Here is a 57,671-nt window from a genome sequence, read left to right as displayed (position 1 = left end):
TAAGTAAGGCCGGATTTTGCTGCGCCACCGCCTGTACAAAATCCCTTACCAGCAACCAATCTCCACCACCATGGCCGCTATTTTTGTAACCATCTACATCTTCGGCTTTAGGAATAAATTTGGTTTCTTGCCTGGTTTTAAAATCATGCACAACCAACTCCGTCATATCGCCAACCATATCACCCATAGAGCCCATAATCCTGGTTCGCCGATCATGGTAAGATGTAAATGCCTCCATTGAAAAGCTTGCGGTTACACTATCGCTAAATTGAATGCTCGTAACATAATGATCAGGCTGATCGTTATCCATTTGATACACGCAACGTCCATAATTGGTTGTTTTCAACTTTTCTAAAACCGCTGCTTTCCGGTCAGTTGTGCCTTCAGGAATATCCAAAACCGCTGTTCTCGAATTTCTGTCAACATATTCTTTAATGGCAGAATAAGGGCAAGTCCGTTCCACAGCACAACCATCGGTGCACCTGGCTGTGCTGCCTTTAGGTGCGTTTTCTTTTTTAAACCACTTCAAATCGCCCATGGCCACAATGCGTTGCGCTTTTTTGTTGATTACCCATTTCATGATATCTAAATCGTGGCAAGATTTTGCCAAAATAATCGGCGTAGTTTGTTTTGAATTATGCCAGTTTCCACGTACGTAAGAGTGTGCCATGTGCGTGTGCTCAATCGGTTCAAAATGCTGAATACTGATGACTTCGCCGATGGCGCCTTTGGCCAATAGCTCTTTCATTTTTACAAAATAAGGAGCGTAACGCAACACGTGGCAAACGGCCACAATTTTTCCCGTCTTTTTTGCCAGCGCTAAAATATCGCGGCATTCTTTCTCTGTTGGCGCAATGGGTTTTTCCAAAAGCACATCATAGCCCATTTTTAAAGCCTGCATACAAGGTTCGTAGTGCAAATTATCGGGCATCGAAATGATTACAGCATCGGCCATTTTAGGCTTTTTGAAAACGTCTTCCCAGGTATTGAACCTGTTGGCATCGGTAATATTATGCTTTTTAGCGTATCGTTCATTCCTAAACTGAACGGGCTCCGCAACGCCTATAATTTTTATCTGATCGGGAAATTTCGATGCAAAATTACCATAAACTGTTCCGCGGTTTCCTGCACCACAAGTTATCGCCGTAATGGGTTTATCCAAAGGGCGGTGCAAGGGATGATCGGGAATGCGGTAGCTATAAGTATTTTCAGCCAGCCGGGCCAGCACATCTGTACTCACCACTGTAGCGCCCAAACTCAGGCTTAAGGTTTTTAGTAAATTTCTACGATTCATATTTTTGTTTGCTTAGTTGATGCTGTTACCTGTTTAGTTGGAACACCGCCAAAACCGGCAGATGATCAGATGCATAAGTTTCATTAATTACCTGGTGCGAAATCACTTTAAAATTATTCCCTTTTTTATAAGCGATGTGATCAATGGTATGCCGCGGATTGATTACCGGAATGGTAAAGCCACAGGCTTCACAGCTTCTTACAAATTGCTGATCGAAAATTTTAATGCTTTCCGAATTTGGATCAGCATTTAAATCTCCCGCCAGGATTAAGGGCAAACTTTCGCTTTCTGTTATCCGGTTTATTTCTTTCACCTGCATCATCCGGTTTTCTTCAGGTCTTTGTGCATCCAGGTGTGTAGCGGCGAAACGAATCTTTCTGCCATCTGGCAAGCTTGCTGTTCCCATTCCTAGAATCCGTGGTTCGGCTTTTGGATCCTGATTATTCGGAAGGCGATAAGTTTGAGGATCACTCAAAGGATATCTCGAAAGAATGGCAACGCCATAGTCACCTCCATCGTGATCAATAGCTTTAAAAAAGTAAAAATTCATCTTTAGTTTGGTTGCTAAAAGCACAGCTTCGTTGATATTTCCCGAGCGCTTCGTATTCACATCAACTTCCTGCAAAGCCACCAAATCAGGCGACTGGGAAGCAATCACTTTTGCAATGGCATCAATATCGATTAATCCCTCTTTTGATTTTGATGGTGGATTGGCGTGATGGATGTTATAACTTAAAACCCTGATTTCATTCGGATTATTTTTGTTTACAGCAACTTTGGGAGAGCAGGCGAAGAATGAAATAGAAATTAGCAGGTAAAGATGATGGAAAGCTTTTTTGAACATGAGTAAGTGATTGATGTATTCTAAATTAATAAATAAAAGCAATTGAAACGATTTGTAATATAATTTTTATCAAAAGAAAACAAAACGGAAGTTTATTGGTGCTGTTCGATCGATTTTAAAATTGAGGAAACAACATTAAATCAACCTTGTTTAATAATTACATCTTCAACAAAAAATATAAGAGATATGGATAATCAAGTAGAGAAAAACAAAGCGATTTGCAAAGTATTTTTTGATGAGCTTTTCAATCAGGCAAATTTAGATGCAATAGATCAGTTCGTTGATAGTGGCGTAAAAGTGCACAAAACATTTCCATGGCAACGGGAAGGTACAAAGGCTTTTTATGATACGGTAGAGGTTTTCAAACTCGGTTTCCCTGATCTAAAAGTAAAATTTGATGATATTTTGGGTGATGGCGACAAAGTGATGTGCAAATTTACAGTAAGCGGTACCCACAAGGAAACTTTCCTGAATATTGCAGCAACTGGTAAACAGATTGAATATGAGGAAGTAAATATTGTTCGCTTTCGGGATGAAAAAATAATTGAGCATTGGGTGGTGGCCGATACGTATAGTTTAATGAAAACGCTAACAGGTGGTGAAGTGCATCAGTTGATTTAGTAAGACGCCTATTATTAATGGGTTACCGTCAGAAGACCCCTCTTTTTTGTCTCATTTGCACCCATTAAACTTTTTTGGCTTTTATAACTTAGCATAAACAAAAATAAGTTATGAGAACCATGCACCCATATTTAAACTTCGACGGCCAGGCTGAAGAAGCTTTTAATTTTTATAAATCTGTTTTAGGGGGAGAATTTATCTTTTTTAAGAAAATGAGTGATGCGCCTGAATCGGATAAATTACCTGAAGATGAACGGAACAGAGTGATGCACGTGGCTCTTCCAATAAATGAGCATACCATTTTGATGGCTTCTGATTGTATTCCGTCTGCCGGGCATGTGTTAAAAGAAGGCAATAACATGTACGTTCATCTGGCGGCTGAAAGCAGGGAAGATGCAGATAAACTTTTTGATGGTTTATCAGCTGGAGGAACCATCGAAATGCCAATGGAAGATATGTTTTGGGGTGATTATTTTGGAAGCTTTAAAGATAAATTTGGCATTCAATGGATGATTAACTTTGGGAGTTACTAAATAAACATACAAAAGGACTTTCACTAAACTGAAAGTCCTTTTATTTTGTCCCATGAAAAAATCTGCTTAAGTTTTATTTGGCATAATCTGGCCATTTCTGTATCCTTGTTTATGCAGCTCTCGCTTATTAGCATTCAGCAGCCCGTATAACATGACCAACGTAAGCCCAAACCTTTTAAAAACAAAACAACATTTTAATATCCTTGATGGATTAAGAGGTGTTGCCGCACTGGCAATCGTCGCATTTCACTTTATGGAGGTGGTATTCGAATTTAGCAAAAACGTACTTGGTCATGGTTTTTTAGCGGTTGACTTTTTTTTCTGCCTGTCAGGTTTTGTGATCGCTTATGCATATGACGATCGGTTGGGCAAGATGGGCATTATGGAATTTTTCAAATCCAGGGTAATCCGATTGCATCCTTTGGTTATTTTTGGCTCGGTACTGGGGTTACTAACCTTCCTTTTCGATCCTTTTAGCGGAACTGCCGCGGCGTACAGCATTGGCAAAATTACTTTACTCTTCCTTACTTCGGCCTTATTAATTCCCTTCCCTACCATGGAAGATCGATATTTCAATAATTTTGGCCTGAATGCACCCGCCTGGTCGTTATTTTGGGAATATGTAGCAAATATCTTTTACGCCTTTGTACTTTATAGATTGCCAAAAAAATACCTGATTGTTTTGGTATTCATCGCCGCTGCGATTTTAATAAGTGTAGCCTATCAGGCAGGTTCGCTGTTGGGCGGTTGGGCAGGCGAAAATTTTTGGGAAGGCGGAGCCAGAATATTTTATTCCTTCCTGGCAGGCTTAATTATTTACCGGTACAATTGGATCATCAAAAATAAACTCGGGTTTGTCGGCCTATCTATTCTTTTGCTGCTGGCTTTTTTTATGCCCTACTCAGCGTATAACTGGTTAACAGAAACCTTTGTGGTGCTTATCTATTTTCCCTTACTGGTTTCACTTGGTGCGGGCACCGCGGCCACACAAGGCCTGCATAAACTATGCATATTTTCCGGAAAAATTTCCTATCCGCTTTACATGACTCATTATATGGCCATTTGGGTATTCGCCAATTATTATAATACTTACAAACCTGAAGGCATAAAACTGGCACTGGTAATCAGCTGCGGATTAGTCGCTTTGGTTTCCCTGGCCTACTTAACAATGATTCTGTTTGACATTCCTATTCGGAAATATTTATCCAAAAAAAGAATCAACGCCTAAAGAGTTACCAGATTACATTTTTTTATTTTTTTTTAAATCTTAAAACAAAGCCATTACTCTTGTGTTTATGATATAGTTTGTTTGGTTTAGTTTTATCGGTGGATACTTATAAGACATTCAATATAGCCTCATAGAGATATGAGGCTTTCTCGTTTTTAAACAATTTTTGTTTTCCTTGCAATTTCATCTCATCTCAAGAATACCGAATATTAGGTATTGACAATCAATTCGTTATCATTTATCTTTAAATCTAATTATCCCATATCCTTCGTTCAAGATTCGTTCCCGCTGTTAATCTGACTTTTCATTTCTTAAAAATTAAGGTACACGCATATAGAGTAAACCATCTCCTTGCTTACTGTTTTTGGCAATAAATAGTTTTCATGGAATAATCTAAATGATCCCAAAAATGCAACTTATAAACAATGGATTTGTAAGGGTAAACTTCGTTTTCACGCTACAAATTATCGCAGCACCTACACCAATAATAAATCATTAATATGAAAAGAATTATTATTTGTTGCGATGGAACCTGGAACAGTCCGGGCGATAGTGAAGACGGTTTGCCTATCCGTACCAATGTGCAAAAAATGTTCGAAAGCATTTGCAATACAGATGATAAAGGCGTTGAGCAAATCAAATATTATACTGATGGTGTTGGAACTTCGGGCAGTAAGTTGCGCAGATATCTGGATGGCGCCACCGGATTCGGGTTAGACCATAACATCGTTAGCGCCTATAAATTTCTGGTTTGGAATTTTGTTAAGGGAGATGAGATTTACCTTTTTGGTTTTAGTAGAGGAGCGTATACAGCCCGCAGTTTAGCTGGAATGATCCGCAATTGTGGGATCATCAAAAACAACGATTTAAGTTTAATTGACCAGGCCTACAACTATTATCGGAGGCGTACGGAACTCGATTGGGCGCCTAGTGGCGAAAAGGCCACCGCATTTAGGGAGCGAAACAGTTTCGAAAGCCGCATCAAATTTGTGGGTGTTTGGGACACTGTTGGTTCATTGGGCATCCCGCTTTCGCTTTTCAGGCCGTACAATGCATCAAAATATCAATTTCATGACACCGCATTGAGTAGCTACATCGATTTTGCCTACCACGCTTTAGCTATTGACGAAAAGCGAAGCAGTTTTACGCCTACCCTTTGGATTCAGGACAAAAATGCTGCAACAGATCAGGTAAATCCGCAGGTTTTAGAGCAACGGTGGTTTTGTGGCGTACACTCCAATATCGGCGGGGGCTATCGAGAAACAGGTTTGAGCGACATTGCTTTTAGCTGGATGGTTGAAAAAGCAAAAGCTGCTGGGTTGGGCTTTGAAGCCGACTTTTTAAAAAGATATGTAGCGCCAAATGCGTATACGGGCAAACTCTACAGTTCACTTATTTTTCCTTTCAATATCACCCCGAAGGCCATTCGCGAAATTAAGCTTGATGATGAAACCAGGCAAAGCATCGATCAGTCTGTATTGGAAAGGTACTATTACGATGCAAGCTACCGACCACCAATGCTTGCTGAAATTATCAAAAGCATAGAAAGCGATGGAGAAAAAAGTTATTGGTATCCAAAACCCGCTAACAACGGACCATTTCCACCAAAATTAGTCAGGTAACATCCGCAAAACTCATATTCATTAAACAGAACAGGAGGCTGTAAAAAATGAGCAAATTTATGGTAAACGTAAACAAGCTGAACAAAAGAACATCGGTACCCGCTTCGCTTTCCGATCAAACAAACCTGGCCGGAGCAGTTTTTAGGGGTTTTATTTTTGATGGTGAAAAAGTTTTAGGCATCACCAACCCCGACCTTGGCGATTGGTATAAAGATGCCCAGAATAATTACTATTGGGGTGGTGGATTAAAGCTGGTGGAAAATGAATTTGTAGATGATGCGCCTGTAAATGATGGTTCATTGATCACCCCACAGGTAAAGAAAAAGATTGAGCAGGTTGTGAATGTATTTGAAACAGGTTCCATTTCCGGTAAGTACCACATTATTGCCAAACATGCTGACTATGATGATCCGGTGAGCAAAACCAGGATTGTGCAAGTAACTTATGGCCGATCTCAAACCACTGAATTTGGTTATTTGAAAGACCTGATCATCGATTATGTTAATCGGAATGGGATGTTTGCCAGCATACTCAAACCCTATATTTCCAGAATTGGAAAACAACCTAGTTTGGCTACTGATTCGATATTTTGCACTGCACTTATCGATGCCGGCAAAGTTGACCCTATGATGAAACAATGCCAGGATGAGCTGTTCGACAAAAAATATTTTAAGGTAGCGGAACAGTGGTTTAAAAAAAATGGATTTAGCCTACCTTTAAGTTTTTTGGTGATATACGATAGCGAGATTCATTCAGGTAGCATACTTCCGTTTTTACGGAATCGTTTTCCAACAGTTGTACCTGCTAAAGGAGGATTGGAAAAAGAATGGGTTACCAACTATGTAAATGTAAGGCATGAATGGTTAAGGAATCACAGCAGCCAGATTCTTCGCAATACGATTTACAGGACAAATTGTTTCAAACAACAAATTGCGGCAAACAACTGGAAACTGGATCAACCGGTTATCACCAATGGCATCTCCGTAACCTGAATTTTAGTTTTTAACAATCAAAAATATTACTAACTAATTTAGTAATTTGCGGCTGTTTTTTTACCAGCCGCATCATGGAAAATAAGGTCAGCATCAACAACAATAGTGTCGAATTTTCTGGAATCACCCGTGATTACATGGAAGCCATTTCCGAATTGATATGGAATGGTTATGATGCAGGTGCTACAAAAATCGATCTGGTTTTTGATACCAATGAAATAGATTTTATTCCTTCTATCGAGATCATCGATAATGGAAGTGGAATTAACCTGGGCAATCTCCACCAAACATTTGGAGCCTTTTTAGATTCGCTGAAACGTGGCTCCGATCACCGTTCCTCCTATGTTCGCGGTAAAAAAGGTAAAGGCCGTTTCTCATTTATTGCTTTTGCACAAACCGCCATTTGGAACACCACATTTTTTGATGAAGGGGAAAATGAATATATCAACTACAACGTAACGATCAGCGCCAGCAATAAGGATTATTATGCTGATGATAACAGGCAAATTGCCGTTAATAGGCAAACCGGAACGCGATTAAAGCTCATTAACCTATTCGGCGTAACGGCTTATTCCTTTACCAGCGAAGCTTTCATTAATTACCTGAAATCGGAATTTGGTTGGTTTTTGCTGCTAAACAGCAAAAATGACTTTCAATTATGCATCAACGGCAACCGAATTAAATACGAGGATCTTTTGGCCGACCATGAAATTTTCGAGCGGGAAATCGTAGATGCCTCCACCTCCCGGTTTAGCTTTACCATAACTTTTGTCCGCTGGAATCAAAAAATTGGCGATAAGTTTTATTACTACTTTTTAAACAGCGATAAAAAGGAAGTTTTTAAGCAACTCACCTCTTTTAACAACAACGCCATCAACTTTTACCACAGTGTTTACGTTGAATCAGATTATTTTAACCTGTTTCAATTTAATGATACCGAGGAAACGGCAAATATGTTCGGTTCAAATCCACAAAGCCCAATTTTCAAACAGCTCATCAAAGACCTTCAAAAAATTGTCAATCAAAAACAAAAGGAGTTTGTAAAAGACGATGCCGCCAGCGAATTGATCCGAAAATTTGAAAACACTCAATCGATGCCTGAATTTGCTGCAACAAAGGCAGAGCAGAAGTTATTATTTATCGAACTGGTTAAAGCACTTTACTGCATCCAGCCAAGGCTGTTTAAGGGCTTGAATGAGGGGCAGGAAAAATTGATTTTATCTTTAATTAAATCACAACTGAGTAATAAGGGTGATCTTTTAAGGTTGATTAGAAACATATTACCGATCAACGATGATGAAAATCAACAGCTAAAGGGGCTATTAATTTCTAATACAATCATTACTGAATAAAACCTTTGCTTTAAGCCATTGTTGTCTTACCAGAACTCAATTTGTAAAAGACAGCATCATATGGAAAACCAGGGAAATACTTACAGCAAATTACAAGAATTAGCACACAGCGATTACAAATTAACCGAAGGAGAGGCCGATATAAAAGGCTGGACCGTTCAAAACGAAGCAGCGACATCAATCGGAAAGGTTAGGGATTTACTGTTTGATCCGGAAAATAATGCAGTAAGATATTTAATTATCGATCTTGATGACTTGGGCGTTGACTTGGAAAACAAAGGTGTGCTCATTCCTATCGGGCTTGCCCATTTGCATGATCACGATGATATTGTGATTCTTCCCAACATTCATACCGACCAGTTTAAGGCGCTTCCCTACTATGTTTCTGGAGAAGTAGACCAAAATACAGAAGATGAATTCAGAAATGCCATCGGTAGTCCGGCTGCATTACGTATGGAAGAAACCATAATTGAGTTAGATCAAAATCAATTCTACAACCACCACCATTTTGATCGGGCCAGGTTTTATAAACGCGGTAAATTATAAGTTAAGCTTCATAATTAACTGCTGTAAATCAGAACAATACACAAGCAAAAAAACAAATAAAGCAAAACCATCATTATATCGGTATGGATTTTAAGAAAACGATCAGCGCTAAGTTATTAGGGCTGTTTTTAATGCTAATACTTTTCGTCTCAGTTTTCCCGGGTTGTAAAAAAAGTCAGTCTGACATTGGTGCAGCGCTAAGTAAAGAAACGGGTAATAAAATTTTTAAAGAAATTAGCTCAGATATTTTCGGAGAGAAGATGAAAGCGGCAATTACCGCAAAGGGCAAAACATTTCGTAATCCTGGTTTTATAACATCATTTTATTTGCAACACAATTTCGAACCTGTAATGGTAATGAAACATTTAGCAGATAGTGGTTTAAAACAAGCGCTAGCAATCATCAATAAAGCTGAAGAACATGGTTTATCTCCATCAGTTTTTAAGGCCGAACAGCTCAGCAAACTTCTTGAAAAAATTTATGATAAAGCAGAAATTAAAACAGTTGATGAGGCTTATGAAGCCTTGATTGCACTGGAATTAACATCTGCAGCAGCGTTAAGTGATTATAGTAATGCGATGCAATTTGGATTGATCAGTCCGAGAAGAATATATGCCCAATACTACACGGCAACAACCCGACCCGATTCCATCAGTTTTAGAAAGCCTTTTGAAACCGAGAATCTAACCGTTTTTTTAGATAGCATTCAGCCGAAAACAGAAAATTACAAACTGTTGCAAACGGCACTGCGTGATCGGGTTGCCGCTCCTGGTTTATCAGCCGAAGAAACCAACCGCATTTTACTGGTTAACCTGGAACGATTGCGTTGGAAAAATCTTCCTACCGAAAATAAGTACGTTTGGGTTAACATTCCTGATTATAACCTTCAGGTAATTGAAAATGGAAAACCCACTTTACAAATGAAGGTTTGTGTAGGCGAAGGAAGGAATAAGAATCAGGCGCCTTCACTTACAGAATATGATGAAAATGATTTAAAGAAAGACCGCCCTTTTAACCGCGAAACACCACAACTTAAAAGCATGATTCATAGTGTTCAGGTAAATCCGGTATGGAACATTCCAGAAAGTATTGCCACCAATGAAATTACAAAATATGCGGCCAAAGATCCTTACTATCTGGCAAATAATAACATAGATGTTTTCTACAACGGCAAGAAAATTGATGATCCTGAAACAATTGATTTTGCCTCCGCTGGTACCGGGAAATCCTACACTTTTAAACAAAGGCCGGGAGAAGATAATTCGCTGGGAAAAATTAAATTCCTATTCAATAATCAAAGCAGTGTGTATTTACATGATACACCAGCTAAAGCTGCCTTCAATCAATCGGTAAGGGCTGTTAGTCATGGCTGCGTACGCGTTGAAAAACCACTGGAACTTGCTCAGGCACTATTCGGTACCGGAGCGAAGTTTGATAGAATTGAGAAAGGAATGGCCAGCAATGATCCTAAAGCTGAGGATATTGCATTGCCGACAAAAATTCCTGTTTATCTAAGCTATTTTACCTGTTGGAAAGATAGTAATAGTGGCAGCCTGAAATTTGTTAAAGATGTTTACGGGCTTGATGCTGTTTTATACACCCACCTTACCCGGATTTAATCTAGGTTTATGCTGGCCAAATCTGAATTTAACATCGACGGTAACTGGGCAAATACGGCAGCACTGTTTTCATTTAAATAGGGAGAATGGTAATCTGCCACTGATTTATTAATAAACAGCACACTGCCTGAGCCAAGCGTGTTAATTACCTTATTACAAAACTCTGGCGCTACTGCCGGGCAACCCTGGCTTCTCCCCAACCTGCCCAGGGCGGCGATGGTACCTTCACTCACATAAGGTGCACCATGAATCACGATTGACCGCAGGCGGGCATTGTCGTTAAATCCCGGATCCATTCCATCTAACTTTAATGATCGTCCGTGAGCACCTTGATATTCTTCGCCAGTTACATAAAAACCAATACTGCTGGTATAAGAATCATTTTGATTGGAAAATGTAACCGCCTGATCTTCTCCACTTTTTTGACCATGAGCCACCCATGTATTTAAAACCATGCGTTCTTCGGCCAAGTTAATGATATACAATCTTTTCTTTGAACTGGATTGGTCGAAATCGGCAATGGTTAACAGAGGACTATTGGAAACACGGCCAGATTTTTTGAGGTTGTAAAAGCCTGTTAAGGCTTTCTCAAATACCGGAAATTCAAGGCCGGAAGCCTTTAAATTCGCTGAATCATAAATGTGCTCAGCAAAACTTAGATAAGCATTTCTTATTGGCGTAATGTTCGCGTTGATTGCTTTTTCCTCTAAAATATTGCTCTTTTTCCACGATGTAAAAACGAGTGAAAAAGCAACAAAAAACAGACCTGAAATGGCTAAAATGTATCTTTTCATAAGGGATATTTGATGTGATCAATTTTAATTAAGTCTGGTTGTTTCTATAGGCTTTTACATGTTTGATTTACATAAATATACGAATTTCAGGTCGAAAAAACAAATATAGCGAAAGGTTTTATGGGTGTGGCCAAGCGTAAAGTTGATGAACACGAATGAGGCAACGCGGAACATCTTGCAAATAAAGTAAAGAATATTTATGGCAAATTACAGCCCATATTATCCGGACAACCTAAGGTTAAATCTGATTATTTTGCGATTTTCAACTTACCTTTCTTCAATTGGAACACCAAGATAAGGGTCAGTGAAAATATAGCAATATAATAGGTCCAGTAAAGCATATCCGTTATTAAATTTTTCTCCGTTTGGTACTTTGCAACCATATAACTGCTTAATGGCAACAACCTTTTCGAAGTATCAACAGGATGCATCCCGCTATCAGTAAAATGTTCTACCCCGTCAACTGTTTTGGCTCTCCAAAGCTTGCCAACATCTCTTTTGGTCACTTTTACCCAATACGGAATTTTTTGCATCCGTTTAAGCTTATTTTCATTTAAAGGAATAACGATAAAACCTGGTTTAGCCTCATTACACATAATTGGTTGATAATGATAGCCAGTCCAGTACATGCATTTTTCGTTATCGGAAGGCAGTTTAACTGATAAAACATTTTCTTCCCAGATATAAAGGCCCAGCCTTGCAAGTAAAAGCAATGCAAGTAAAACAACAGTAATGGCAACATTGGCTCTTAAAGATTGAAAAATTCTTTTATACCAGGAACTCGAAGTAACCTGTGGATCCGGAGGTGGTAAAAATTCTTCATTCTCCTCACCCATCAGCCATTTAAGAAGATCAACATTAATCGAATTTGTACTTTTCGATGTGCCTTTAAGAAAATTTACAAGAGGTTTAAATTTATCAACATCAAATCCCGCTATTTTATTGGTATAATCTTCATTAGGATTTATTGCACCAAAAAAAGTCCTCAGCATAACATCATCTTTCGGTTTTCCTTTTTCCTGATATACAATCTGGCATTCATCTCTTAGAGAAGCAGGGGTAGGATTGTGAAGATTGGAAGAGAGTTTATTGTTATTTCTTCTTTTCTGATATTTTTTAAATATAGGATGATCTTGATTTTCAGGCATGATTGAGACGTTAATTGGCACAAAGAAACGGAATTTCCGGAAATTCCAAAGCATTATCGGAATTCTGTCGGAAAGATCGGAAATCTCTAAATATTAAAATTTTAGCCCTCCATATTTGTATCAGCAAACGGCAGAAGCGCAATCTAATTAACTGCACTTTACAAACGCCGCTTGGTAAAATGAGTAAACATCGCGGTTGCCAATAACTGGTTTGGGAAGCAGTTAAAAAACAGCCGCGACGGGAACTCAAACACTTCCCAAAAATTTTCAGAAGGCCTTCTGATTTACACCGCAGCAAACTCCCCGAATGGTCGGGGAGAACTGCAAGTATTTCAATTCTAAAATTTTTGAATCATGTTTATTCCTTTATTTATAGCCATTTTATTGGGCTTAGTGAACCCTTCAACGACCAATACCCCACCTGCCGGTTCTGGTACAACCGTTAGCGTAAATAGCAATGGCGGCGAAGATCCAGGCGATGAAGACCCTGGAGATCAAGACCCAGGTGGTGATGATACGGGCGGTGAAACTGGGCCGATTAGACCTAAATAGCCTCCATAATATCTGAAATGGCGGTTATCTAAACCGCCATTTTTTCTATATTTGGGGAAAACGCTGTCTTGTGAAAAGTTATCTCCTCCTATTATCTATTTTCTTGTTTGCATGTAAAAAGGAAAAAACCAATTACAACCTTAAAAATGATATGGCTTTTGCTAAGGCAGAATCTATGTTTGATGCTGGTAACGACTCTGCTTTTTATTATTTTAACCAAGTAGTCGCTAAGCAAACAAATGATTTAGAAACTGCCAGGGCACTTTGTTACATGTCATTGATTCAATTTGATCATGGCGATTTTTTCGGATCACAGGAAAGTGCAACTAGAGCTTTGAAATTGCTCAAAGAAAATAACAAGTCTCATCAATCCGTTATCGGATCATGTTATAATCAACTCGGGCGTACAAGTATTAAGCTTAAACAATATGCATTAGCCATAAGCTATTTTAATAAGGCAATCTCTTTTTTTGATGATAAAAATGATACCCTGATCGCTCAAAATAATGAAGCGCTTGCTTATCAAAAACTAAGCGAATATGCTCAATCTCTTAAAATTTATAACCAGATTCTTGCCCAAAAAATAACTCGGGTGGAATATGCCCGTTTCCTTTCCAATAGGGCAAAAACCATGTGGTTGGCAAATTCGCAATACAATGCCGCACCCGAGCTATTAAAGGCACTGAGTATGCGTAAAGCAGAAAAGGATGATTGGGGTTTGAACGCGAGTTACGCACATTTGGCCGATTTTTATGCTCGTAAAAATCCCGATTCGGCATTAACTTATGCAATAAGCATGTATCAGATTGCAAAAAAAATCAATAGTGCTGATGATCAACTTGAGGCGCTGCAAAAACTAATTACATTAAGTCCTTCAACGGCCACTAAAAAGTATTTCGATGTTTATCAACGTTTGAACGATAGTGTGCAAACGGCCCGCAATGCAGCTAAAAATCAGTTTGCCATTGTCCGTTATGAGTCGGAAAAAAGTAAGGCAGACAATTTGGTGCTCCAAAATCAGCTTATTAAAAGAGAAGTATTATTGGCTTCAGGTTTTTTACTGTTCATTGCGGCAAGCATCATTGCTTTCTTTTGGTATAAAAAAAGACAACAAAAAATGGAGCTCGAAAAACAACAGGCTATCCAGCAAAATCAGTTAAAAACGTCGAAAAAAGTACACGATGTGGTGGCTAATGGCTTGTATCGGGTAATGAGCGAAATGGAAAACCAACCCGATATCGATCGCGAACTGATTATCGATCGCATAGAAGACCTCTATGAAAAATCAAGGGATATTTCTTACGACAAACCTGAACTAAATAAACATCAGTTCAATGAAAAAATATCAGCACTTTTAACTTCTTTCGCAACCTTGAGCACCAAAATTATTATCGTTGGAAATAATGCGCCAATGTGGGAAAAAGTAAGTCTCAATACTCAATATGAACTGGAACATATTTTACAGGAGTTGATGGTTAATATGAAAAAGCATAGCCAGGCCGATACCGTGGTGATTAAATTCGTACAAGAAAAAAACAGCATCAGCATTTTTTATACCGACAATGGCGTAGGTATGGCGGAAAGCAAAAATTTTAACAATGGATTAAATAATACGGTTTCCCGTATAGATGCGATTGGAGGGACCGTTACCTTTGAAACGAAATTGGAGAAAGGATTAAAGATTTATATTTCCGTCCCGGTTTCTTAATTAAAAAGCGATGTTTAAAAGAGTATTAATAGCAGAAGACCACGAAAGCACAAGTATTTCAGTTAGAAAAACGCTGGAAGATTTTGGCATTACCGATGCGGAATATACTTATTATTGTGATGAAGCCCTGATGCACATTCAAAAAAGCTTAGCTGATGAGCAGCCTTTTGACTTGTTGATTACCGATCTTTCTTTCGAGGAAGACCATCGTATACAAAAGCTTGCCGGAGGAGTGGAATTGATTGAAGCGGTTAAACATATTCATCCTCAAATTAAAGTGCTGGTATTTTCTGCAGAAACGAACCCTGCTTTGATCGACAATCTTTTTAAAGGTTGGCAGATTAATGCTTATGTTCGCAAAGCCCGCCACGATGCACAAGATCTGAAAAAAGCTATTGAGCATATCTCACAACATAAAACCTACCTGTCAGAAAGTTTAAAACCTGCGGTGAAGCAAAAAAATGCTTTTGAATTTACGGCTTATGATGTCACCATAATTTCTTTACTGTCTAAGGGAACTTTGCAAAAAGACATTCCAAATTATCTTCAGCAACATAATATTAAACCTTCGGGTTTAAGCAGTATAGAAAAACGGCTTGGTAACCTGAGAGATTCACTTGAATTCTCTAAAAACGAACAGCTGGTGGCTTACTGCAAAGATTACGGCATCATTTGATTTAAATAACTCCAAAGACCTCTATTCACCCGTCTCGAATGGCATATTCATGCCAGAGAGAGCTCATTCAAAAAATCCTTCGAAAAAGATCTCTCCTCGCCCAATGAAAAATTGGCCTCGTTCGAGATGACGAAGGAAGTGACGAGTATAAATGTCAACGTCTCGGTCTGTGTCTCCACAGACCGAAACTAACGCTAATAATTATTATAAAAAGCACTAATATTATCTACCAGCTGACTATAGATCGGCTTCGTAAATTCCAGAAACAGCGCACTTGGTGGGGGTGGCAATATCTCCTTTCTTCTGGTCATTGCAAACTGATTTTTGTCTAATGCCCGGTCATCGCCCTTGTAACTCGCCCAGCTATCTCTCCAAATGTAGGTGCCCGGGAATTTTTGCTGACGAACAATTTTTTTCGTTTGCCAATCCATGATTGTCATATCCAGTAAGCCTGAAGAAGAAATATTCTTTTCGAAAATACTCAGCGTAGCCCTTACCGTTCCATAAATGGGTTTGCGTTCCCGGGTTTCGCCAATCACTACACTATCGCGTTTGAGTTTTTCTACCCTTTCTTTAACATAGGTTTGTCCCACCACAAAATCATCAAAATTTAAACTTAATACCTGGTCGGGAACAATTTTTTGAGTAGTAGCTTGCTCTTCACCATAAAAAATCACAAACTTATTTCTTGAGTAACTGCTGATAAACTGATCGATTTGTTGTTGAAAATAATTGGCACTTAATTTATACGGACCTCTATTCAAAATGATAGGTTGAACCACCACACGAGTAACGGCAGCCCAATAAGCATCCTCCATTTTAACTTTTACATCCTTATAGTTGGGCTGTAAATTCTGTGTTTTTTCAAATTCGTAATAAGCTTTTTTTGCCGATAGACGGTTGTTCGTGTTGAGATAACTCAATCCAGATTCATACCTCGCTGCGGCTGCGTTCAGTTTACTTTCGGCAACTTCTTTCAAATATTTTGAAGGATTGGGCACCAAGACCAAACAAGCCGGACAGCTGTTAATGTCATCTGCCAATTGATTGATTTTTTGATAATCGTACATCACTGATTCCCATCTGAATAAATCGTTAGACATTTTAGCTTCATTAATTTTACGCAAATGATCCTGCAAGGCTAAATCGTACGCAGTTTTTAGCACTTGCATGGCTTCGCTGTTTTTTGGCGAATTCTGCAATCTGCTCACTGCCTTCGCAACCGAGGCATCGTAATCTCCCTTTTGTAAGGCATTTTTTCCTGTGGTACATCCTCCTAAAATTATTAAGGATAAATAAATAAAATACCGTAATCTTGAAATGTTTTTCATGGCAGGAATAGTTTGGCGTTAATAAACAAATATACTTTGTAAGGCGATAAATTAGGCCTGTTTAATTATTTAGACGATTGATAATGAAAATTAGTTGCAAGCAATTTGAATTAGAATTAAAACATCCTTTTTCTATCTCAAAGTTTACTAGAACCAGCACTCCTTTAATGCTTTTAAAAATTGATTATGAGGGTGTAATTGGTTATGGCGAAGCCTCTATGGTGCCTTACATGGGCGAAAGTTACGAAACGGCTACAGCATTTTTAAAGCAGGTAGATTTATCTCCTTTTAAAGCGCCATTTAATTTTGAAGAAATTATTACCTATTTAGATAGCATTGCAACCGGACAGCCAGCCATTAAAGCAGCGATTGATATTGCCTTGAATGATATTAATGGGAAGATTTTAAACAAACCTTGTTACGAAATTTATGGTGCCGATCTTTCAAAGATGCCTGTTACATCGTACACCATCGGGATTGATACGCCTGAAGTGATTCGTGAAAAATTAAAAGATGCAGCTGGTTTCAAAGTAATTAAAGTAAAATTGGGCAGAGATAATGATCGTGAAATTATCGAAACCATCCGCAGCATGACTGATGTGCCACTTTATGTAGATGCGAACCAGGGATGGAGCGACAGATTAAAAGCCATCGACTTAATTTACTGGCTGCACAACCAGGGGGTTGTTTTAATTGAGCAGCCCATGGATAGAACAGATTTTGAGGGCAATGCCTGGTTAACAGAAAGAAGTCCGATTCCGTTGTTGGCTGATGAGGCCGTTCAGCGTTTTGCCGATATGGATAGACTTAAAGGCGCTTATCACGGTATTAACGTAAAACTGATGAAAAGCTGCGGCATGTATGAAGGCCATCAAATGATTTTGAAAGCACGCTCTTTTGGGATGAAAGTGTTGATTGGTTGCATGAGTGAAACCAGTTGTGCTACGTTAGCCGCTGCAGCTTTAGCACCGCTTTGTAACTGGGCAGATTTGGATGGACCCTGGCTAACCACAAACAATCCTTTTACCGATCCTGAATTTGTTGATGGAAAATATGTTTTGAATAACCAACCCGGATTAGGCCTGAAAGGAATTACTTCTGATCTTTTTCTTTAAAATTTTTGCGAAGATCTTTCATCAGCTGATACTTAAAATAAGCAAAGCAAGCTGCTACGCCAACTAAAAACCCACCAGGAAGTGGTTTGTTATTATTGTAACACCATACAATTCCTAAAATGGAAAGGATAATGGCCAGATTGTAAAAGATATTTAGTGCGAATTTTTTACCCACAATTGGAATTGATTGAATGAGTGAGGGGTTGAATGAGTGAATTGAATAACTTGTGAAGAAATGAATTAGTGAATAATATTGATTACTGTTGAATTTTGAATAAGCGTTCTGTTCTTACATTCGCCATTCAAAACTCAGTCATCCGCTCATTCACTAATTCACCAATTTAATATACCGGCATATTTGGATCAAAAGCCTCTTGCCAGGCTAAAATACCACCTTTTAAGTTATACAAATTATCGTAACCGTATTGTGCTTCTAATTGCATTACTGCTGCAGCACTTCTTTTTCCGCTACGGCATTGAACAATTACTGGCTTATCTTTAGAAACCTTATCGGCCTCAATTAAAATTCCACCCAAGGGAATATTTTCTCCGTTTAGGTTAGAAACTTCATATTCGAATGTTTCACGAACATCGATTAATTGAAAATCTTCGTTATTATCGATTTTCTCTTTTAATTCTTGTACCGATATCTCTTTCATTTTAAATTTTTGTGTTTATGCAAATATAGGAAATTCAGTTCTACCCCCATCATCAAAAAAATGCCATATATTTTAATTAAAACTGTAACAACTGTTACCCTTAGGCGTTTAATTATAAATAGTTACAATGGACAAACTGAATCGTTTCTTTTGGTTTTGTTCTGGCGCACACATCCCAACACTGGAAAAGTATCCTACAGAACAAAATAAATATACCGGCATTGGTGCCACCATCTTTTTTACTGGTTTATTTGCCGCACTTTCTGGCGGCTATGCCATGTATTTTGTTTTTAAAGGCGATGATTTAGCGATAATTTTCGCCATCATTTTCGGCTTTTTGTGGGGAGCTGCCATTTTTAATATGGATAGGTACATTGTGGCCAGCATTAATAAAAGTGTCAGTACCAATAAACAACTTTTGCAGGCTACGCCACGTATTTTATTGGCCATTATGATTGGTATGGTAATCTCCCGGCCAATTGAATTGAAAATCTTCGATAAGGAAATTAAAGAGCGTTTGAAGGTAAGCTACCTGAACGGGCAACGCTCAAAAATTGATACTTTAAACAAGGCTTTTGAAAAAAAATACCAAGTAGAGTTTGGCAGGATGAACCAACAGAAGGCCACACGCGATTCATTGGAAAAAGGGATCAAAGCCGATCGCCAAAAACTAAACTTCGAAATTTTTGGGAATAAAACGACGGAAACATCAGGTGTGATGGGTTATGGCCCTTACGCCAAACGCAAAGAAGCAGAAATTAAACAGCGTGAAACTGAGCTCGATTCGTTAAAAGCTAACATCAATAAATCAGAAGTTTTTGTAGATAAACGTAAGGAATTTGACGGTTTGTTTAACGAAAAATTATACACCAAAAAACAACTCGATAGTTTGGCCGATATTGCTGGTTTTGCCGATCGCAACTGGGCTTTAGGTCAGCTGAAATTTAATGTCGACGGATCAAAAGATGATAACACGGCCATCGCTGTTACTTTTATTGGTTTACTATTTATTTTTTTCGAATGTTTGCCTGTTTTCGTAAAACTGATGAGCGCTCGTGGTCCTTACGATTTCGCCACTGCTGATACCGACGAAATTTCGATCTATCAATCTAAAAAAGATAAAGACTTTCATTTCGAGGTTGCTGATAATATTCATGAAACCCGGGTTGATGCAGAATCATCCAAACAAAAAGAAATTATAAAAGGCAAAGCTTACCGTGATTTGGAAAAATACGATTGGGATAAGGAGTGAGGATGATGGAAAATGGAAGATGGAAAAGGGGAAATGGATGATGGAAAATGGAAAATGGAAAATGGAAAATGAAAGGGAGAAATAAGGGATAGAAAATGTATGATTTTCAACGCATAACGATAATACTTAGCCCATTATCCATTTTCCATCATACCTCTTCCGTTCCTCGGGCCATTTTACATTTTACCTCTTACAACTCTCAGTCCATCATCCATTTTACATGATACCTCTTACATTTTTTGTACTTTTCGGCCATCTAAATCATTTTTTTTATGAATAAAATTTTAGTCGCTGCTATATTCAGTGTTTTATCGCTCGGTGCTTTTGCTCAAAATGAAGTCCGATATGTAGTTTCATTTCCAAATGCCATCCATCATGAAGCAGAAATTGCGATGGAGATTCCGAATGTTCCGGCAGGGAATTTAAAAGTGAGAATGAGCAGGTCATCTCCGGGGCGTTACGCAACGCATGAATTCGGCAAAAACGTTTATAATTTTAAAGCATTTGATGCCAGTGGAAAAGCATTGGTGATTAAACAAACCGCTGGCGATGTTTATGAAATCCCAGCTCATGGCAATGCCGTAAAAATCACTTATACTTTATTTGGCAACTGGATTGATGGAACTTATGCTGGCTTTGATGAAACCCATGCCCACATGAATATTCCAGCAACTTTTGCTTTTCCGGTTGGGATGGATGCAAGACCACGTTTAGTTGAGTTTAAATATGCTGATCAACAAAACTGGAAAGTGGCCACACAATTAAAATCGATGGGCAAAAACACTTTCTATGCGCCAAATTTCCAGTATTTTATGGACAGTCCGATTGAGATTGCCAATTATAAAACTGCAAAATGGGAGGTTAAAAACCATGATGGTAAAGTACAAACCATTCATTTGATTGCACATTCTAATGATACGCAGGCCGCTGTTGACAAATATGCAGACATGTTAAAAAAAATGGTTGATGAACATTACGCAGTTTGGAGAGATTTTCCGGTGTATGACTATGGGAACTATTATTTTCTGAATGATGTTTACCCTGCCAATGCCGGCGATGGAATGGAACATCGGAATTCGACCTCTATCGTACAACGCACCCCAAAAATAGAAGGTTACGAATCAAATTTACTTGGCACTTTTTCTCACGAATATTTTCACAGCTGGAACGTAGAACGTTTACGCCCAAAAACACTGGAACCCTTTAATTTTGAGCATTCAAATATTAGCGATGAACTTTGGCTGGCTGAAGGATTTACGCAGTATTATGGCGGTTTATTGCTGACCCGGGCAGGTTTGAAAACGGCTGATAATTCCATTCAGGCCTTTAACGGAATGGTTAACGCGGTTTTAAATTCTCCGGGAGCAAAAGATTTTTCACCTATTGAAGCCAGCCGGTACGCTGTTTTTGCTGATGCAGGCGTAGCCATCGATCAAACCAATAAAGGCAACATTTTTCTTTCTTATTATACCTATGGTGCTGCTACTGCTTTGGCGTTAGATCTTACATTGCGATCTGAATTTAAGCTTACGCTTGATGATTACATGCGGGCTTTATGGAAAGCTTACGGCAAACCAGAGATTGCTTATACGGTTCCGGATTTGGAAAAAACATTAGCCGAATTAACTAAAAACGCTTCATTTGCGAAGGCCTTTTTCGCCAAATATATCTACGGAAAGGAAAAAAATGATTATGCCAAACTTTTGCTAAACGCAGGTTTAGTATTGCGCAAAGCAAATTCAGGACAAGCTTATGCTGGTTTTGGAAACTTAAATGCAACAGATGGCAAAGTAACGTTACTGCAAACCTCAAAAGGAACGCCAGCCTATCAAGCCGGATTGGATGTGGGCGACGTAATTTTGAGTATAGATGGACGGGAAGCAACAGATGCATCGGTTATTGATCAGGTAACTAAGGCGCATAAACCAGGCGATGTGGTAGAAATTAAATACCAGTACCGTGGAGAAAATAAATCAACCAAATTAACCTTTGCTGAAAATCCGACCCTGGAAATTGTTTCGATAGAAAAAACTGGCGGAACTTTAACGCCGGCCATGCAAACTTTCAGAGATAATTGGTTAAACTCGCAGGTAAAATCTAAATAATAACTTAATAAACATAAAATGAAAAAATTATTGCTAGTTACACTTGTCGGGATGGCGGGTTTACAGGTAAATGCTCAAAATATCGATAAAATTATCACCAGAGAGTATGCCGATCATCTGATCAAAACTTTAAGTGGCGATGAGATGCAAGGTCGTGCAACATTTTCTCCTGGAATTGATAAAGCCGCTACTTTTATCGAATCGGAATTTAAAAAGATTGGATTACAGCCGCTAGCTGGAGAGAAAAATTTCCGCCAGGCTTTTTACAAATATCAAGTGGCCAATGTAAGTAAAGCCATTAAAATTGATGGAAAAGAAATCGCTGCCGAAAATGTAATCCTCGCCGGTGCGAATGAAGAAAACATCACTTTAAATAAATCCAATGCAAGTGTGGTAACGCTGGATCCGGAAAAGCCATTTGTAAACCAGTTCAGGTCGATGCTTTCAGCAGGTAAAAATCAAATTATTTTGGTAGATGAGAAGTTTGCTGAAAACTTTAAGCGCTACAAAGCCTACTTTGATAAACCTGCTACTTTAGATGAAAAGGACATGGGTGCTGGAAAATCTGCGGTTCAGGTTTTTGTTTTGGGTGCCAACAAGGCCGACGATTTTACTGTAACTTTAAAAGGTAAGGTTTCTAAAATGCCTTTATTTAACGTTGCAGGAATGATTCCGGGAAAATCAAAAGCTAAAGAATTGGTGGTTTTTTCGGGTCACTACGATCATTTAGGGGTGATAAAAACTGTTAATGGTGATAGCATTGCAAACGGAGCGGATGATGATGCTTCCGGAACAACGGCAATGATTGCTTTGGCAAAATATTACAAGGCGCAAAAGAATAATGAACGCACGTTAATTTTCGTGGCTTTTACGGCTGAAGAAATCGGTGGCTTTGGTGCAAAGTATTTCTCCAGTAAATTAAATCCTGATGACGTGGTGGCGATGTTCAACATTGAAATGATTGGTAAGGATTCTAAGTTCGGAAAGAACACCGCTTTCATTACAGGTTACGAAAAATCTGATTTTGGAAAAATTCTACAGAAAAACTTAGCCGGAACGGAGTTTACTTTCCATCCAGACCCTTACACCGAACAAAATTTATTTTACAGAAGTGATAATGCGACATTGGCTGCATTGGGCGTTCCGGCACATACGATTAGTACCGATCAGATCGATGTAGATAAGTTTTATCACACGGTGAAAGATGAATACAGCACTTTAGATGTAGAAAATATCCTATCAACCATTAAGGCCATTGCCAAAAGCGCAACTTCAATTGTTAACGGAACGGATGCACCAACAAGGATACCGAAGTTAAAACAATAGGGTTTTCCAATTCGGTATTGCCGCAGATCAGGGCGTCATTTTGACCATAGTGGAGAAATCTTTTTAACAAGAAGGCCGCAGGTTTGCAGATTAATCTGCAAACCTGCGGCCTTCCCTTTTTTTAATAATAACGTTATCTGGAACATTTGTATATTAAAACAAGGATAAACAATACGAGTAAAAATTGATTAATGAATAGATCATATCGTTTTCTGGGTATTTTATGCTCGGGATAGATTACTGGCCATTTACCATCATTTGCTGCTTGTAGTAGCAATGTTGGAGTAATCACAATTCTTTTTACTCGCTCGTTTGGAGGGCGAAAAACACCTCCGCCAAGACTCATGCCCTCTTCCTTAGCATGGAAATACCACAGGTAACTTTGCATATCAACATGGAACTCTTTAGCGAAAGCTGTTAAAAATTCATCCCAATCATCTCCATCACAACCAAGGTCTTTAACCAAATCAGAATTAAGATTTACTTCATCTTTTGAGCATCCCAATTCTCTTACAACATAATTTAAAATATGATTCTGTGAATATTTTAAATACATGATTTTAATTTCTATTTGTTGATTGAGTTCAAAACCGATACTCCATTACGTAATCGTCCATTACATAACCTTCGCCAATATCAATTTTTACCGATTCTTTAATGGTGAATCCTCCTTTTAGATAAAAATCTTTCGCTTTATTGTGCTTGTTTACATTCAGCTGCAAAGCAGACGCACCTGAATCTTTAACCTGATTAAACACCTCATTAATCAGTATTTTACCCACGCCTTTTCCATGAGCCGAAGGCAAAACATAAAGTTTATGCAGCTTGTAAATTCGTTCTTCATGATCAACAATGGAATATCCAGCAAAACCAAATTGATTTTCATTGTCTTCAGCAATCAAAAAGATATGCCCTTCCATGAGCTGATTGAGCAGCTCGCCCTTATTGTACATTTTATCGAGCATGTAATCAATTTGATTTTGCCCGATAATATCAAGATATGTTGAAGGCCAGGTTGCCGCAGCAATATCTCTAATGATTTCTATATCTTGCTCTTTGGCTTTTCTAATGGTAATCATAAGGGTTCACTAATAAAAATTGGTTGACCAGAGAAAGTAAACTCTACAAAACCATCGTTCACCACTTCGAAAACTTCCTCTTCATTTTGCATCAAATTGGTTACTTCCAGGTAGCGGTTGCCATGAATTAAAAACTGACTTCCGGCAGGTTTCCATACCGAAAAACCCGATTTGATGGGATAATGTTTCGCCCGCTCGGTAAATACCACAATGTTAATTTTGTCTTCAAAACCAGCAAACTTTTCCAAATCAAATTTCCTGGTAATCACATTTACAGCAGGATATTTTTGTTCGTATAAAAAGTTAATGGCCACCATCAAAGCATCAACCGGCCCCTGAACTATTCTGGTGTCTTCCTGAACTTCCTGGTTGCTTCCATTCACCAAAACATCCACTTTTAAGCCAAGAGAAAAGATTTTTTCATAGTTTTCGCCATTTACCAAAAGGGTTGGACTCCACTCCAAAAGCTGACCTAAATATTCTTCGTTGAAATTGCCAAGCTCATCTATATATAAGGCTGGCTCCTGTTTTTCTTTTACGATGTGGTGTGATGACATACTGCGAAGATAAACTAATTTAAGATTTTAGAATGACGATTTTGGATTTTTTGAGTTGCTCAGTTTCTTCAAATTCGCTTATCGATTATACGGAAATTCATTTATCCAATGGAATCCTCTATTAGGTAAGGTGATATTTTTTAAATTGTATTTTTTTAGCGTAACAGACAATGAGTCTTGATCTTTCAACCCCTTAAAAATTAAAGTACTATCATTTGTAAAAGCGTATTTAAACTTGTATTGAGTTGATTCAGTATTTTTAGAATTAATTTCTATTTGCTTTTTCTTTACATCTACAGTGGTATTAAAATACGCTTTGTTATCATCCATTGTGCTGATGCTTATGTAGTCTTTCCAATCAACAACTACTTGTTTCCATCTGTTTTGATCAGTATCCTGAGGCTGAATATCTTTACCATTGAGAATATACTTTTCTACATCGTAAATGCCATATAATGGTGGCTTAGGAGCCAATGTGCCATAAGTATATTGCTGGGTTAAGGCATTGGTAACCATTAAGCCAATCGTCCAAAAGATGAACAAATATTTAAACGACCTAAAAGCAATAAGCTGCCATCTTTTTTTAAATGCAGGAATTTGCAATGGAGACAATTGCTGTGGTTGGTAGGTTAAGAAAAAGCGCAAGATGGTAGTAATGTAAGGTGCTAAAATAAATAAACACATTACAACCAAAGCTGTAGATAATATTTTAACGGGTACATCGAAAAAGTAGTTCATGGCCATTACATGAACGCTCGCAGCTAGTGATAAAAATGCTCCAAGAACCAATGTCCTCTTAAAAAGAAGTAGTATTGAAAGCACTTCGATGACTCCCATAAACATATTGTAGCCATTAGAAAAACCAAGAAATGTCCAGGCTAGCCCCATTGGTGACATTTCGCCTAGTGGCGTCAACAACCGCGATAAACTAGGTTGAGGAAATTGCAGTTGAACAACCTTTACGGAGCCATAACGCATTAATGTAAAAGCCAAATAAAAACGAACTAAAACAATGAGCCAATAGTATAATTTATTGTAGTTTTTCCTTTTTCTGTCTAAAACTGACCAAATTAAACTCCCGAGCACTGCCAATAAAAAAATACAAAGCAAAAGAACATAATTGTATGATGTATCGCCACTCCCATTTGGAAATATAGAAAAGTCATAATTATAGTTTAGAACATTTGCCGAAAACCAGGGGATAATTTTGTGCAACCATAGGGTTGGAAAATGGAAAAGATGTTCCGCGTACAAAAATGCTCCATTGTTATTTAGAAAAATGAACAAAGTCAAAATGATGAAAAAGAAACGAAAGGAAATCTTTTTAGCTGGACTCCATGAAGGTAAATCAGAGGTTGAGTGCATGTTTTTAGATTTGGATGAATTTCAAATTAGCAATTACACAATCGATAAAATTTAGCAGCGGCTAAGTTTCGTTAAACTTTCACCGCATCATAGAAATCATGATAAGCCTCAATGAAATCATCGGCAGAATAGATTGCTCCAGAAACTGCAATGCCATAAATACCGGTTTGCATTAAAGCCTCAACATCGTAAATTTTGATTCCACCAACGGCGATGACTGGCAACCCAATATTCGCTTCCTTTAATTGGTTCATTCCACTTATATAGCCATCAATACCTAAGGTTAGAAAGTCATTGGGTTTAGTTTCAGAGATGGCGTATGGACCAAAAGCAGCATAGTCAGCACCGTCCTTCGCCAGCCTGACAAGATTTTCTATAGTGTTTGCAGCACCACCTAAAGTAACATCATTTCCAACTTGTTTACGCAAGGTGATGAAATCGGCATTCATATCTTCCATATGAAAACCCTGAATATCGGCTTTGCCATTGAAATGAATATGATCAGTTACAATGAGGGTCGTTCCCCAGTCATCACAAATTTCGGCAATGGCATTAATGTCTGCCAGAAGTGCTTCATCAGTTTTACTTAAACACCGATACTGTATCCATTTTGCACCGGCTTCGCAGGCCAGTTGTGTTTGCTCAATGTGGCTTAGCTGAGGCAAATCATGGGTGATGTATTGAAGTTTTTCGATGTATTTCATATGGTGATTAAATGCAAAATCGTCATTGCGAGGCATGAATTAATCTAATTTGCTAAGTAGATTACTTGATTGCCTTGCAATGACGAATGTAGTGAATTTACGCTCGCCCCTAAAACTTCACATTCAAACTCAAGAGAAAGTTACGGGTGGCCTGAGGATAATAATAGTTAGATCGGCTTAAATCTCCGGCGTACAAATATGGATATGTACCACCGTTACTTTCGTACAACGTGCTAAAAACATTATTAATCAATAAACTCAAGCCAACATTTTTAATTCCGGCAAGCGGTGTGTTATAACTCAAACGGATATCGTTTACAAAGAAACTCGATAGCGTTCTGGTATCGGCAGAAGTATTATCTAAATTTTGTTTGCCTACATATTTGCTTAAAAACGCAACACTTGCATTTGGCAGCACATTGTAATTGATCTCACTTGAGGCAATGATCGATGGCGAAAAAGCGATGTTCGTATTGCTGTAATTAAAAGTAGTTAAGGCTCCGTTGGCATCATCATAAATAAATTCAGTAAAGTCTTTAATTTTATTCCTGCTGAAAGTGGCCGTTGCAGCCCACGATAGGTTTTTAATAATCTGCCATCTTCCGTCAATTTCAATACCTGCCCGGTAACTATCTGGCACATTCTGACGGGTTTGTCCACCCACATCATTCAGCTTTCCGGTGTTAATCAGCTGATCTTTATAAAACATTGCAAAACCATTGATGCCCAAACTCACATTCTGAAATTGCGTACGATAACCAGCTTCTACATCAGTTAAATGTTCCGGTTTCGGACGGCTATTAATATTTGAATCGGTAAAATCCCGTCTGTTTGGTTCTTTATTTCCTACCGCAACAGATGCATAAACGTTAGTTTTATCACTGAAGTTATATGTTACGCCTGCTTTCGGGTTAAAGAAATCCAAGCTTGCATTTTGTTGTCCGGGAGCACCGTTTGGATCAATACCGAAGTAGGAATAATAAACTCTTCGATACTGCAGATCGGCAAAAAAGTTAAACTGATCTACCTGATGGTTGACCCTGCCGAAAATGTTGAAATCGGTTTTGAAAGCATCATTGTCATCATAACGATGGCGAATGGAACCGCTGCCATCATAGTTGGCAAATTGCGCCCAAATCACTTCATCGAAATGGCGGCCTTTATATTCATTGTAGGCACCACCTAAAACAAAGTTTAAATTATTTTGTGGTGTGTAATTTAAGGAATAAGTAACGCCATAAAAATCATTGTCTAGCCAAAGCCTTCTCACCAAATCGGAAGTGTTTTGCGTAACCCCACCAAGCACAACAGCCGGGATTCCATAATCAGATAACTTGCGATCTTCTTTATATTCTTCATAGTAACCTCTTCCATAGGTATAATGTAGGGCTGCATTGGCTACCAACTGATTGGTAATGTTTCTGGTATAAAATAATTGATAATGATCTTGCTGATAGTTATCGGTTTGGTTATCGTAAGTGAAATCATTGTGTCTGCGGTTGGTAACCAGCATTTCCTCGCTAATCCCGTTCCAGGCCTGGTAAGTTTTTTCCGTTCCGCTAAATACGTTGGCACGAAGAATATCTTTTTTACCATAATAAGCACCTGAAACAAAAAATGATTTCAGGTTTGATGAAGCACGGTCGACATAACCATCAGATTTTATTCTTGATAAACGGCCGTCGAAAGTAAACTTGTTGGCTATTAAACCTGAACCAACGCTCACGGTATTTTTCCAGGTGTCGTATGAACCGTAGGTATTATTTAATTCTGCATAAGCAGAATCACGGCGGGTAGTTGTTTGAATGTTCAAACTCCCGCCAAAAGCACCTGCACCATTTGTAGAAGTCCCTACACCACGTTGAATTTGAATGTTATCAACCGATGAAGCCAAATCGGGTAAGTTGATGAAAAAACTGCCCTGACTTTCCGCATCGTTTAAAGGAACGCCATTAAGTGTAACGTTGATACGGGTAGCATCACTGCCACGGATACGCAAACCAGTGTAACCTACTCCAGCACCAGCGTCGGAGGTAACCACAACCGAGGGTGTTTGATTGAGCAAATACGGCAAGTCCTGGCCGAGGTTGTTTTTTGCCAGTTCCGCTTTGTCTAAGTTTCTAAACGTTGTGGCTGAATTTTTTGAAGCCCTTGTGGCGCTCACCACCACTTCATCAGCAAGAAAATTCTGCTGAACCAAAGGGAAGTTTAAAGTAGCATTAGCGGTTAAATTAACGGTTTGCTCTTGCGATCTGTATCCAACATAGCTAACCACAATGGTGTAATTTCCATTAGCCAAATTGCCTAAGGTGTAATTTCCACTGGCATCACTTAGCACTGCTGTTTTTTGGTTTTTAATTTTAACCGTGGCGCCCGGCAAGGCATTCTGATTGTTATCAGTCACTTTTCCTGTAACCGAATTTTGTGCCCATGCGAAGAAAGGCAACATTGCAACAAGCGCTGCAAAAAGTAAATTTTTCAATGTTTTTGTTTTTAGTTAAACCCATCGGAAATAGGGGTACTCCCGATTTCAGTTAAACTTCCATAACTCCAATCCCTACGCCGGCATTACCCGGATCAGGTGCATTTAAAGCTTAAGGCTTAGAGCTTAAAGATTAAAGCTTGGTTATTGACCAGAGCTTTTAGCTTTTTGCTTTCCTCTTTCTGCTTCAAAATGGGTATGATCTCAGCCCGTTTTTGTGTTTATAACAAACAAGGCACCCCTAATGATGTGGCAAATGTAGAAAAATATGTGAAGATTGTGCTAAAATGGTAGATAATCTTTTTTGAAAAGCAATTTTTATCCGTTGTCGGTTAATTTTGCCCCGCTTACATTACAATCTTTTTATATTAAGTTGCTCACCCTAATTGCATTTTGCCTATTAGGGTGAGCAACTTTGAAAATATAAAAAGGATTTTCATTTTAATCGGGTTTAGTTTACTTAAAGTTGTGCAGCTATGTGGCCACCTAAACCCGACCATAGCGAGATGCCCACAATTTTTCATTGTGGCAGAAGCGGGGGCGGGAACAGTGTATCCTAAAAGCTACTGCCATTGCTTTCCAAATTTATAAAGCTAAAAATTCATCAATTGCCTCAATAGCATGCTGAATCCGAAGATCGCCCAATCCGCTTATAACTTTATAATTGGCGTTTAAGGCCTTCAGTTCTTTGTGCCAAACTTCCATAAAATATTCGCGTTGATTAGGAAAATCCCTAAGCGGATCATCCTGCCAGGGCAAATCAATATCCATCAGCAAGTAGAGATCGTAAGGTCTTTTTGGCAAGGCATCTAAAACTAATTGTGGGGTTTCGCCCAACATTTCATCACTCCAGATTTTTACTGTTACAAAGGTGGTGTCGCAGATGATGAAATCGTTTTCTGTTGTAACTAAAATCGCATCTTCTAAAGCTACCTGACCGTAGTACATATTTACCTCATCCTGCAAAGTGTAAGGTGCGGTTAAGTTTTCGCAATAATAGCGGGCATATTCTGGCACCCATGAAACTTTGTAATGCTTTGCCAACAATTGAGACATGGTCGATTTACCCGTGCTTTCTGGTCCGACGATAGCTATTTTTTTGATTGGTTTATTCACCATGTTTGATTAACAATTGAACCAAATGTAAAAGAAAAACCCTTTAAAAGAAAAAATCCGGTTGAGGAGGGCTCCTCAAACCGGATAATAAACCAAACAAACTATTTATGAAGAAATCCTCATTGCGGGTAACTAATCCGCGGAGGAAGCTTTAGATCTTTTTCTAAAGTATATACAAAACGCATATATGTTCTGCTTATTACAACATTATTGCCAATAATATAAGAACGCTGTTTTCATGACGAAAACATGACTTCGTGTATGTTTAACACTATAATTCTGTTACATTCTAATCTCATTTTAACGCTTTGTTAACGTTGTGAGCCAATTATTGCTTTGCGTTCAATTAACCGATGTACAAAAATTCAGACAAACATTTGATTACTTAAGGACACTGTGCTAATTCTGCAACAAACAATTTAATTTACCGCCTGTTTATCTTTTTGTATAGTTATTTAAACCATCATAAAATGAAAAAGTTAGGAGTTTTTTTGGCAGCGCTAGTGGTTTCAACCATTTTTTTTCTCGCCTTTAGTTATATTAAAGTTGGTGGAATAGTTGGAAGGGTAACACCAACTGATGCCGTTGCAGATGTATCATTAGTGGCCGGAACCGATACCCTTAAGGCACAGGTAAGCCAGGGTGCATTTACTTTTACCAATTTAAAAGAAGGCGTTTATACGGTATGGATAAAAGCCAATGCACCTTATAAGGATACCACGATTGAAAAAGTAGCTGTTAAAGACAGCGCAACAACTGATCTTGGTGAAATTAAACTGCAGCAATAGGCTGTTTTTAAATTTTTAGCCATTAAGCTGCAGGGCAGATTAATGGCTATTTAGTACGCCCCTCCGGCGTATTGTATTCTACCTTTTCTCCTTCCCTGGCAATTGCCCATGTTCGGTTCTTATCCCGGTATTCTTTATTATTAATCATTTCAAAAGTGGCAGCATCAGCACCATCCAATACCGCATAGTCAGCCCTTTCTGTGGCTTCCTTTTGATCTGATTTCAATCCCCTGGTAATGTAATACACTTTATTTTTATCTTTAGCCACAGTGTAATTTAGTACCACAAAACTTGCTGCATCAATTTCCGGACAAACTTTTATATTGCCCCAATCATCGAAATAAACTTTGTTTTTATCTTTTAGCCAGTTGTTGTGTAATGATTCTACCGATGCGATATCCATACCAGGAACCTCAATCTTTTTTAATGGTGGGTCGGCAAAAACCTCAATGGCATATAAGTTTGTTTTATCAGCAAATAGCGAAGTTTGATATCCTAAAGAATGAAAAGTTGCCTTATCATAATCTCCGGCTAAAGGCTCAAGTCTGTTTTTAGCATAGAAGGCGGTTTTTTCATAGTACAATCCATTTTTATCTAAGTAAAACCCTTTGTTCAGATTTCTGAATGTTTTACGGTCAACAAAATCGACAGGGTTTCCATTGTAATAAACTTTTGTGCAATCTACCGCTACACTATAATCCAAAGGCTTAAACTCATCAGCTTTAATGTAGGTAAGTTCTTTGCTGCCGAAATAAACTTTCCCATCCTTTTCATCGTAAAATGCTTTCGGATTGATGAAAAAAGGCAATATGGCAGCCGCAATAAGTGCCACAAAAATTGAAACAGCAATCAGGATGAATTTCTTATTACTTTTTTTATTCGATGCGTTAATTTGATCAACTAAATTCATTGCTTAGGGTATAAAGTTATTCTGCATAGGTTTGAGGCTCGGTGATGTCATTAATTTTACCATCTGCGAGCCATTTTTTTAATTCACTTTTCATAAAAAAGGTTTCTGGCCCTTTATAGTTATCCGAATCATCTATCTGATAAGCGCTGCCATTGGTAGCGCGTGAATTTTCATGTACAAAAACAGTATCGGCAACCACTCTGCTTACGAGCATGCTGGTATTTACATCTTCTGCTTTGTGATAAAAAATAACGCAGTTGGGTTGTATTGTTGCCAGATTGTTTTCCATTCGCTTTTTGTTTTCCTGAGATCCTGTATACACCAACGTGAGTGCCGCGATGATAAAAATGGAAAGCAGCATGAGTCCTGAAAAATGATACCATTTTTTTTTGGTTTGTTTGGCAAATTCAATGGTTTGTTGTTCGAAAGCTGGAAATGCGGAAGGATAATAGTGCGTGCCGCATTTACCACACCCGATATAAGGTGTTTTTTTGCCTGCCACAAATGGTATAAACAGCATGTGATGAATTTTGCAAAAGGTTTCAAATTGCATATCATATTCTGCATCACATTTCGGACATTTCAGCTGACTGATTTGCTGCTTGTTTATTAATTTTGAATAGTATCCGTGAACCATTTCTTGCTTATTTGAGCTGTGTAATGAATTGGCAGCAATCTTAATAGCTGCTTTATTTATCTTTATGTTACAAATAAATAATTTTTGATGGTTCGATTATCAACTGTTTATTATTCGTTGGTGATTTTTTATTATTCGTAAGTGTATTAACGATATAGTTTTTATGAACATAGTTTGGAGTATATTGGCCAAATATTCTTTGATTGGATTTTGAAAAAAAATGATTTTTGCAGTGCGTAAAGCCTGATTTATTTATTTTAATTTATTCATCGGAAAACAAGTCAAAAAACCTATCTTTGCATCCCGACAGAACAGTTGGGATTTTCCTCATCAAAAGCAGAAAACCTTCTTGCTTCTTCATCCTTAAAAAGGGTAAAAACTTTAGAATTTTAATTATTGTATTAAGCTTTATCATGCCTAAAGACACTTCCATACGCTCAGTATTAATTATCGGATCAGGCCCAATTATTATTGGCCAAGCCTGCGAATTTGATTATTCTGGTTCGCAATCGGCACTTTCTTTGAAAGAAGAAGGTATTACCGTTTCCATTATCAACTCCAATCCGGCTACTATCATGACGGATAAGGTAATTGGCGATCACGTTTATCTTCGCCCTTTAACAGTTGATTCAATTGAGGTTATTTTACAGGAACATATCGATTCTCCTGACTTGCCTAAAATTGATGCAGTATTGCCAACAATGGGTGGACAAACTGCCTTGAATCTTTGCGTTGAAGCTTCGGAGCGTGGTGTTTGGGAAAAATATGGCGTAAAGGTAATTGGGGTTGATGTAGCAGCTATCGAAAAAACAGAGAACCGTGAGGCTTTCCGCCAGTTAATGGTTGATATTGGTGTAGGTGTTGCGCCATCTAAAATTGCAAATTCATTTTTAGAAGGTAAAGAAGCCGCTCAGGAAATTGGTTTCCCCTTGGTAATCCGTCCATCGTATACCTTAGGTGGTTCTGGTGGTGGTTTTGTCCACAAAAAAGAAGAGTTTGATGCCGCACTTAAACGCGGTTTAGAAGCTTCTCCAACCCACGAGGTATTGGTAGAACAAGCTGTTTTAGGTTGGAAAGAATACGAATTGGAGTTATTAAGAGACAGCAACGATAACGTAATTATCATTTGCTCTATCGAAAACTTCGATCCAATGGGTATCCATACAGGAGATTCGATTACAGTTGCTCCGGCAATGACCTTATCTGATCGTTGTTACCAGGAAATGCGTAACCAGGCCATTAAAATGATGCGAGCCATCGGAACTTTTGCAGGTGGTTGTAACGTTCAGTTCTCGGTTAATCCAGCCAACGATGATATTATTGCCATCGAAATTAATCCACGTGTTTCGCGTTCATCAGCATTAGCAAGTAAGGCAACAGGTTATCCTATTGCTAAAATTGCCGCTAAATTGGCTATCGGTTACAACTTAGATGAAATCGAAAATCAAATTACAAAAACAACTTCAGCATATTTCGAACCTACTTTAGATTACGTAATTGTTAAAATTCCTCGCTGGAATTTCGACAAGTTTAAAGGTGCCAACAAAGAGTTAGGTTTACAGATGAAATCTGTTGGTGAGGTAATGGCTATTGGCCGTACTTTCATCGAAGCCTTGCAAAAAGCGTGTCAGAGTTTAGAAATTGGCCGTGCTGGTTTAGGAGCAGATGGAAGACAAGTTCGCAATATTGAAGAAATTATGGACGGTTTGGAGCATGCTTCATGGAACCGTTTATTCTTAATAAAAGATGCCATGGCCATGGGTGTGCCTTTGGAATCTATTCGTAAGGTAACAAAAATTGATAAATGGTTCTTAAATCAAATTCAGGAGCTTGTTGCTTTAGAAGTTGAATTAAAAAGATACTCTTTAAATAACATTCCTCAGGATTTCTTCTTCACCTTAAAGCAAAAAGGTTTCTCTGATGTGCAGATAGCCTGGTTATTGGGCAATGTTACTGAAGATGACGTGTATGACCGTAGAAAAGAGCTAGGCATCAACAGGGTATATAAAATGGTTGATACCTGTGCTGCGGAATTCCCTGCACAAACTCCATATTATTATTCTTCTTTTGATGAAGAAAATGAATCAATTTCGTCAGATCGCAAAAAAGTTATCGTTTTAGGATCTGGTCCAAACCGTATCGGACAGGGAATCGAATTCGATTATTCTTGTGTACACGGTTTGTTAGCTGCTAAAGAATCTGGTTTTGAAGCCATCATGGTGAACTGTAACCCGGAAACGGTTTCTACAGATTTTAACATGGCCGATAAACTATATTTCGAGCCGGTTTTCTGGGAGCATGTTCGCGAGATCATCGAACTGGAAAAACCAGTTGGTGTAATCGTTCAGTTGGGCGGGCAAACCGCTTTGAAAATGGCTGAAAAGCTAACGGAAAAAGGAATTAAAATCATCGGAACATCTTTCGAGAATATGGATATCGCTGAAGACCGCGGTCGTTTCTCTGATTTGTTGAAAGATCTGGATATTCCTTATCCTAAATATGGTGTAGCTGAAAACGCTGAAGAAGCCATTGTTGTTGCGAATGAAGTGGGTTATCCGGTATTGGTTCGTCCGAGTTACGTTTTAGGCGGACAAGGCATGAGCATCGTTATCAACGATGAAGATCTGGAAAAAGCCGTTGTAAAATTATTGGGTGATCTTCCGGGCAACCGCGTATTGATTGATCATTTTTTAGATAGAGCCGAAGAAGCAGAATCTGATTCGATTTCTGACGGAGATGATGTTCACATTGTAGGTATGATGGAACACATTGAGCCTGCAGGTATCCACTCAGGAGATTCATTTGCGGTATTGCCAACGTTCAGCTTATCAGAAAAAGTTACCCAAGCGATGGAAGAATATTCCATCAAAATTGCAAAAGCTTTAGATGTGCGTGGCTTGTTAAACATTCAGTTTGCCATCAAGGATGAAAAGGTTTACGTAATCGAGGCAAACCCAAGAGCTTCACGTACGGTTCCGTTCATCGCGAAAGCTTATGATGTTCCTTACATCAACATTGCTGCAAAAATTATGTTAGGTGTGGCAAAGTTGAAAGACTTTACCATTGAACGTAAGTTAAAAGGTTACGCGATTAAAGAGCCGGTTTTCTCTTACGAGAAATTCCCGGAAGTAACGAAAGAGTTAGGCCCGGAAATGAAATCTACCGGTGAAGCGATTCGTTTCATTAAAGATTTGGAAGATCCTTACTTCCGTAAACTTTACAAAGATAAATCAATGTATTTGAGTAAATAACAATAAAGGGCGATGGAAACATCGCCCTTTATTGTTTGATCATTTAAAGAATTTCTACCATCCTTTGTTCAAGGTTTCCATTGCCTGATCAAGCAACTCATCCTTACCTTGTTTTACTCCATTTATGGTTGGGTAAATGACCTTGTCGATTTTCACACCAACCCTTTGCGTAGGTTTTCCATCTGGATAAAAAACGCCGATTCCCGATATCATTGTATTTAAACCACCTGGCAACACAATGTATGATACGTTTCCGTCTGCTCCGGCAGTTGTACTGCCAATTACCCTTACATTTGGTGAGCTTTGAAAAGCCATTGTGGTATACTCTGCCTGGCTTTGCGAAGTTGAGTTTACAATAACAACAACCTTGCCTTTGTAATGATCGGATGAGCGTTGCCCGTTAACCTCATGTGGTCCGAATTTAAATGAACCTGGATAATCTACACTTCCCATTGTAAACTTAACAAAAGGCGTAGATGAGTTTTTAATGTAATTGCCAAAAGTAAACGGCATAAATTCTGATGGATAGCAACGCATATCGATAACGATACCTTTGGTGTTGGCGAAAAGTTTTTTAATATCCGGAAGCATTGCGTTTTTATATTTGCCAGGGAACACATAACCCGTATTTTCATTGATGAGTTTGAAAGACTCGGCTTTCTCGAAGTTTGGATCTTTACCGCCACGCCCAAATACCCTCATCGGTATCTCATAATCAAACTGACTTCCATCTCTATCAATTTTGATTTTTAGGCTGGTCTCATTGCCTCGAAGCAGATAATTGTGTGGAAGGTCACGTAATTGTGTGTCATAGTTTGATGCCGGCGTAAGTGCCAGGAAATCTTTAATAAGCTGGTCAACATCTTTTCCCTTGATCGCTGTAATCACATCGCCCACCTTTAACTTACTTTTCACATCGAGCGTGTCTTTATACAAAGCAGTAATCACCAATTTCTTTTCGATAAATGTGGTTTGAAATGGTGCAGCATATTTTCCTTTAAAATCATTAATTGCTTTGCTGCCACTCCAAAGGTTAGCATGCGTATCGTTTACTGATGCAATTAGTTTTAAAGCGGCTTTTCCATAATCCAACTCGTTTTTGGCATTTACAAATTCGGGCAAAGCAGTTGTTAACACATTATTCCAGTCTTGACCAATCACATTTTTATAGGGGAAAAAATAATTGATCATTGCCCAATAACGGTACAGCGATAACAAGCGGTAGCCTGCATCGGGATAGGTCATGGCCGAATATGGTTTCTCATTTTTAAACAGGGGATTACCTATCCCTGGGGCCATATCAACATAATAATTTGGCCCCGTATTCCGATTGTCTCTGATTAAAGCAAGTTTTTGCAAAAGCGATTCGTCAATGAATTTGCTATCGAACAATTGCCCATAATTGGGTTTAATTTCATAGGTCATATTAGCGATCGACTTACAGTTTTTGCAAGTAGCAGGTTGAGGTAGTTTATCTAAAAAAGTTTCAAGTGCAGCATTTAGCTCTTTTTTATTTTTAGCCTGAATAACTGAAGGCAATAACCTGAATAATTCAGCATCCCAGTTGTAATTTCCCTTTGCGATGGCCGGATGATGGTATTTCATAAAAGCCCAGAATTGCCCTGCTATCACTAAATTTGTGTGTAATTGATCCGTTAAATTAATCTCCTTTAAGCCAGAACTTTTGGCGAAAGCAGTATCAAGATCTGCTTTAAGAACGACAATTTGTTTCAATGGTGCCTTACCGATGGGTTTGCCATCAATAAAAAGTTCAAAATGATCGAACCAGGCTTTCCCAGCGCCTACCAGCAATCCACCGATGTGCACTGTCCTAACATCTTCGCTGCTGTAATCCAGTTTAATCGAGTATTGTTTCCAATCTGTCGTTCCTGTAATTCCCCGGTCCTGCATATTATCGAAAGCAATAGATTTAATGTTTTTATCATCAATTCTTAGCCATAAGCCAGCATAACCACCGGAAACATTTTCGGTTTTTACGAAAGCTTTAAGTTCAATTTCTTTACCTTCAAAATTTTGGGTAATGGGATAGTCTATCACACCAAAGTCTGCTCCCGTTCCTTTTTTCTCAATCACAAGGCTGTATTTCCCATCCTGTTTTGTTGTGCTATCCAACGTTACAGGATACACTGTTTTCTGAGCATCAAAAAATGAGAATTGCCATCCCTGAGGCATTCGGTTCTTATCAAGATTTTCAAAACTTCCATTTATTTTAAACTGAGAATGAATTTTGCACGATATGAATAGCAGTGCCAGGAGAAGGTAGGGTTTCATCATTTAGATAAGGGTGATAAGATTAGATTCTTGTAAAGATAATTCCTCGACATTAAAAAAGGTAAAGTTTCATGTAATATTTCTTATGTACATTTTAAAGCCGTTAGCTGGCGATGTGTGAGCGATACACCCGATTTTAGCTTAATCAAAAACATAAGTGAACGTTTTTAATTTTTTTTCTACCTTGATGCAACGTTTTAAAATCCCTAATGTCTTATAATCAGAATATTCAAAATTTTGGAGACCGTTTACGTAGATAAGAACCTAGAGCTAGTAAAAGCATGCATGCAGGGCAGCCGGGCAGCACAGTTTGATTTGTACAAACTGTATGCAAAGGCGATGTATAATGTCGCGTTGCGAATTCTAAATTATGAAGAAGAAGCTGAAGATGTTTTACAAGAATCTTTTTTAGATGCATTTACCCGAATTGTAGATTTCAGACAGGAAACGACCTTCGGATTATGGCTGAAACAGATTGTAATCAATAAATCCATTAACTATCTGCGTAAGCGCAAATTTGAGTTTGTTGGAACAGATGAAATTGCTGAATTACCAGATGAAATATCGGCAGATGACTATGACGTGAAACTGCAGGCAGATGAAGTGAGGAATGCGATTGCAGAGCTGCCCGATGGCTACAGAGTGGTTTTAAGTTTGTATTTGTTAGAAGGTTATGACCACGAAGAAATTGCACACATTTTAAAAATTAGTGAAAATACAAGCCGCACACAATACATGAGGGCGAAGAAAAAACTGAAAAGTATTTTAGAACAGAAAGGGATGAGAGATGAATAATAGATTAGAAACTTTTGTTAAAGAAAACCGAAAGGCTTTTGACATTATGGAACCACCAGCTGGCCTATGGGCAAAGATTGAGCTGGAGTTAGATGCCAAAAAAATTCAGGAAACGCAAAATAAAAAAAAGCCAGTAAAGCTGTACTTATGGATGAGTGTGGCCGCAAGTATCGTAGTGGTTTTCGGTTTAGTTTGGTTGTACGCCGGAAGGTTGCAAAACAAAGATTTAGAAATCGCTGACGTTAATGCGGCTTACGCACAAAAAGAGGTTCATTTTACCGGATTAATTACGGAAAAGAGAGACAGCCTGGCCATTTTCGCTTCGGCAAATCCCGAACTTTACAAAAAGTTTACCGCTGATTTAGCCAAACTTGATGAAGAATATGAACGATTACGGTTAGAACTTCCAACATCGCCCAACCAAACATTTGTGGTAAAAGCTATGGTGAAAAACCGCGAAATTCAACTGCAATTATTAAAACAACAGCTGCTTATCATTAATCAGGTTGACGATTATAAAAGGGTAAACCAAATTTAGGTTAAAGCTAAAAGCTAAAAGCATAAAGTTCAGGTAACCAAATCTTGATACTTTATACTCAATACTAGCTACTAACAAAATACGCTCATTACATTTCAGTGCAAACCGGTCGGCAGGTTAGCCAGTAAATGTTTAACAATTAACAAACATGAAAACAATAAAAATATTTTTAGGCCTTTTGGCTCTTATCGCCGTAAAAACGAATGCACAACAAAGCGTGGAGGTAAACGCATCAAATAATACTTATGCAGCAGTTTCAGTAAAAGGTACGGTTAGCGTAAATCAAGATGTTGAATCGGGGGCTGATGCCGAACGATCGAAAGCTTTTTCAAAAACTTTCAGTGTAGATAATGGTGATAAAGTAAATCTTAATAACCAGTATGGATCAATCACTGTAAAAACCTGGGATCGAAAAGAAGTAAAAGTTGATATTGATATCAAAGCTTTCAGCAATTCGGACAATGATGTTCAAAAGTTGTTAGACGGTGTAAATATCGACGCCAACAAAAGTGGTGATTTGGTTACAATCAAAACCAATTTAGCTGATCGTGGTGGCCGCTGGGGCAGAGGCGTTCGGAATGGCGTAACTACCTGGAGAAGGGAAGTTAAAATCAATTATGTGGTTTACATGCCAGCATCCAATCCGCTATCTGTTTTGCAACAATACGGAAATGTAGAACTGGGCAATTTCGCAGGACCAACTTCTTTAAAAGTACAATACGGGAATTTAGTTGCTGGCAACTTAAGCAATACCAATAATTACGTAAACGTACAATATGGTAAATGTGATATTCAGGATTTGAATGCAGCTGTAGTAAAACATGAATACAATGGCCCGGTAACCATTGGGTCTGTTGGTACATTGGAGCTTGATGCTGAATATGTGGGTGTGAACATCAATACCATTCGCAGATCGGCTGATATTAAAGTACAATATGGCAAAGGTTTAACTGTAGGAACAATAGGCGGAAATCTGTTGTTGAGTGCAGAATATGCCAAGGTAAATATCAATACCGTTAAAGGAAATACCGTTGTTAAACAAGCTTACGGCGATTTAAATATCGCATCAGCGGGAAAATTAGCCGTTAATGCCGAATATTCAAACGTTACGCTGGGCACTTTAAACGGGGATGCAAACATCAATATGGATTACAATAGGTTAAATGTGAGCGAAATTACGCCAGCCTGTAAAAACTTTACCTTTGGTGGTGAATACGTGAGTGTTGGAATCGGTTTTGCAGATCGTTTTAATGCTAACTTTAATGTTTCAACTTCTTATGCTGGATTTAAATACGGTTCGAATGTTACCTCTAATTTGGTAAGTAAAGATGATGAAACCAGAAAGTATTCAGGCAAGATTGGTAGCGGTGGTAGCGCTAATGTTAGTGTGAAAACCGAGTACGGTTCTGTAACTTTTAAATAATCATTCATAAGCTAAATCTTTGAATACTGTATAAAGCGAATTAAAAAGATCGCTCTCCCTAAGTTTCGGGACTATGCTTCAATCGTGCTGACGAAAAAGAGCCAAACAAATTAAAGTCTTGCCGAGTATTTCGGCAGGACTTTTTTATGATTTTTTAAAATCAAATGTGTATTTCTTACAATTCTTGTTATTTTCAATTAATTCTTTCAAGTTTTACAACTCCTAACAGATCATCCATAATACTACACAACAATATGAAGAGAATACTTTTATTAATACTCTTGCCATTTACCGTTTTCGCTCAATCAAATAAACTGACTAAAGCAGATAAAATTTATGGGCTCTCGAAATTTTGGCAAGAGGTAAACTATAATTTTGTTTACTTGGATAAAATTGATCGTGTTAAATGGGACAGTACTTATAAGGCCATGATTATTTCAATTCCTGAAACTAAAACAGATTACGAGTATTATCGTGAAATGCAACGTTTTTGTGCTTTGCTTAAAGATGGGCATACAAATGTTTATATGCCCAACGGTAAAGATTTTGATCCAATGAATACAATGTTTGGCGACTATCGTTTTTTTATCGAGAATGTGGAAAATAAAGCGATTATAACACGGGTTAACTTAAGCAAAAAGGAAGAAATTCCTGTTGGTAGTGAGATAATTGAGGTAAATGGAAGTCCTACAGCTAAATATATTGCAGAATATGTTTCGCCATACATTTCTTCATCTACTGATTATGTGTTACAAGATTGGAGTATAAGCAAACTACTTCAAGGGCTAGAAGGAAGTCAGTTTGAGATTAAAATCAAAAAACCAAAGGGGCAAATTATAGTGTTAAAATTAACTCATAAAAGAACTGAAGAAAAGGAAGTTTTTCCGGCTTTCCCGTCAGAATCATCACTTTTGGATTTTAAGTGGTATCCTAATAAGATAGCTTATGTTGCACTAAACTCATTCGGAGATGAAAAAATTGATTCATTATTTACCGCTAAGCTGCCAGAATTATACAAAGCCAAAGCAATTGTTATCGATTTAAGGAGTAATGGAGGTGGGAGCACGAGCGTTGGAAGCGATATATTAAAATATTTAACAAATGATAGTTTGCTATATGGATCTCGTTACACCACCCGTCAACTTAGCTCTGCTTTTAAAGCTTGGGGCCGATATACCAATGAGAAAGATACTGCTAATAGCGAATGGAACAAAAAGGCCTTTTTAACCTTTAACGATAAATATTATTATAATTTTGATTACAACCCACTAAAAAATACCCTACCTGCTAAACGCATAGTTGTTCCCACTGTTTTGTTAATAGGTCATAACACCGCTTCGGCCGCCGAAGATTTTTTGATTTATGCTGATAATCAGAAGCACATGACTAAAATTGGTAGAAATTCTTTCGGCAGTACCGGCCAGCCATATTTATTTGATCTTCCTGGTGGAGGAAGTGCAAGAATTTGTACAAAAAAGGATACTTACCCAGATGGACGTGAGTTTGTTGGTTATGGTGTGAAACCTGATATAGAGGTGATCCCCACAATTAAAGATTTTAAGTCGAATACAGATGCCGCATTAAATACTTCCATTGATTTTCTCAACAAAAAGTTGAATAAATAGCACTTTTAGTTTTTCATCTACTTTTTATATTTTCGATTAATGCGATTTTGCTTAATAGTTTTGATATCTCTTTGGTGTAGCCGGCTTATGGGCCAAAATACACAGATTAAATGGGCCACTCAGGAAACTTTTTTTGAAGATTTGACAGGCAAAGACTTACCTGATTTCAAAGGGTTAAAAACCAATCGTAAAATTTTCTCGAAATCTGATTTAAAAAATCAGGTAACCGTGATAAATTTTTGGTTTGAAAGCTGCCCGCCATGCATTGCAGAAATGCCTGAACTGAATGAATTGCCTGAAAAATACGCTAAAAAAGGTGTACGTTTTGTTGGGATTACCCATGATTCGCCAGCATTGGCAAAGCGATTTCAAAAGAAAAACGGATACCGATATGAAATTGTAAGTTTATCTAGAGCAGCCATTGCAAAACTGAATATTAATCATGGTTTTCCATCAAATATCCTAATCGGGAAAAACGGCAAAATCTTAATGGCAATGGCAAATTTTTCATTGGTCGATCCTAAGTTTAAAGAAAAATCAACCATTTTTGAACGGAAACTATTGAATGAAATTGAATAACTGCTTTTTAAAATGTTTAACTTAGTTTTTTAAGCGTATATCAACATCCCTGAACATGATTTCATCTCCCGCTGCAAAAACGTATGTCGCATTTGGCGCAGTCATCATCTGGTTTTCAATCCTACTGCAATTTTATGTTAGCTTGCAATTGGCAAATTACCATTTCATAGAAACGCTTAAATTATTTCTTTCCTTTTTTACGGTGACCACAAATATTTTGCTGGGAATCTGTTTTCTATCCCTTTGGTTAGCGAAAGAAAAAAGCCTGGGTGTTTTTTTTTCAAAGCCATCTACCCTCACTGCGTTAACCGTTTATATTTTGGTGGTCGGGCTGATCTATAATGTTTTGTTGCGTGGTTTGTTACACCCCACTGGTTTGGCCAGACTAGCCGATGAAGTTCTACATGTTGTCAGTCCGCTTATTTTTTTAAGTTTCTGGATTTTATTTGTTGATAAATCCAAATTAGCATATAAAAGTGCCTTAAACTGGTTGATTTATCCAATCGCCTACATTATTTTTATTGTCATCCGCGGCTATCTAACCAACTTATACCCTTATCCTTTTATTAATGTGGTTAATCTTGGTTATCCTAAAGCAGTGCTGAATGCATTTTTCTGCGTAGTGCTTTTCTGGTTGCTTTCTATCCTACTCATTTGGCTTGGAAAAAAAACAGTTAAAAATTAGAGAATATATTCCTCGTTAATTGGTTTAATTGGCTCCGGAATATCCGTTTCTTCCAGCATTTGCAAAAGATTGATTTCGATGGTCCGGGTAATCTGATTTAAAGGAACGCCGGCCGAATTATTCTCAAAAGGATTAACCAAACTCATTCCATTAATTTGTGTTGAAACAAAAACAAAGCCGATTAACCAACCTAAAAATATAGATGCAGGTCCGGCATCCTGGCTAATCACTAAGGTGAAAGTAACTACAAAAAGCCAGATAAAAACTTTCGTAAGGTAGGTATAAGTTGTAGGGAAAATGGTGTTTTTAATTCGTTCGCTCATGCCCATCGAATCAGAAAACCTCACCAGCATTTCATTAATTTCAATAAATCTGAAACCATCGATTTGGTTGGCTTTAGAAAGCTTTTGCAAATCTCTCGATTGAATGTTCAGTATCGCATTATGAACATTGGTATGCTTCGTTACTTCCTTCAAATCCTCCTCTGATAAATACTTGATATAAATTTCGTCGACAGCCCCCCGTAAACTTGCTTTTAAAGCATATAAGAAGGCTATGTGGCGGTAAATCATCCTTTTAGCAGAAACAGGATCTTCATCAATATAATTTAATAAGGCACGGGCGAATGATCTTGAATCGTTTACAATAGCACCCCAGATTTTCCGGCCTTCCCACCATCGATCATAAGCCTGATTATTATTGAAACCAATAAAAAATGCAATCGCGGTACCCAAAACGGTTGGTATAATGGTCGGAATAACAAAGTGGTGTGCAATTAAATATTCCCTGATGAAGTAAGCGGCGGTACAGGAAGCGATCATAATCAGATCAACATGCCAGGTATTTCTTAAAATTCTACTGAGTCTAATGTTTTGTATTAAAAGCATATATGTTTATTGGAAAATGAAAATACAAAACAGAAGCTGAAATGTTTGCAAACGTAACAAATTTAATCACAGACGGTGCAGGTTGCTGATTGTCATGCAAATGTTTATATTGGGAAACCAAATATTCCCAATATCTCATGAGCGAAACTTTACCAAAGAATAACATCTTTAAAGTGATTGGTGCATCATCACTTGGAACCCTAATTGAATGGTACGATTTTTACATCTTTGGCAGTTTAGCCGTTATTATCGGTTATCAACTTTTTCCAGAAGATGCCGGTGCTTCTGCGCTGATTAACACTTTAGCTATTTTTGCAGCAGGTTTTATTGTTCGCCCGTTCGGCGCCTTGGTTTTTGGCCGCTTAGGTGATTTAATTGGAAGGAAATACACATTCCTCTTAACATTGGTTTTAATGGGTGGCTCTACTTTTTTAATCGGACTCATCCCGTCATATAAAAGTATTGGTTATGCCGCACCTATTCTGGTTTTGATTTTGCGCTTGGTGCAAGGTTTAGCGCTTGGGGGAGAATATGGCGGCGCCGCAACCTATGTAGCAGAACATGCACCTAAAAATAAAAGAGGCTTTTTTACCAGCTGGATTCAAACGACAGCAACGCTTGGCCTTTTTCTTTCTTTAGGCGTTATAGTGATTACCAAAAACATTTTAGGTGCAGAAACTTTCGGCGATTGGGGCTGGAGAATTCCCTTTCTACTCTCCATTTTACTCGTAGTGGTTTCGATTTATATCCGCATGAAAATGCATGAGTCGCCGATGTTTTCTAAACTAAAAGCTGAGGGAAACGTATCTAAAAATCCATTAAAAGAAAGCTTTAATAACAAAGCGAATTTTAAAATGGTGTTGCTCGCTCTTTTTGGCGCCACTATGGGGCAAGGGGTAATCTGGTACACCGGACAATTTTATGCCCAGTCTTTTTTAGAAAACACCTGCAAGCTTGATTTCAACGATTCGAGGTATATTTTACTTTGGGGAATAGCATTCGCCACACCATTTTTTGTAATTTTTGGTGCCTGGAGTGACAAAGTTGGCCGAAAGTGGATTATGCTGAGTGGAATGTTGTTGGGCATTGTTTTCTACCGCCCCATTTATCAGGCTTTTTTAGATGATACAGATTTCAGTAAAGTTGAACAAAGCGATATTTTATCCGCTAAAACGGCTCCTTCAACTTCTGTTTTAATTGCAAATACTGCCGATAGTTTGAGAACGATGACTACAAAAGTAGAATTGAGAAACGGAGCATCGTACGGTGTGATTAAAACTGACACGGTTTCGGTTCAGAAAGGAATTCGTTCCGGTACCGAAATCGTAAAAGATAAAGTTTTGCCTACACCAATATTTTGGAAATTTGTGGGCCTAATTTTCTTCCAGATTTTATTGGTAACCATGGTTTATGGACCAATCGCAGCATTTTTAGTAGAGCTATTCCCAACTAAAATACGATACACTTCCATGTCGCTACCTTACCATATTGGCAATGGCGTATTTGGAGGATTGGTGCCTTTTATTGCGACATTAATTGCAAGTTTTTCAGGCTCAACGCCACTTTCTGGTTTGTGGTATCCAATTGGAATTGCAGCGTTGAGTTTAATCATCGGAACAATATATCTTTCAAATAAAAAGGACGAAAGCATTAACGATTAATATTGTAAATATGAATACGATAAAGAAATTTTTAGGATTAATCTGGATGATCTTAGGTCCTGTTGCGATGACTTTTCTGTTTATGCAAGCGGTTGAAAAAGTTGGGCTGACCCATACTGATATTGAAAGAACCAATACCATGTTGCAGTGGGGAATTATTCTTTTCATTTTCCTGCCCATTAGCTTAGGCTTGATGATTTTCGGATTCTACGCCTGGAAAGGTGAATATGATCGGTTGCCTGAAAGCTCTGAAGACATATAGTTTTTAGCGTTTATAATTTTCAATATCAAAAATTAAAAACCAGCTTCCTTGACTTCCGTGCGTCCGTGGCAATAATGAAATTTTCCAAACCTTAGCATCGGAGCCCACGCTCGTTTCTAACGAGCGTGTGAATAGCTTTTCGTGTTTCACGAATCATTTACCCTAGAATCGCTTTCGTACAAATAAAATTTGCCACAGAAGCACAGAGATCACGGAAAATTGCAAACCAGCTTCCTTGACTTTCGTGCGTCCATGGCAATAACTGACGTTACAAAACCCTTAACAACAGTCCTTTTAAATATTCTCCTTCAGAAAAGGAAATTCTAACCGGGTGATCTTCCGGTTGGCAGAACTGTTTTATAATTTGAACTTCTTTTCCAGCGTCAAGTGCAGCCCAGGCAATAATTTGTTTAAATGTTTCTATATCCACAGCGCCAGAGCAAGAAAACGTAGCCAACAATCCACCTTTTTCTAATAATAACATGCCTAGTCTGTTTAAATCTTTATAAGCTCTTGCTGCCCGATCTAATGCAGAACGTGAGGGTGCATATTTTGGTGGATCAAGAACAATTATATCGAACAATTCTCCGGCCTCTTTAAATGCCCTGAGTTGTTTATTTACGTCAGACTGAATGGTTGTAACTTTCTCTGAATCGAATTTATTCAGGGCTACATTTTGCTGAAGTGTTTCTACCGCCAGCGCCGAACTATCCACACTTGTTACGCTTGCTGCATCATTGGCCAAACTGTTCAAACTAAATCCACCACTGTAACTGAAACAGTCCAGCACTTTTTTGCCTTTCGTATAACTGGCTAAAATTTTTCGGTTATCACGTTGATCGCAATAAAAACCCGACTTCTGGCCTTCCGCAATATTGATGTTGTAGGCAATTCCGTTCTCCCTAACTTCTAAAAATTCAGGTGGATTTTCGCCCCAAAGCAAACCATTTTCAACAGGCAAACCTTCATGTGTTCGGGCAGTGGCATCACTCTTATCAAAAATCCCTTTGGGTTTGAGTTGCGCTTTTAAAATATCAACAATATCGTTTTTTACACTTTCAATGCCCGAACTTAATATCTGCAAAGAAAGAAAATCAGCATATTTATCTACGATTAATCCAGGTAAAAAATCCGCTTCGCTAAAAACTAAACGGCAAGTGTTTGTTTCTTCAGAGAGAATGAACTGGCGTGAAGCGATGGCTTGTTTCAAACGGCTCTCATACCAATTTTTATTAATGGTTTGCGTTTCATCCCATTCTAAAAGGCGAACGGCTACACGAGAATTGCTGTTGTAATAACCATAGGCAAGAAATTCTTGATCAAAAGCGAAAACTTTAACCACTTCACCATTTGCTGGTTTTCCTTTTACTTTTTCCAATGCGCCAGAAAATACCCATGGATGTCTTTGTAATGCAGCTTTTTCTTTTCCCTTTTTTAATACGATTTCTACCATGCTGCAAAGGTAGTAATTAGTTTGGAGTGTGAAATTGAGCGATTAAAATCGAGGGTGGCCAGTGAAGAATTTTGTCTTCATCAAAGCTCAAAGCAAAATACTTCAAGTAACGTATTTATAGAAATCTGTTTCCAAGGGTTTTTTGCATTCTTACCAATTCAGTATCTAATATTTTGGTTTCAAATTCTGTAACTGGTCTTTTGGCTTCAATCATCGAAATTAATAGTTCGGTGGCCACCTGACCCATTTCAAATGCGGGCTGCTTTACAGAAGTTAGCGATGGCGAAAAAAGTTCCACCAGGTTTGAATTGGTAAATCCTGCAATGGCAATTTTGTGTGCAATTTCTGGGTTTGTTTTTTTCAAAGCCATAATGCAACCCGTGGTTAACCGATCGCTCGAAATAAAGATGCCATCAGGTTTGTAAGGCAAAAGCTCCTTTACAGCTTGTTCCAACTCCTCACTGTGCATACCGCCATGCTGGCAATATTTAACCAATTCGGGTTTAAATTCGATATGATATTTTGCCAGTGCAGCTTGATAACCTTTTAACCGTTCTCGCGTAATCGAAAGATTTTCAGAGTTAGTTAAGTGCGCTACTGTTCTTTTCCCCGATAGAATAAGGTGTTCCGTAGCATCAAAAGCACCTTTAAAGTTATTAGCGATCACTTTATGGGTTGCAAAATCTTCAGGCACCCGGTCAAAGAAAACGATGGGCAGGCCTTTCGCGTACAAGTCGCGTAGATAATTAATGTCCTGCGTTTCGGATGAAAGCGCAATCAGAAGGCCATCTATTGAACGAGATGCCAAATGCTCTACATTGAGTTTTTCCTGCTTATACGATTCGTGTGTTTGAGATATAATGACATGGTAACCGCGGTCATAGGCAATTGATTCGATGCCATTAATTACCTGCGAAAAAAAGTTGTTCGCAATTTCGCTTACAATAATCCCGATAGAATAACTTCTTCTTTCCTTTAAACTGCGGGCAATTGGGTTTGCACGGTAATTTACCTTTTCCGCATAAGCTAAAACAAGCTTTTTCGTTTCTTCGCTAATCTCATAACGATCCCTCAAAGCTCTTGAAACAGTCGAAGTAGATAGTCCGAGCGCTTTGGCAATGTCTTTTATGGTAGAAGTTTCAAATCTCATTTTCTGGTAATGCGTACAAGTTACAAAAAAATATCTTTTAAGGTTGCTCCAAGCCGCCTATTAATAAGCGTTAAAACAACGTTTTTGGGAACGTTTGCACAGTTTTTTGCCTAAAATCAGCTACAATCAATTTTAAGTTTGTAAAATTGTTATACCAATCTAACCAAATATAAACCCATAATAATCTTTAGGAATAGAATTAAATTCTACGTGCGAGCGATTGCGCAATTTTTAAAAACCAAATATTTTATTTAATCCCATAATTATGAGCAGAGTTTTACTCGTTTTTTCATTTCTATCTTTTTTTGGATTTTCCGTAGCGCTGGCACAAACCAGGCAGTTAACCGGAACGGTAAAAGATAAGGCTGATGGACAAGCCCTCGTTGGTGTAAGTGTCACCGTTAAGGATTCCAAAACCGGTGCCAGTACGGATGCAAAAGGTATGTTCAAAGTTACTGTCCCTCAAAATGGTGGCGTGGTTACCTTTACTTATATTGGCTATAAAACCAGAACCATCACCCTTACTGATCAAACCAAACTGGATGTTTCGTTAGAAGAAGATGCCAATACCTTACAGGAAGTTACCGTAAATATTGGTTATGGTGTAGTTCGTAAAAAGGATCTAACCGGTGCAGTATCATCAGTTGGTGCGGATGTGATAGCTGCAGCGCCAGTATCATCAGCATTAGAGGCCATTCAAGGTCGTGTGGCTGGGATCAACATTGCTTCTACCGAAGGATCTCCAGATGCAGATTTAGTGGTTCGCGTTCGCGGCGGCGGTTCCATCACTGGCGATAACTCGCCTTTATATATCGTTGATGGCTTCCCGGTGGCCTCTATAGCCGATATTGCGCCACAGGATATTGAAACCATCGATGTATTAAAAGATGCTTCTTCAACCGCTATTTATGGTTCACGTGGTGCAAATGGTGTGATTTTGGTCACCACCAAAAACAGCAAAGATGGTAAAACATCCGTAAGCTATAATGTATTTACCGGTGTTAAGCAACTGGCAAATAAGCTTGATGTATTAACCCCTTTGGATTACGTAACCTGGCAATATGAAAGGGCGCTTTTAGATAAAACCCCAAATGATTATACGCAGTATTTTGGCAATTTCCAAGACATTGATTTGTATCGAAATGTGCCTGCGAATGATTGGCAGGAAATTATTTTCGGTCGTACCGGAACTACTTTTAACCAGAATCTAAACATCAGCGGCGGCGGCGATAAAACTAAATACAGCCTGAGCCATAGCTTTGTGAAAGATAAGGCAATTATGCAGCTTTCAGAATTTGAAAGACAAAACATCAACTTCAAACTCAACCATAAATTATATAAAGGGCTTACACTTGATTTTGGTTTGAGGTACGCAGATACAAAGACCAAAGGTGGCGGTGCTAACGAACAGAATGAAGTTTCTTCAGCCGATTCACGCTTAAAAAACGCGATGTTATATCCATCTTTTCCGGTGCCGGGTTTAACTACTACAACAGAAACTGATGATGAGTTTAACCTTTACAATCCATTGATCTCCATTTCGGATAACGATCAATATGTTCACCGCAAAACATACAATATCAATGGCGCAATCAGTTACGACATCATTGAGAATTTAAGGTTACGCTCAGAAGTTGGTTATGATGGCTTTAGAAATGATATGGATCGTTTTTATGGTACAACAACTTATTACGTGAGAAATGTGCCTTCTGCTGAAAATCAAAATCTTCCGGCTTTAATTTTAACCAATACCAATAGAAACAGCATCAGAAATACCAATACCCTGAATTACAATTTCAGTAAGGTTTTGGGTAAAGATCATAATTTAAATGTGTTGTTGGGGCAGGAATTTATTAAAACAGAGCTCGGCGTATTAACCAACGTGGTTCATGGTTTTCCTAAATCATTTGGTTTTCAGGATGCCCGGGTGTTAACCACGCAGGGAAAAGCCAATTCAATTGATAACAACTTTTCTCCTGATGACAAACTACTTTCATTTTTTGGAAGAGCGAATTACGATTTCATGGGCAAATATTTATTGAGCGCTACCTTCAGGGCAGATGGTTCATCGAAATTTTCTCCCGAAAATCAGTGGGGTTACTTCCCGTCTGTTTCCGGAGCATGGAGAATCTCACAGGAAGATTTTATGAAAGGAACCAAATCATGGTTAACCGACTTAAAATTGCGGGCTAGTTATGGTACAGCAGGTAACAACAATATTCCTCCGGGACAAATGAACCAAACTTTCCAAAACTCGGTTACCACCTGGGTTAATGGTTTCAACAACTATTGGGCTGCTTCAAAAACAATGGCTAACCCTGATTTGAAATGGGAAACTACCGTAACTAAAAATGTTGGATTGGATTTTTCATTATTCAACTCAAAAGTTACAGGTACTGTTGATGCTTACCTGAACAGAACGAAAGATTTGTTATTACAATTCCCAGTGGCGGGAACAGGTTATGATTTTCAATACCGCAACATTGGTGAAACCCAAAACAAAGGTTTGGAATTCTCCCTAAACTGGAATGCGATTAGAAAAACCAATTTCGATTTAAGTTTCAGTGCCAACATCAATTTTAACAGGAACAAAGTTGTATCACTTGGTTCGATCAAAAATATCAACGGCCAGTCTGGCTGGGCATCTACTGAGATTGGTGTAGATTATTTAGTTGAAGAAGGCGCCTCAGTTGGCAGAATTTATGGTTACCGCAATGCGGGAAGATATGAAGTTTCTGATTTTTCAGGATATAACGCCACAACCGGCACCTGGACATTGAAACCAGGCATTGTTGATGCCACTTCATTTATCGGCGCACTTCGTCCGGGATCGATGAAAATAGAAGATCTTTCAGGCGATGGCAAAATTGATTTATCAGATCGTACGGTTATTGGAAATGCGAATCCACTTAACACAGGTGGTTTCTCGGTTAACTCCCGTATCTATGGTTTTGATATTGGTGCCTATTTCAACTGGAGTTACGGAAATGATATCTATAATGCCAATAAAATCGAATATACATCAACCAGTAAATACAGTTCGCGAAATATGATTTCTACCATGGCAAGCGGAAGTCGCTGGAATAACCTTCGCCCTGATGGAACAATTAGCAACGATCCGGCAGAGTTGACCGCGATGAATGCAAATACCACATTATGGTCGCCATACATGAGAACCTTTGTGCTTAGCGATTGGGCAGTTGAAGATGGTTCGTTTTTACGCTTATCAACCTTAACATTAGGTTATACCTTACCATTAAAAATTTCGGAAAAGCTGAAAATGAAAAAACTAAGGGTTTATGCTTCCGCTTACAATTTATGGTTATTAACCAATTATACAGGATTTGATCCGGAGGTTTCGACCAGAAGAAGAACAAATTTAACGCCAGGTGTAGATTACTCTGCTTATCCGAAAAGCAAATCGTTCGTATTTGGATTGAATGTTAATTTCTAATTATTAAGAAGATGAAAAAGATTATATACATCCTGTTCATGGTTGCAGGGATTACAACTTTAAACAGCTGTAAAAAAGCATTGGATGCGCCAACAAAATCGTCGTTAGATGAATCGGTTATTTTTGCCACTCCGGGTTTGGCAGAAGGGGCCGTTGCCGGAATTATTCAGTCGTTTGGTGAAACCAACTCCTATCGTGGTCGTTTCCTTGTTTTTTATGGGATAAACAATGATACTGAAGTAAACAATGCATTAAAAGCTACATCAGATGATAAATCAAGGTTATCGAATTACAATGCCAATGTGAACAACGGGCAAATGAATACCGATAATAATGCATGGGCGAAATTTTATGAAGGTATTGAGCGGGCAAATTTGGCCATCAGAGGGATTAGAACCTATGGCAAAATTGAAAGCAGTCCGCAAATGGCACAAATTTTAGGTGAAATTTTAACACTTCGTGCCGTTTTGTATAATGATTTAATTAAAGGTTGGGGTGATGTGCCTGCCCGTTTCGAGCCAATTACAACTGCAACAACTTATTTAGCCAGAAACGACAGAGATATCATTTACAAACAACTTTTAAAAGATTTGGATGAGGCTGCAGGTTATTTGCCATGGCCAAACGATAACGCCACAACAGCCAAAGTAGAGCGGGTAAGTAAGGCTTTTGCCAAAGGATTAAGAGCTCGTTTGGCATTGGCCGCGGGTGGATATGCTCAACGCTTAGACGGAACAGTTCGTTTAAGCTCGGATGCAGATTTATCAAAAGACAAAATGTATGCCATTGCCAAAAAAGAATGTGTAGATATCATTAACAGTGGCAAACTGCGCTTGCTTGGTTTCGAGGAAGTGTTCAGAAAGTTAAACGAAGAAGCAGGTGCTGCAGGTTTAGAATCTATCTGGGAAATTCCTTTTAGCGAAGGAAGAGGCCGCGTGATTTTCGATTTAGGTGTAAAACATTTAAAAACCGATAAATATACCGGGCAAAATAAAGGTGGTACAAACGGACCCAACCCAATTATGCTTTATGAATACGAAACTGGCGATGTAAGGAGAGATGTTACCGTTGTTCCATACGAGTGGGATGGTGGAACCGGTGATACGGGCGGCTATCAGGTACCTTCGAGTTTAGGTCGTTTGTATTTCGGTAAATACCGTTACGAATGGATGAAAAGAAGGGTGACCTCTACAAATGATGATGGATTAAACTGGATGTACATGCGTTATGCTGATGTAGTTTTAATGGCTGCCGAAGCCATCAACGAACTGGACGGTCCTGCTGCAGCGGCACCTTATTTAAAAATGATCCGTGATCGTGCTTTCCCGGGCAACGCAGCCAAAGTAACCACATTTATGGCTGCTGCAACAGCATCTAAGCAAGCTTTCTTTGATGCTATTGTAAATGAAAGAGCCCTGGAATTTACTGGCGAGATGTTAAGAAAGGGTGATTTAATCCGATGGAATTTATTAAACACCAAAATTGCGGAGGCTAAAACTAAATTACAGCAATTGGAAAACAGACAAGGCAAGTATGCTGCGTTACCGTTGAAAATTTATTACAAAACGGCTGCAAATGGCGAAACTGTAGAAATTTATGGCTTGAATTATGGCGATACTGATGCACAGGGAGCTGCTTTGGGTTATACTTCAAATAAAACCTGGTCGCTTGCTGCTTCAGGCGATGCCTCAACATATTGGGATGCTTTAGCCGTTAAAGACCCGAATGCACAGCAAGTTTGGCCAATCTGGCAAGTTTTCCTCGACTCATCAAACGGTCTGTTAAATAATAAAAACCTGAATCTATAATGAATTGCGCTATGAATAGAAATAATCTATATACCTTATTTTTCTGCCTGATAACTGTAATTGGTTTTTCTAGCTGTAAGGATAACATTACTGAAGAGATTACGAAGCTGCAGGTTGACAGGGCATTTTCGCCAACAGGCTTAACTGCAACTGTTGTTGATAAAACAGGAATCCGATTAGCTTGGAAAGCGGTAAACAATGCCAAAACCTACACCGTTGAGGTTTTTGAAACGCCTGACTTTTCAGGTACACCTGTAAAAACCGTAAACGACATCACTTTCTTGCAGGTGCCTTATACCGTTGCTGGCCTTGCTGGCGATACGCAATATGCGATTCGGGTTAAAGCAATAGGCGAAGGCGTTACAGATTCAAAATATGTTACCGCCACGGCAAAAACTGATGCCGAACAAATTTTCCAGACGGTGAATACGGCAAAACTAACAGCAACTTCAGCGGTGCTAAACTGGCCTGCCGGACAAGCGGCGTCTACCATTACTTTAATGCCTGGCAATATTACCCGCAATGTTACCGCTGCAGAAGTAGCAGCAGGTGAGGCGGTAATTACAGGTTTAACCGGAGAAACTTCCTACACAGCAAAATTACTGAATGGCACAAAAGTTCGTGGATCAATTACTTTTACAACTTTACTTGATCTGGGTGGTGCCATTGCGGTAACCCCGGCAGATAACCTGGCAACCTTAATTGCCAATGCAAATGCCGGTGATGTTTTTGCACTTTTCCCGGGTACTTACACTGTAAATGCTGATGTGTTGGTTTCTAAATCTATTTCGATAAAAGGTGCCAGACCAACAGATAAGCCAATTGTGAAAGGGATGATTTTCAGAATGAAATCGAATGCCGGCTTATCATTAAAAGATCTAGATATTGATGGTACAGGCGCTTTAAACGGTAACCAAACAATTATTTATGATGATGCCTTAGATGCTGCCTACGGAAACCTATCTGTAGAAAATTGTAACATCAGAAACTACACCAAAGGTTTTATTTATGTAAATGTGAAAGCATTAATCGAATCGGTATCCATCAAAGGTAACCTCATCAGCAATATTGAATGTAACGGTGGTGATTTTATTGATTTTAGGGCAGGACTAGCGAAAACGCTTAACTTCTCTAACAACACGGTTTACAATTCGGTTATTGCAAGAGATTTTTTCCGGATGGATCCAGCAGGCTCTACCAACTTCCCGGCATTTACATCGGTAATTACGGTAGCAACCAATACACTAAATGGTGTAACTAATGGTGCGGCCAACAGATTGTTTTATGTGCGTTTAGCTAAACATGAAATTTATTTTTCAAAAAACATCGTAGCCAATTCTGGTGGAATATTGACTAACCAAGCCTCAACGATCATTGTACCGGCAAACTTTACAGGCAATAATTATTTTAATTCAGCAACATATATGTCTGGAAGTGCTACGGCAGGTGCAAAGTATGATACAGGTACTTTCACAACATTAAATCCTGGTTTTACAAATGTAGCTGCAGGTAATTTTACCATTAGCCAGTCAGATTTGAGAACAAATGGAATCGGCGATCCCCGTTGGAGAAATTAATCCCGTTATTTTCGGAAGGGCAGATTTTTATCTGCCCTTTTTTATTGAAATTTAGATTGTAGGTTTTAAATTTATAAAATGATCCTATCCCACCCAATTAAGTATGCAGCTTTAGTTTTATTGCTATTATTAGTTAGCAAGGTCAACGCTCAGGATCCTAAATATCCTTCAGAGATTACGGTGTCGCAACAGGGAAATGGAAATTACAAAACCATTCAGGAGGCCATCAATTCAATCAGAGATTTGGGTGAAAAAGAAGTGACCATCAATATAAAAAATGGGATTTACCGGGAGAAAATTATCATTCCTTCCTGGAAAACAAAAGTAAAACTGATTGGCGAGAGTAAAGACCACACCATCATTACCAATAATGATTTTTCCGGAAAGGTTATTGTTAGCGGATTAGATGCGTTTGGCCTGCCAAAAATGTCTACCTACACTTCTTATACGGTATTAATTCAGGGCAATGATGTTACGCTTGAAAATTTAAGCATTGTAAACTCAGCAGGGCGGGTTGGGCAGGCAGTGGCCTTACACGTAGAGGGCGATCGTTTTGTGGCAAAGCATTGCAGTATCCTCGGAAACCAGGATACACTTTATGCCGCCACAGCAAACAGCCGACAGTTTTACCAGGATTGTTCCATTGAGGGAACAACAGATTTTATCTTTGGCAAGGCTACAGCGGTATTCCAAAACTGCATCATTAAAAACCTGAGCGATTCTTATATAACCGCTGCTTCCACCTCGAAAAATCAGCCATATGGCTTCGTTTTTTTAAACTGTAAAATTGTTGCAGACAGCGCTGTAAAAAGGGCCTATCTCGGCCGACCCTGGCGGCCTTATGCAAAAACTGTTTTTATAAACTGCGATTTAGGAAAGCATATTGTTCCCGAAGGATGGAATCCATGGAAAGGCGACAAAATGTTTCCTGACAAAGAAAAAACTGCTTTTTACGCTGAATTTAAGAGTTCCGGGCAGGGTGCTTCTCCGAAAACCCGACTATCGTGGACGAAACAGTTATCGGAAAAAGAAGCAAAAATCTACACACTGAAAAATATACTGAGTGGAACCGATCAATGGAACCCATTAAAAAGCAACTAATATGAAATTTAAACTTTGCCTTGTTTTATTGTTTGGTACAGCGATATTTAGCGCCTTTACTTTATCGCGAAAACAAACTACACTTTACATCATTGGAGATTCAACTGCGGCCAATAAATCTGAAAAGGCCTACCCGGAAACAGGCTGGGGAATGGCGCTTCAAGCTTTTTTTAAG

Annotated in this window: 50 protein-coding genes (2 of these 50 cut by a window edge); 30 read left to right on the top strand and 20 right to left on the bottom strand. The window is 38.5% G+C overall.

Features of this window, described 5'->3' with window-relative positions:
- Nucleotides 1-1,294 carry the 5' portion of a Gfo/Idh/MocA family oxidoreductase gene (locus tag R2Q70_RS03390; RefSeq protein ID WP_316806251.1) on the bottom strand. Its footprint begins 95 nt before the window's first position, so the window shows 1,294 of its 1,389 coding nt (coding positions 1-1,294); it begins with the start codon at nt 1,292-1,294; the stop codon falls past the left edge of the window.
- A gap of 25 nt (nt 1,295-1,319) precedes the next feature.
- Entirely contained in the window at nt 1,320-2,138 is an 819-nt protein-coding gene (locus R2Q70_RS03385; RefSeq protein ID WP_316806250.1) for an endonuclease/exonuclease/phosphatase family protein, read from the bottom strand.
- Between the two features lie 186 nt (nt 2,139-2,324).
- Between R2Q70_RS03385 and R2Q70_RS03380 the strand changes: the two genes are divergently transcribed.
- From R2Q70_RS03380 to R2Q70_RS03345, 8 genes are all read left to right on the top strand, one after another.
- Nucleotides 2,325-2,759 carry an ester cyclase gene (locus tag R2Q70_RS03380; RefSeq protein ID WP_316806249.1) on the top strand — a complete coding sequence of 145 codons (435 nt, stop codon included), beginning with the start codon at nt 2,325-2,327 and terminating at the stop codon, nt 2,757-2,759.
- Nucleotides 2,760-2,869: 110 nt separating this feature from the next.
- Nucleotides 2,870-3,292, top strand: coding sequence for a VOC family protein (locus R2Q70_RS03375; protein WP_316806248.1), 423 nt, complete (start codon nt 2,870-2,872; stop codon nt 3,290-3,292).
- 151 nt (nt 3,293-3,443) lie between these two features.
- A complete protein-coding gene (locus R2Q70_RS03370) occupies nt 3,444-4,520 on the top strand; it encodes an acyltransferase (protein WP_316806247.1) in 1,077 nt (358 codons plus the stop codon).
- A gap of 500 nt (nt 4,521-5,020) precedes the next feature.
- A complete protein-coding gene (locus tag R2Q70_RS03365; protein ID WP_316806246.1) occupies nt 5,021-6,142 on the top strand; it encodes a DUF2235 domain-containing protein in 1,122 nt (373 codons plus the stop codon).
- Nucleotides 6,143-6,189: 47 nt separating this feature from the next.
- Nucleotides 6,190-7,134: a chitosanase gene (locus R2Q70_RS03360; RefSeq protein WP_316806245.1), complete on the top strand. Its 945-nt coding sequence runs from the start codon at nt 6,190-6,192 to the stop codon at nt 7,132-7,134.
- A 74-nt stretch (nt 7,135-7,208) separates the two neighbouring features.
- Nucleotides 7,209-8,486 (top strand): ATP-binding protein, encoded by a 1,278-nt coding sequence (locus R2Q70_RS03355; protein WP_316806244.1) that lies wholly within the window; start codon nt 7,209-7,211, stop codon nt 8,484-8,486.
- A gap of 60 nt (nt 8,487-8,546) precedes the next feature.
- The gene (locus tag R2Q70_RS03350; protein WP_316806243.1) at nt 8,547-9,032 is read left to right on the top strand and encodes a PRC-barrel domain-containing protein; all 486 of its coding nucleotides are present in this window, start codon (nt 8,547-8,549) and stop codon (nt 9,030-9,032) included.
- An 83-nt stretch (nt 9,033-9,115) separates the two neighbouring features.
- Nucleotides 9,116-10,651, top strand: a complete 1,536-nt coding sequence (locus R2Q70_RS03345) for a L,D-transpeptidase family protein (protein ID WP_316806242.1) — start codon at nt 9,116-9,118, stop codon at nt 10,649-10,651.
- On the opposite strand, the gene R2Q70_RS03340 is transcribed toward R2Q70_RS03345, so the two are convergent.
- The gene (locus R2Q70_RS03340) at nt 10,648-11,445 is read right to left on the bottom strand and encodes a murein L,D-transpeptidase catalytic domain family protein (RefSeq protein ID WP_316806241.1); all 798 of its coding nucleotides are present in this window, start codon (nt 11,443-11,445) and stop codon (nt 10,648-10,650) included. The genes R2Q70_RS03345 and R2Q70_RS03340 overlap by 4 nt on opposite strands.
- A gap of 248 nt (nt 11,446-11,693) precedes the next feature.
- Nucleotides 11,694-12,593: a hypothetical protein gene (locus tag R2Q70_RS03335; protein ID WP_316806240.1), complete on the bottom strand. Its 900-nt coding sequence runs from the start codon at nt 12,591-12,593 to the stop codon at nt 11,694-11,696.
- 354 nt (nt 12,594-12,947) lie between these two features.
- Between R2Q70_RS03335 and R2Q70_RS03330 the strand changes: the two genes are divergently transcribed.
- The 3 genes from R2Q70_RS03330 (at nt 12,948) to R2Q70_RS03320 (ending at nt 15,529) form a co-directional block, all read left to right on the top strand.
- Entirely contained in the window at nt 12,948-13,145 is a 198-nt protein-coding gene (locus tag R2Q70_RS03330) for a hypothetical protein (protein ID WP_316806239.1), read from the top strand.
- A 70-nt stretch (nt 13,146-13,215) separates the two neighbouring features.
- A complete protein-coding gene (locus tag R2Q70_RS03325; RefSeq protein ID WP_316806238.1) occupies nt 13,216-14,853 on the top strand; it encodes an ATP-binding protein in 1,638 nt (545 codons plus the stop codon).
- 10 nt (nt 14,854-14,863) lie between these two features.
- Complete coding sequence (locus R2Q70_RS03320; protein ID WP_316806237.1) at nt 14,864-15,529, top strand: response regulator; 666 nt, start codon at nt 14,864-14,866, stop codon at nt 15,527-15,529.
- 194 nt (nt 15,530-15,723) lie between these two features.
- Here R2Q70_RS03320 and R2Q70_RS03315 read toward each other — a convergent pair whose 3' ends face one another.
- Nucleotides 15,724-16,860, bottom strand: coding sequence for a hypothetical protein (locus R2Q70_RS03315; protein ID WP_316806236.1), 1,137 nt, complete (start codon nt 16,858-16,860; stop codon nt 15,724-15,726).
- Nucleotides 16,861-16,943: 83 nt separating this feature from the next.
- Between R2Q70_RS03315 and R2Q70_RS03310 the strand changes: the two genes are divergently transcribed.
- Nucleotides 16,944-17,975 carry a dipeptide epimerase gene (locus R2Q70_RS03310; protein ID WP_316806235.1) on the top strand — a complete coding sequence of 344 codons (1,032 nt, stop codon included), beginning with the start codon at nt 16,944-16,946 and terminating at the stop codon, nt 17,973-17,975.
- Here the strand turns inward: R2Q70_RS03310 and R2Q70_RS03305 are convergent.
- Nucleotides 17,953-18,150, bottom strand: coding sequence for a DUF6358 family protein (locus R2Q70_RS03305; protein WP_316806234.1), 198 nt, complete (start codon nt 18,148-18,150; stop codon nt 17,953-17,955). The two genes, R2Q70_RS03310 and R2Q70_RS03305, sit on opposite strands and share 23 nt — an antisense overlap.
- Nucleotides 18,151-18,316: 166 nt before the next feature.
- Nucleotides 18,317-18,634, bottom strand: a complete 318-nt coding sequence (locus R2Q70_RS03300) for a rhodanese-like domain-containing protein (RefSeq protein ID WP_316806233.1) — start codon at nt 18,632-18,634, stop codon at nt 18,317-18,319.
- 127 nt (nt 18,635-18,761) lie between these two features.
- Between R2Q70_RS03300 and R2Q70_RS03295 the strand changes: the two genes are divergently transcribed.
- The 3 genes from R2Q70_RS03295 to R2Q70_RS03285 all read left to right on the top strand — a co-directional run bounded on the left by R2Q70_RS03295 (nt 18,762) and on the right by R2Q70_RS03285 (nt 23,317).
- Nucleotides 18,762-19,886, top strand: a complete 1,125-nt coding sequence (locus R2Q70_RS03295; protein ID WP_316806232.1) for a DUF4407 domain-containing protein — start codon at nt 18,762-18,764, stop codon at nt 19,884-19,886.
- 272 nt (nt 19,887-20,158) lie between these two features.
- Complete coding sequence (locus R2Q70_RS03290; protein ID WP_316806231.1) at nt 20,159-21,991, top strand: M61 family metallopeptidase; 1,833 nt, start codon at nt 20,159-20,161, stop codon at nt 21,989-21,991.
- A gap of 18 nt (nt 21,992-22,009) precedes the next feature.
- Nucleotides 22,010-23,317: a M20/M25/M40 family metallo-hydrolase gene (locus tag R2Q70_RS03285; RefSeq protein WP_316806230.1), complete on the top strand. Its 1,308-nt coding sequence runs from the start codon at nt 22,010-22,012 to the stop codon at nt 23,315-23,317.
- Between the two features lie 133 nt (nt 23,318-23,450).
- Here the strand turns inward: R2Q70_RS03285 and R2Q70_RS03280 are convergent, their stop codons facing one another.
- The 7 genes from R2Q70_RS03280 to R2Q70_RS03250 all read right to left on the bottom strand — a co-directional run bounded on the left by R2Q70_RS03280 (nt 23,451) and on the right by R2Q70_RS03250 (nt 30,623).
- Entirely contained in the window at nt 23,451-23,873 is a 423-nt protein-coding gene (locus R2Q70_RS03280) for a DUF1493 family protein (protein ID WP_316806229.1), read from the bottom strand.
- 28 nt (nt 23,874-23,901) lie between these two features.
- Nucleotides 23,902-24,396, bottom strand: coding sequence for a GNAT family N-acetyltransferase (locus tag R2Q70_RS03275; RefSeq protein WP_316806228.1), 495 nt, complete (start codon nt 24,394-24,396; stop codon nt 23,902-23,904).
- A complete protein-coding gene (locus tag R2Q70_RS03270; RefSeq protein ID WP_116168893.1) occupies nt 24,393-24,953 on the bottom strand; it encodes a thiamine pyrophosphokinase in 561 nt (186 codons plus the stop codon). Before R2Q70_RS03270 ends, R2Q70_RS03275 begins: the two co-directional genes overlap by 4 nt.
- A gap of 78 nt (nt 24,954-25,031) precedes the next feature.
- A complete protein-coding gene (locus R2Q70_RS03265; protein ID WP_316806227.1) occupies nt 25,032-26,318 on the bottom strand; it encodes a hypothetical protein in 1,287 nt (428 codons plus the stop codon).
- A 71-nt stretch (nt 26,319-26,389) separates the two neighbouring features.
- Nucleotides 26,390-27,022, bottom strand: coding sequence for a thiamine phosphate synthase (locus R2Q70_RS03260; RefSeq protein WP_316806226.1), 633 nt, complete (start codon nt 27,020-27,022; stop codon nt 26,390-26,392).
- 109 nt (nt 27,023-27,131) lie between these two features.
- Nucleotides 27,132-29,504 (bottom strand): TonB-dependent receptor, encoded by a 2,373-nt coding sequence (locus R2Q70_RS03255; RefSeq protein ID WP_316806225.1) that lies wholly within the window; start codon nt 29,502-29,504, stop codon nt 27,132-27,134.
- Nucleotides 29,505-30,089: 585 nt separating this feature from the next.
- Entirely contained in the window at nt 30,090-30,623 is a 534-nt protein-coding gene (locus tag R2Q70_RS03250; RefSeq protein WP_316806224.1) for an ATP-binding protein, read from the bottom strand.
- 467 nt (nt 30,624-31,090) lie between these two features.
- Here R2Q70_RS03250 and R2Q70_RS03245 point away from each other — a divergent pair, with 467 nt between their 5' ends.
- Nucleotides 31,091-31,408 (top strand): carboxypeptidase regulatory-like domain-containing protein, encoded by a 318-nt coding sequence (locus R2Q70_RS03245; RefSeq protein ID WP_316806223.1) that lies wholly within the window; start codon nt 31,091-31,093, stop codon nt 31,406-31,408.
- A gap of 46 nt (nt 31,409-31,454) precedes the next feature.
- Here R2Q70_RS03245 and R2Q70_RS03240 read toward each other — a convergent pair whose 3' ends face one another.
- Together R2Q70_RS03240 and R2Q70_RS03235 are read right to left on the bottom strand one after the other, a co-directional pair.
- A complete protein-coding gene (locus tag R2Q70_RS03240) occupies nt 31,455-32,318 on the bottom strand; it encodes a DKNYY domain-containing protein (RefSeq protein ID WP_316806222.1) in 864 nt (287 codons plus the stop codon).
- 16 nt (nt 32,319-32,334) lie between these two features.
- A complete protein-coding gene (locus tag R2Q70_RS03235) occupies nt 32,335-32,838 on the bottom strand; it encodes a hypothetical protein (RefSeq protein ID WP_316806221.1) in 504 nt (167 codons plus the stop codon).
- Nucleotides 32,839-33,368: 530 nt separating this feature from the next.
- On the opposite strand from R2Q70_RS03235, the gene carB reads away from it, so the two are divergent.
- The gene (gene carB, locus R2Q70_RS03230; protein WP_316806262.1) at nt 33,369-36,206 is read left to right on the top strand and encodes a carbamoyl-phosphate synthase large subunit; all 2,838 of its coding nucleotides are present in this window, start codon (nt 33,369-33,371) and stop codon (nt 36,204-36,206) included.
- A 54-nt stretch (nt 36,207-36,260) separates the two neighbouring features.
- On the opposite strand, the gene R2Q70_RS03225 is transcribed toward carB, so the two are convergent.
- Nucleotides 36,261-38,501: a S41 family peptidase gene (locus tag R2Q70_RS03225; RefSeq protein WP_316806220.1), complete on the bottom strand. Its 2,241-nt coding sequence runs from the start codon at nt 38,499-38,501 to the stop codon at nt 36,261-36,263.
- A gap of 234 nt (nt 38,502-38,735) precedes the next feature.
- Here R2Q70_RS03225 and R2Q70_RS03220 point away from each other — a divergent pair, with 234 nt between their 5' ends.
- The 6 genes from R2Q70_RS03220 to R2Q70_RS03195 all read left to right on the top strand — a co-directional run bounded on the left by R2Q70_RS03220 (nt 38,736) and on the right by R2Q70_RS03195 (nt 44,143).
- Nucleotides 38,736-39,293 (top strand): sigma-70 family RNA polymerase sigma factor, encoded by a 558-nt coding sequence (locus R2Q70_RS03220; protein WP_316806219.1) that lies wholly within the window; start codon nt 38,736-38,738, stop codon nt 39,291-39,293.
- Nucleotides 39,286-39,831 (top strand): hypothetical protein, encoded by a 546-nt coding sequence (locus tag R2Q70_RS03215; RefSeq protein ID WP_316806218.1) that lies wholly within the window; start codon nt 39,286-39,288, stop codon nt 39,829-39,831. The genes R2Q70_RS03220 and R2Q70_RS03215 overlap by 8 nt, the downstream gene beginning before the upstream one ends.
- 148 nt (nt 39,832-39,979) lie before the next feature.
- Nucleotides 39,980-41,254, top strand: a complete 1,275-nt coding sequence (locus tag R2Q70_RS03210) for a hypothetical protein (protein WP_316806217.1) — start codon at nt 39,980-39,982, stop codon at nt 41,252-41,254.
- Nucleotides 41,255-41,508: 254 nt separating this feature from the next.
- Nucleotides 41,509-42,879: a S41 family peptidase gene (locus R2Q70_RS03205; RefSeq protein ID WP_316806216.1), complete on the top strand. Its 1,371-nt coding sequence runs from the start codon at nt 41,509-41,511 to the stop codon at nt 42,877-42,879.
- A gap of 87 nt (nt 42,880-42,966) precedes the next feature.
- Nucleotides 42,967-43,458, top strand: a complete 492-nt coding sequence (locus R2Q70_RS03200) for a TlpA disulfide reductase family protein (protein WP_316806215.1) — start codon at nt 42,967-42,969, stop codon at nt 43,456-43,458.
- Nucleotides 43,459-43,513: 55 nt separating this feature from the next.
- Nucleotides 43,514-44,143: a Pr6Pr family membrane protein gene (locus tag R2Q70_RS03195; RefSeq protein ID WP_316806214.1), complete on the top strand. Its 630-nt coding sequence runs from the start codon at nt 43,514-43,516 to the stop codon at nt 44,141-44,143.
- On the opposite strand, the gene R2Q70_RS03190 is transcribed toward R2Q70_RS03195, so the two are convergent.
- Nucleotides 44,140-45,030 (bottom strand): bestrophin family protein, encoded by an 891-nt coding sequence (locus tag R2Q70_RS03190; RefSeq protein WP_316806213.1) that lies wholly within the window; start codon nt 45,028-45,030, stop codon nt 44,140-44,142. The two genes, R2Q70_RS03195 and R2Q70_RS03190, sit on opposite strands and share 4 nt — an antisense overlap.
- Before the next feature lie 137 nt (nt 45,031-45,167).
- On the opposite strand from R2Q70_RS03190, the gene R2Q70_RS03185 reads away from it, so the two are divergent.
- On the top strand, nt 45,168-46,691 hold the full coding sequence (locus R2Q70_RS03185) for an MFS transporter (protein ID WP_316806212.1): 1,524 nt from the start codon (nt 45,168-45,170) through the stop codon (nt 46,689-46,691).
- Between the two features lie 10 nt (nt 46,692-46,701).
- Entirely contained in the window at nt 46,702-46,953 is a 252-nt protein-coding gene (locus tag R2Q70_RS03180) for a DUF6814 family protein (protein WP_316806211.1), read from the top strand.
- A gap of 268 nt (nt 46,954-47,221) precedes the next feature.
- On the opposite strand, the gene R2Q70_RS03175 is transcribed toward R2Q70_RS03180, so the two are convergent.
- Nucleotides 47,222-48,406 carry a class I SAM-dependent rRNA methyltransferase gene (locus R2Q70_RS03175; protein WP_316806210.1) on the bottom strand — a complete coding sequence of 395 codons (1,185 nt, stop codon included), beginning with the start codon at nt 48,404-48,406 and terminating at the stop codon, nt 47,222-47,224.
- Nucleotides 48,407-48,521: 115 nt separating this feature from the next.
- Nucleotides 48,522-49,556: a LacI family DNA-binding transcriptional regulator gene (locus R2Q70_RS03170; protein ID WP_316806209.1), complete on the bottom strand. Its 1,035-nt coding sequence runs from the start codon at nt 49,554-49,556 to the stop codon at nt 48,522-48,524.
- A gap of 265 nt (nt 49,557-49,821) precedes the next feature.
- Between R2Q70_RS03170 and R2Q70_RS03165 the strand changes: the two genes are divergently transcribed.
- The 5 genes from R2Q70_RS03165 to R2Q70_RS03145 form a co-directional block, all read left to right on the top strand.
- Entirely contained in the window at nt 49,822-53,010 is a 3,189-nt protein-coding gene (locus R2Q70_RS03165) for a TonB-dependent receptor (RefSeq protein ID WP_316806208.1), read from the top strand.
- An 11-nt stretch (nt 53,011-53,021) separates the two neighbouring features.
- On the top strand, nt 53,022-54,818 hold the full coding sequence (locus tag R2Q70_RS03160) for a RagB/SusD family nutrient uptake outer membrane protein (RefSeq protein ID WP_316806207.1): 1,797 nt from the start codon (nt 53,022-53,024) through the stop codon (nt 54,816-54,818).
- Nucleotides 54,819-54,829: 11 nt separating this feature from the next.
- A complete protein-coding gene (locus R2Q70_RS03155; protein WP_316806206.1) occupies nt 54,830-56,395 on the top strand; it encodes a DUF4957 domain-containing protein in 1,566 nt (521 codons plus the stop codon).
- 78 nt (nt 56,396-56,473) lie between these two features.
- Entirely contained in the window at nt 56,474-57,496 is a 1,023-nt protein-coding gene (locus tag R2Q70_RS03150) for a pectinesterase family protein (RefSeq protein ID WP_316806205.1), read from the top strand.
- 1 nt (nt 57,497) lies between these two features.
- On the top strand, nt 57,498-57,671 hold the 5' portion of the coding sequence (locus R2Q70_RS03145) for a rhamnogalacturonan acetylesterase (protein ID WP_316806204.1). 564 nt of this gene lie beyond the right edge of the window; 174 of the gene's 738 nt are visible here — the first part of the coding sequence; the start codon lies at nt 57,498-57,500; its stop codon lies beyond the right edge, outside the window.

Origin of the sequence: Pedobacter agri, from assembly GCF_032678665.1 — a bacterium.
Classification (GTDB): Bacteria; Bacteroidota; Bacteroidia; order Sphingobacteriales; family Sphingobacteriaceae; genus Pedobacter; species Pedobacter agri_A.
Note: the sequence above shows the minus strand (reverse complement) of the source record. Positions and strands in the feature narration are given on the sequence as shown.

What these genes read in the sequence shown, in the direction of transcription:
- R2Q70_RS03385 (WP_316806250.1), bottom strand. Translation starts at nt 2,138, where the DNA reads ATGTTCAAAAAAGCTTTCCATCATCTTTACCTGCTAATTTCTATTTCA.
- R2Q70_RS03380 (WP_316806249.1), top strand. Translation starts at nt 2,325, where the DNA reads ATGGATAATCAAGTAGAGAAAAACAAAGCGATTTGCAAAGTATTTTTT.
- R2Q70_RS03375 (WP_316806248.1), top strand. Translation starts at nt 2,870, where the DNA reads ATGAGAACCATGCACCCATATTTAAACTTCGACGGCCAGGCTGAAGAA.
- R2Q70_RS03370 (WP_316806247.1), top strand. Translation starts at nt 3,444, where the DNA reads ATGACCAACGTAAGCCCAAACCTTTTAAAAACAAAACAACATTTTAAT.
- R2Q70_RS03365 (WP_316806246.1), top strand. Translation starts at nt 5,021, where the DNA reads ATGAAAAGAATTATTATTTGTTGCGATGGAACCTGGAACAGTCCGGGC.
- R2Q70_RS03360 (WP_316806245.1), top strand. Translation starts at nt 6,190, where the DNA reads ATGAGCAAATTTATGGTAAACGTAAACAAGCTGAACAAAAGAACATCG.
- R2Q70_RS03355 (WP_316806244.1), top strand. Translation starts at nt 7,209, where the DNA reads ATGGAAAATAAGGTCAGCATCAACAACAATAGTGTCGAATTTTCTGGA.
- R2Q70_RS03350 (WP_316806243.1), top strand. Translation starts at nt 8,547, where the DNA reads ATGGAAAACCAGGGAAATACTTACAGCAAATTACAAGAATTAGCACAC.
- R2Q70_RS03345 (WP_316806242.1), top strand. Translation starts at nt 9,116, where the DNA reads ATGGATTTTAAGAAAACGATCAGCGCTAAGTTATTAGGGCTGTTTTTA.
- R2Q70_RS03340 (WP_316806241.1), bottom strand. Translation starts at nt 11,445, where the DNA reads ATGAAAAGATACATTTTAGCCATTTCAGGTCTGTTTTTTGTTGCTTTT.
- R2Q70_RS03335 (WP_316806240.1), bottom strand. Translation starts at nt 12,593, where the DNA reads ATGCCTGAAAATCAAGATCATCCTATATTTAAAAAATATCAGAAAAGA.
- R2Q70_RS03330 (WP_316806239.1), top strand. Translation starts at nt 12,948, where the DNA reads ATGTTTATTCCTTTATTTATAGCCATTTTATTGGGCTTAGTGAACCCT.
- R2Q70_RS03320 (WP_316806237.1), top strand. Translation starts at nt 14,864, where the DNA reads ATGTTTAAAAGAGTATTAATAGCAGAAGACCACGAAAGCACAAGTATT.
- R2Q70_RS03315 (WP_316806236.1), bottom strand. Translation starts at nt 16,860, where the DNA reads ATGAAAAACATTTCAAGATTACGGTATTTTATTTATTTATCCTTAATA.
- R2Q70_RS03310 (WP_316806235.1), top strand. Translation starts at nt 16,944, where the DNA reads ATGAAAATTAGTTGCAAGCAATTTGAATTAGAATTAAAACATCCTTTT.
- R2Q70_RS03300 (WP_316806233.1), bottom strand. Translation starts at nt 18,634, where the DNA reads ATGAAAGAGATATCGGTACAAGAATTAAAAGAGAAAATCGATAATAAC.
- R2Q70_RS03295 (WP_316806232.1), top strand. Translation starts at nt 18,762, where the DNA reads ATGGACAAACTGAATCGTTTCTTTTGGTTTTGTTCTGGCGCACACATC.
- R2Q70_RS03290 (WP_316806231.1), top strand. Translation starts at nt 20,159, where the DNA reads ATGAATAAAATTTTAGTCGCTGCTATATTCAGTGTTTTATCGCTCGGT.
- R2Q70_RS03285 (WP_316806230.1), top strand. Translation starts at nt 22,010, where the DNA reads ATGAAAAAATTATTGCTAGTTACACTTGTCGGGATGGCGGGTTTACAG.
- R2Q70_RS03280 (WP_316806229.1), bottom strand. Translation starts at nt 23,873, where the DNA reads ATGTATTTAAAATATTCACAGAATCATATTTTAAATTATGTTGTAAGA.
- R2Q70_RS03275 (WP_316806228.1), bottom strand. Translation starts at nt 24,396, where the DNA reads ATGATTACCATTAGAAAAGCCAAAGAGCAAGATATAGAAATCATTAGA.
- R2Q70_RS03270 (WP_116168893.1), bottom strand. Translation starts at nt 24,953, where the DNA reads ATGTCATCACACCACATCGTAAAAGAAAAACAGGAGCCAGCCTTATAT.
- R2Q70_RS03265 (WP_316806227.1), bottom strand. Translation starts at nt 26,318, where the DNA reads ATGCACTCAACCTCTGATTTACCTTCATGGAGTCCAGCTAAAAAGATT.
- R2Q70_RS03260 (WP_316806226.1), bottom strand. Translation starts at nt 27,022, where the DNA reads ATGAAATACATCGAAAAACTTCAATACATCACCCATGATTTGCCTCAG.
- R2Q70_RS03250 (WP_316806224.1), bottom strand. Translation starts at nt 30,623, where the DNA reads ATGGTGAATAAACCAATCAAAAAAATAGCTATCGTCGGACCAGAAAGC.
- R2Q70_RS03245 (WP_316806223.1), top strand. Translation starts at nt 31,091, where the DNA reads ATGAAAAAGTTAGGAGTTTTTTTGGCAGCGCTAGTGGTTTCAACCATT.
- R2Q70_RS03240 (WP_316806222.1), bottom strand. Translation starts at nt 32,318, where the DNA reads ATGAATTTAGTTGATCAAATTAACGCATCGAATAAAAAAAGTAATAAG.
- R2Q70_RS03235 (WP_316806221.1), bottom strand. Translation starts at nt 32,838, where the DNA reads ATGCTGTTTATACCATTTGTGGCAGGCAAAAAAACACCTTATATCGGG.
- carB (WP_316806262.1), top strand. Translation starts at nt 33,369, where the DNA reads ATGCCTAAAGACACTTCCATACGCTCAGTATTAATTATCGGATCAGGC.
- R2Q70_RS03225 (WP_316806220.1), bottom strand. Translation starts at nt 38,501, where the DNA reads ATGATGAAACCCTACCTTCTCCTGGCACTGCTATTCATATCGTGCAAA.
- R2Q70_RS03215 (WP_316806218.1), top strand. Translation starts at nt 39,286, where the DNA reads ATGAATAATAGATTAGAAACTTTTGTTAAAGAAAACCGAAAGGCTTTT.
- R2Q70_RS03210 (WP_316806217.1), top strand. Translation starts at nt 39,980, where the DNA reads ATGAAAACAATAAAAATATTTTTAGGCCTTTTGGCTCTTATCGCCGTA.
- R2Q70_RS03205 (WP_316806216.1), top strand. Translation starts at nt 41,509, where the DNA reads ATGAAGAGAATACTTTTATTAATACTCTTGCCATTTACCGTTTTCGCT.
- R2Q70_RS03200 (WP_316806215.1), top strand. Translation starts at nt 42,967, where the DNA reads ATGGGCCAAAATACACAGATTAAATGGGCCACTCAGGAAACTTTTTTT.
- R2Q70_RS03195 (WP_316806214.1), top strand. Translation starts at nt 43,514, where the DNA reads ATGATTTCATCTCCCGCTGCAAAAACGTATGTCGCATTTGGCGCAGTC.
- R2Q70_RS03190 (WP_316806213.1), bottom strand. Translation starts at nt 45,030, where the DNA reads ATGCTTTTAATACAAAACATTAGACTCAGTAGAATTTTAAGAAATACC.
- R2Q70_RS03185 (WP_316806212.1), top strand. Translation starts at nt 45,168, where the DNA reads ATGAGCGAAACTTTACCAAAGAATAACATCTTTAAAGTGATTGGTGCA.
- R2Q70_RS03180 (WP_316806211.1), top strand. Translation starts at nt 46,702, where the DNA reads ATGAATACGATAAAGAAATTTTTAGGATTAATCTGGATGATCTTAGGT.
- R2Q70_RS03175 (WP_316806210.1), bottom strand. Translation starts at nt 48,406, where the DNA reads ATGGTAGAAATCGTATTAAAAAAGGGAAAAGAAAAAGCTGCATTACAA.
- R2Q70_RS03170 (WP_316806209.1), bottom strand. Translation starts at nt 49,556, where the DNA reads ATGAGATTTGAAACTTCTACCATAAAAGACATTGCCAAAGCGCTCGGA.
- R2Q70_RS03165 (WP_316806208.1), top strand. Translation starts at nt 49,822, where the DNA reads ATGAGCAGAGTTTTACTCGTTTTTTCATTTCTATCTTTTTTTGGATTT.
- R2Q70_RS03160 (WP_316806207.1), top strand. Translation starts at nt 53,022, where the DNA reads ATGAAAAAGATTATATACATCCTGTTCATGGTTGCAGGGATTACAACT.
- R2Q70_RS03155 (WP_316806206.1), top strand. Translation starts at nt 54,830, where the DNA reads ATGAATAGAAATAATCTATATACCTTATTTTTCTGCCTGATAACTGTA.
- R2Q70_RS03150 (WP_316806205.1), top strand. Translation starts at nt 56,474, where the DNA reads ATGATCCTATCCCACCCAATTAAGTATGCAGCTTTAGTTTTATTGCTA.